Origin of the sequence: Nostoc sp. DedSLP03 (genome assembly GCF_034530815.1) — a bacterium.
Classification (GTDB): domain Bacteria; phylum Cyanobacteriota; class Cyanobacteriia; order Cyanobacteriales; family Nostocaceae; genus Nostoc.
Genome location: NZ_JAVRCK010000013.1, coordinates 1 through 57671 on the forward strand (window position 1 = coordinate 1; position 57671 = coordinate 57671).

A 57671-nucleotide genomic window follows, 5' to 3' on the forward strand; every position below is an offset into this window, starting at 1 on the left:
TTAAGTCAATGGCAACGTGAAAATTTTTATTTATACGGAGTTGTAGAACCCCTAAGTGGATACAGCTTTTTCTATGAGTTTCCCTACCTCAATGGTGATTGTTTCCAACACTTTTTAGAGTTACTCTCTGCTGATCTTGGGGATGATATCGCGGTTATCCAGTTCGATCAAGGGGCTTTTCACAGAGCAAAAGCTCTCGATTGTCCAGATAACATTATCCCAATTTTTCAACCTCCTCACTCTCCCGAACTTAACCCAATTGAGCGGTTTTGGGAATTTCTCAAATCTAAACTCCAATGGGAAAATTGTAAAAACCTCACACAACTACAGCACAAGTTAACTGATGTCCTCAAAGAAATTACACCTGAAATAATTGCCTCTCTCACTTCTTACGACTTTATCCTTGAAGCCTTATTTAGCGCAGCTTCATAAAGAATTGGTATAACTCGATATTGTTTGGCATATTGTTTTTGGACTTCTAGTAATTCTGAATTTTGCTCGGCTTTGGCTTGAATTTCACTCTGAACTTGCTCTCGCATATTGTCCAACTTAGGTAGAACAATACTTCCAGCAGAGTAAGCTTGAGCGATCGCAATAATCTCTTTCGCTAGTAATCTGTCTATATATTCCCCTAACGGGACTTAGACAAAAACTAAGCCCAAATGTATCCCAAACTGGCTTTATAAGCAGCAAACAGGTCACGATTGAGCATCAACCAATCAAAAAATCGGAAAGACATAGCCGTTCTGAAAGCATCTATTGCTTCAGTAAAAGTGTTCAAAGGCTTATTAGCCCACTTACGTCTTAAGCCTCCTGTGAGCTGATGCCAAAGAATAAAAGTGTAAGCACAAAAAACTAAAATGAAGTGTCGAAGTAAACTTCTTTTATCTCGGACTTGATATTCTTTTAGCCCTAACCAACCTTTGGCCTCCCTGTAGAAAACTTCTACCCAATTTCTCTGCCCGTAGGTGTCAACTATCCATTGAGGTGTGACAATTGATGATGAGACATTGGTAATGAAATAGTCAATATCAGTAGCAGCAGAGAAAGTCGGAGCGTTCATGACGATAGCAATATTACGCTTCCCACTGAGGCTTGATATTTCTACTTCTGCTGTTATTATCCATAGTGTTTTTGGTTGTTCTAAATCAAGATGAATTTCTGTGAAAGCCTCTTGAGGCAAGCTCTGCGCTAACTCATCTAGTCGAATCGTTTGTTGAATATTATCTGGAGGAGTAACTGTGACTTTGCGATTTTTAGCCAGTCCTCCTAAATATTTTAATTGCCGTTTCTCTAGTTCCAATAAGAAGGATGTATTATTGCCATATCCTGCATCTATAATTATTATTCCTGGTTGATACTTTCTCTCTATTGTTCTGTCTATTAGCTTGATTGCTAATTCTGTTTTTTTCTCAAATTCAGGATCTTGTTTTCCTTGTTGTAGAGAACTAGCGTGCTGATATAACTCTATATCTAGAGGTAAGCTTTTTTTCCCATCATATAAATGCGTTGTTACCACTACTATTCCATTGTCTGTCTTACCTATTTCTCCAATATATTGCCTTCCCACTCCTTGGGTAAAATTCCCGCTTTTCCTATGTCCAGAATCATCTATTATTAAGCTAAATCCTCTGCTAATTCTGGTCTGGCTACACTTATTCATCATTTCTAGGCGGCGTTCATTAACCTTGTAACTACACCAAGGTGCTTCAGTCAAAAAGCGATGCAGCGCGGTCTTGGGGGTTTCCCCCATGAGCGACTGCATCAAGACAGTGGTGTAAACGATGGTAAGTTACACCCACAGCATTCTCTGCCATTTGAAAGACGTTCTTTCTCTCACTTTCTCCTAATAATCCCCCTACATAATGCCTAAATTCCCGTTTTTGTGCTTTATGCGTGAACACATCGTCAAACTTTTGACACCATCTTTCAAAGCATGGAGGCATGGCTGCGGGGGTCGTTTCTTTCATGAGCTTCTTTCAACGTGAAAGCTATGCTAGTTAAATATTTTAGCCTTTTTTTATCTCCAGTTTTGTTTAAGTCCCGTTAAGTGTCAGTTGGTATTGCAAGAATCCCAAGGTTCAACGGAAAAGTTTGCACCCTTGCAACTTTATGGGCAAGAATACATGGGGAATACTTGGGCAATGGCAAACATGAACATGATTATCCACGATATGGAGGGGAAAATCGAAATTGGGGATACGTTTCGCCATCCCAAATTTATGCAAGCGGGGAAATTAGCACAGTTTGAGCGAGTGGTGGCTAATCCCATGTGGAATCAAAAATGGTTTACAGAGAAGGATTATGACGGCGATGAGTTAGGACGTTTCCCCAAGGGAGCAGGGTATCCAGGTTCATGTTTCTAAAGATGACATTGCCCGTAATGATTATAATATTTTGCCATTCCGTTATATTCATGTTGCTGAAACGGAGGAGTTTCGGTCAATTGCGGAGATTTTAGAGTAGTTGGAAGTTTTGGAAAAGGAAGCGGAAGCGACTAATGAGGCATTGAAAAATATTTTGGGGCGGTTTAGGTAAATATTAAATAAGATACTCAAAAAATCAGACCACAATTTTTAATGTATTGTCTTAGCTCACCTGAAATACAAAAAGAAAGTAATTCTTTGACAGTCAAAAATACACAGCCAAAATTAGCATTAGTTCGCATTAAATCTTTAACTATTCCTCTCCCACCACTAGATGAACAGCGAAAAATTGGACGCGTTTTGGCGATGGTTCAGGATGCGATCGCACAACAAGAGCAACTCATCACCCTTACAACTGTGCATTTGTAAAAAATCCAGAAAGGTTGTGGTTTTGACATTCATATTTCTAGGTGCAAGATATGAGCAAAACCTCATTACTCAACCTCTATACCATCAGCAGTCGCTGCCTTTATCTCTATTTTAGTAACTATGTACTATATTGAGATGCGTTCCCCCTGATTCCAACATTCTCTCATTTTCTGTATCTCGGCTCAATACCTTCAGTATATTCCCTAATTTTATGACAAAAAATTAGAGTTATTTTGGAAAAGTATATCTTTGATTTTTACCTATGATTTTTAATATAAAAAGATCCTCTCATCAAGCAATTATGCCTGTAGTAGCATTTATCGATGCTCAACTAGAAAATTATTCTGTACTTGCTAATGGTGTAGAACCGGAGGTCAAAGTTTTCGCTTTACATCCAGAGGAAGATGGAATAAAGCAGATTACTCAAGTTCTCTGTGAATACAATCATGTTGAGAGTATTCATATAGTCGCCCACGGTGCGCCAGGAAAAATCTACTTAGGGAATACAGAGCTAAATCTTGATACTATCAGCAACTATGCAGGAGAACTGCAAACTTGGTTTAATAATGTGTCGGAAGTCACTAAACCTAAACTAGTTCTCTATGGCTGTAATATAGCTGCGGGAGATGCCGGAACTGAGTTTCTAGAGAAATTACACCAACTAACTCAAGCTACTATTTATGCTTCTAAAAATCTTGTAGGTAGTCCGGCTAAAGGTGGCAGTTGGGATCTAGATGTAAATAAGGGTGAAGGACAAAATTCCTGTCCTCTAGTATTTAAATCCCAGATATTAAACACATACAGTAGTGTTTTCACAACTGGAACTGATGGCTTTTATACATTTTATGATTCTAAGGAAGGCGATCGAGGTACAGTTGAATTCATTGATATCAGTACTTCTAGTGCCAATCCTGGCACTAATATTAGAGCTGGTAAAAACTTTGAAAACGACTGGTTAGAAAAAGATATTCTTCTAGGGTTTAATTTCAAATTCTACGATAAAACTTTTGAAAAACTTAGTGTTTATGATAATGGATACGTTACATTCATTAGTACAAATCAGATAAACAGCCAAAATGGCAACCTTCCTAATAATCAACAAACTTACAGCATTTTTCCATACTGGGATGATTTTCAAGCAACCGAAGTTTTTTATAAACGAGAGAATGGTCGTTTCATAGTCCAGTGGAACAACGTTAAGCATTTCGATAGCGATGAAAATGCCACTTTTGAAATAATATTCTATGAAAATAGTAACAATATTGATTTTATTTACAAAGATGTATTGCTCGGTGATGATTCACTGAATTATGGTAATTCAGCTACTATTGGTATTAACAGAGATAATAATGTTGCCCTCAAGTACTTATACAATGGTGAAGTAAATAATGCAATTTCCAGAACTCTACAAGGTGTTACTTCCATTCGGTATGTCACTGAACCTAAGTTAGTTAACAACAAAATTATCTTAAAGGAATGGGACTCCACACTTTCTGAAGCAGAAAGAACCATCAAACTTACTAGCGATAACTTCCTAGCTACAGATGTTGATAACAGTAACACACCAGCTAAGGTCAAATTCAAGATAAGTAACCTTCAACATGGAAAATTTCAGTTAGATGGTAATATTGTCGCTGAATTTACCCAGGAAGACATTAATAATGGCAAAGTAACATTCATCCATGATGCTGGGGAAGATGCGCCATCATTCACAGTTGTAGTCACGGATGATTACAATGAAACTGCGCCCAAAGATATAAATACAAACTCTGGTATTACCTTCACCAATATCAACGATACTCCTAAATTATCTGGGTTAACTTCGGAGATTACTTTCTTAGAAAATGCTCTCAACCAAGCTGCCGATACCATATACAAAAATAGTATTATCAGTGTTACAGATGATGATTCTTCGCAGTTTAATGGTGGTAATCTGAAAGTTGCTTATAATGGCACTTCAGAAGGCACAGATCAACTGGCTATCGGCAGCACAAATACTATCAGTGTTAGCGATAGCACTGTTAAGTATAACGGTATAGAGATTGGTATCATTGATGGAATCAATAATGGTAGCAATGGTAAGGATTTAGTAGTTAATTTTATTAACACTAATGCCACCTTAGCAGCAGTCCAAGCCTTAATTGAAAGCCTTACTTATCAGACCACTTCTCATACACCTAAACCAAGTCGCACCATTACTGTTACAGTCAATGATAATGGTAGCCCGAAAGATTTAACACCCAAAACTAGTATTGGTGTTACCACAGAAATTAAAGTTACTTCTGAAAACGACGCACCAGTTAATAATATTCCTCAACCGATAACTATTAACGAAGACACTACCTTTACCTTTAGTAATAATCTCATCTCTCTCAGTGACTATGATGCTGGTAATAATCCTGTACAACTTAAGTTAACAGCTACTAACGGTACAATTGCATTTGGTGGAGCTACTACAGGATTAAACTTTTCCGATCTTGATGGTACAGACGGCACTCTGGAATTTACAAGCAGTATTGCAAACATCAACAGTGCCTTAAATCAGCTGACTTTTACTCCTACCCTCAATTCCAACAACATCAACAAAAATACTATTAGCCTGAAAGTTAATACTCAAGACTTAGCTAACACAGGTATTCTCGGTGGTAATCAAACAGATGAAGATACTATTAGCTTCAATGTTATTCCTGTTAATGATGCACCAGTAAATCAGTTGACCAAAACTGCGGTTAACGTCAACGAAGATACTAACTTAGTCTTCAACACCGCTAATGGCAATGTCATCAAAGTCAGTGATGTAGATGCTGCTGAAAGTGCAGATGAGGTAGAAGTTACCCTTGCCGTTACCAAAGGTTTATTGAGTCTGACAAACACCACTAATATCATCTTTACTCAAGGTAATGCTACTGGTAACGCTGCTATCACCTTTAAGGGTAAGCTAGCAAATGTGAATAATGCCCTAGAGGGTTTAATTTATCAAGGTAATCCCAATTACAATGGTGCCGACACTTTAACTATTACCACCAGTGATTTAGGACACACTGGTAAGAGTTCTGCTCTTACAGATACTGACCGAGTAGCCATTACGGTTAATCCTGTCAATGATGTCCCTGTTAACAAAGTTCCTGACGATCAAATCTACGATACTAATCGAGATTTAATTTTCAGCAGAGTTAATAATAATGCTATTAGTATCAGCGATATAGACTTGGAAAAAGGTGAAGGTACGCGTGAAGCAGAGGTAACAGTTTCTGTTACTAATGGCAAGTTGACTCTTAAGAATACTACAGGGATTAAATTTAGCCAAGGAACCACTAATGGGAACTCTACAATTACCTTCCGTGGACTATTTGCAGACATCAATCAGGCTTTAGAAGGTTTGATTTACAAAGGTAATCAGGAGTATAAGGGTAAAGACGTTCTCAGAGTTGTTACCAGTGATTTAGGTAATTGGGGTGAGGGTAGTATTCTCAAGGATGAAGATAATATTAATATTATCGTATCTGATTTAGATACTGATGGGATTAACAATACTACAGAAGCAGAAATTGCTGAAACAATTGCTAAAAATGGCTCAGATGATGCTCATTTTCAAGAGTTAAGTCAAAGAGCGGCAGATGAAGGAGGAATTGTTGCATTTTATGGTGGTGATGGCGGCACAACAAAACCAATCATACTGGCCATAAAGAATGAAGACCAAGAGCGTATTACTGGCGATTATCCTAATTTTGCATTAGTTGTAAATAACCTCACTACTAACGTTTTTACGACTACGATTCCAGACCCTATTGCTGTTTTCGATGCTAAAGACTTGAGAAAATCAGCACTGAAGGAAATTAAGAGTCCTTTAGATGTTATTAATTTCCAAGTTCAAACCAATCCAGTCATCAAAGACGAAAGTCGCCAGCAGCAAATTCAAACAGACATCAACAAGAAAATTGTCAGGGTAGAGTTTAAACTTCCAGATAGTGTAGGAGAGATACCTGTTAATGCTATTGTTCAAAAACGTACTGACGGTACTCTCTACGATTTGCGTCGCTCATTAAATTCTCAATGGAATAATACAGATTATGAGCTACTGACTGGAGCAGTATTACAAGATAGAAATCTTGATGGTAGACCAGACTGGGCTGTAGTTTATCTACAAGATGGTCAATGGGGTGATGAAGATGGTGTAGTTGATGGAGATATTACCCAATCTTTAGCTGCGGTAAACTTGGATTTGGGAGCTAGTCGGATGGAAGTTCGTTCGAGCCAGGATGGTTTAAATTTCTACGGTAATCGCAGTTATGTCCAGTTCACTCTTAACCGCTATTCTGGAAAAGATGCTTCGGAAGTTGGGGTAGCACGCGTTCGCTTTGGACAAAATGGAGAAATTACTCAAGTCAATGGTAAGAACGTAAGTTCTGTTGAGGAAGCTCGACAAGCTATTCTGTTGCGTGGAGAAACTTTATTCAACTCCTTAACTAATAAACAGAACCCTAAGTTTGGTAGTCAAAATTCCATTCTGACTTTTGAAGAAGGTGAACAGGCAGTCTTTTTCTTAATTAAAGGTGGCACAAGGGATGAATTACGGTCTAATGATTTAAATTCTAGGTCTGTAGAGTTTTCTGTTTCTAGCTTGAATGGAGGAACAAGTATATTTCAGTCCAGTGGTAATACCAGTGGACAAACAGCCACAGTTTCTTTAGCGAGATTATTTGAGATTAATGCCAAAATCCTTTCTGCGGAAGAAGCTAAAACTCAATTGCCACTTTTGGCAATCAGCCAGAGACAGACTCAACTTAATACATCTGATGAGTTAATTGACTTACAATCATCTGGTGCATTTGATGGTAAGCAGGCAATGTTGAATTTCTTAGTTCAAAGAGAAGCTTCATTTGACAACTCTGCTTATTTTTATCGGGTTGATGATGCTAAAGGTTCAATTAGAGATCCATTGACTGGAATACTGATTGACCCCAGTGCTGTCACTACTGTTGAAGAAAAACAACGTTATTTGCAACTGGCGACTAGCGATCGCTTGGTACAAGGTGCAGAGTTTACAACTAGTAATTTTTCGGCTAAAACGGTTTCTATGACTGTAGCAGGAGGTGAATTTTATGTACCATTGTTAGTTTCCAATGGCACTTTGTCTAGCATTGGTAATGATTTTAGTCGGGTTTTCACTTCTTATGTAGGGATTAACAGCGATCGCGCTGACCACATTAGGAGTTTGGGTAATGGTATGTTTGGCTTTGAAGATTTAGTTGGTAAAGAAAGCGATCGCGACTACAATGACATGATTCTTTCCATTCAGCAAGTGCAAATTACGGCTTAATTTCTATCTGACAACAATCAGTATAAACAAAGCTTGAATTTCTATTAGACGTGAACCCAAGACAATTACAACACAGTAAAAAGAAGAGGAAGTTATGGCACAAGTTCAACAAAAAGTTTACTTAATTACAGAGCAACAACGTGATGCATTATTAAACTATCTGCTAAATCGCCCATATCGTGAGGTGGCAAATGGAGTACAATTTCTCAATAATGCGCCAACTACGATCGTAAATATTGAAGTTCCTGATGAAGAAATGAACAATATATCTAATGAACATAAATCTCAAAATCAATCGTCCAACAATATGGATATTCCCATTCAAACAGCTACTTCTTCAGAGGAATTAGCTATTTTTAGTCATGCTTAATTAAACGTAATTTTCATCAGCCTTTTTCACTTCATCCTTCTGTTTTTGACACTCCTCACTGTACAAAGTCAACTCCAATTCGCAATTACTAATGGGCTTCGTCCCGCTTCTCTACGAGACGCTGCGCGAACGCTAACGCAATTCGCAAGTTCCTGAGCGTGGGGCTTGAATCCTACCACTGATTTAAGACCACTGAATCAAAGATTCAGTGGTTTTAAGACCCATTAATTAATAATTAAACAATTAATGAGATTTCTTATAATTAACTGCGAATTGCGAAAAGCAGCGAATTGACAATTGTTTTGCTCAAGTTTTTATTCTTCTGTTTATTCAGTTTTTTCATTAAGAGTGCTTTGGTTACTGTAATAGACAAGAAGAATGAATCAAACGAAGTGTCAAATTTCTTAATAAGTGTGAGTTAGGCTGATGGTAAATTCCTATTGATTATAGCTTTATCATTTTGTTAGCTAGTATAAATAAATTACATTTTTTTGTTAAATAATTGAGAATATTTTATTACTACCACGATGACAAGTTATACTTAGGAAATAATCTCAAATATTCAATCGTTTCTGCCACAAAAATAGCTATTTATCATGAAAATTATCGGTTTGATTATTTAACTTTACTTTTTCAAGTTATTTAATTTCAAAAATGTCTTAATTTTCCTATACCTATCTATGATTTATTTACTAATAAATCATGGTATGTCAGCATCCAAATATTATTAAATTTAATTAGGCAATGGCTATATGTTCATTGATAATTCTTTCAACAATCACAATTCTACATTTCCAAATACAGGATTCAATAGCGAACTCAATGGCTATGAGTTAGAAACTGGTAGACCAAAGGAGATTGCTTTTATTGATTCTGGGCTACCTGATTATCAAAGTTTGCTGAAAGGATTAGATAGAAATGTTCAAATTTTTCTATTAGACAGTAGAGGTAATGAGTTTAATCAAATTACCCAGGTTTTAAAAAATTATCAAAATTTAGATGCAATTCATCTGTTTAGTCATGGTTTGATAGGCGGAATTAAATTAGGTGACAGCCTTTTAAATCAAGAAAATTTAGGAACTTATCAAAATACGCTTTACTCTTGGGGACAGTCGCTCAACCTTGATGGAGACTTATTATTTTATGGATGTAATGTAGCCGAAGGAACAAAGGGACAGGCATTTCTGCAAAATGTTAGCCAAATTACACAAGCAGATGTTGCTGGTTCTACTAATTTAACTGGAAGTAGCCAACTTGGTGGTGATTGGGTATTAGAATATCATACTGGAACAATAGAAGCTCATATAGCTACTAATAGTTATAATCAGGTATTGGGAGATATTTCTTTAAACAACGGTGAATTAGCTTTAAAAGAAGGCTCTAGTGATATTGAAAATGTCGTTGTTTCGGTCAATGATAGTAATGAACTACTAATTAAGGATACGGTAGAAAATATTAATATTAGTGGTGATAGAATTACTCAAGTTGATGCTAAGACCGTCAAAGTAGGTATTAGTTCAATTAGTAAATTTAAAATCACTACAGATAAAGATGCACTAGATGGCGATCGCATTGATATCAACTTAAGTGGTTTGACTATTTCTCATAAATTTGATTTAGTCATTGAAGGCGATCGCTACGATGATGCAGTTACCTTCTCTGGCAATACTTCTACTTTTGGAGGAAATATTAATGTTGATGCCAGAGAAATAAATATCAATAATGGTGTTATTATTTCGAGCCGTAATACTAATGCTAACTCAGGCAATATTACCCTTAAAGGTAAAGAAATTTATATTAAAGATAATGTTCAATTATTAGCAGACGTTAATAATGTTAGTTATCAGGGCGGAGACATTAATATTGAGGCAACAAAATTTTGGATTCCTAGCAACGACCCTGCTGCTTTCTTGACTGATTTAGGTTTATTTGGTAGCTTTGATGATTCTCGGATTATTGTTGGTCAAAGCACGATTTTAAAAGGCAATAATATTAATTTAAGTACTGATACAGGTGGCACAACTGAACAGGCAAATTTACTCCAAGAATTTACCGCATCAGGAATTAGAACCTTAGCAGATTTGATTTTAGGTCTCCCGGTGATGGCAAAAGTCAAAAAAGCTGAATCCATCATCCATATTGGTAATAACTCGCAAATTATTGGTAGTGGCAATGTTAACTTAGAATCATACACCAATGCTAAAATTGACATTGCTGTAATAGGAGGAGATTCAGAAGTTGATATTTCAGATTCTAATGATTCTTTTCTGAAAAAATTTAGCTTTGGCTTAGGTGTTGCTATTACTAAAGCTGAAACTACTATTGGTGAAAATGTCATTATTAGTGCTCAGAAAAATGTTAGCATTTTATCCGATGCTTTTACGGAGTCAAACGTTGATAGTCGCACTAGCCAAAATTTAGGAATTAAACCCAGTAGCAAAGATAATAAAGCTATGGCTTTTGGTATTTCTTATACAGAAGCTAATTCCTATACTAATGTTGCTCAAGGCGCAGTAATTACGGCAGGTGGTAATGCTAATGTTTTAGCGATAGGTAACAATTATAATCAAGCAGCCGGACGTGCTTATGTTTATAAAGATGGAACTGCCGGTACGTCATTGGGGCTTGGTATTTCTCAATCTGATATTAGAACTGAAGTAAATGGCACAATTAAAGCTCAAGGTTCAACAGCAGATATTATTATTAATTTAGATGATAATAATCTTCTTGATGATAATCTAAGCACAATTAAACTACTTCAACCCCATAATTTTAAAACTGGAGATGCAGTAGTTTATAAAAATAGCGAATTTCCTGATAAAGATATTGATAATGACTCCATTGGTGGCTTAGTTAACGACGAAGTTTATTATGTAATTGTTGATAGTTCTACTCAAATTAGATTGGCAGATTCTAGGGCCAGTGCATTAGCGAAAGAGAATATTTCTTTTAATAAAGATGATAAAACCGGAACAGGTCATCATCTCCATGCTTTAAAAGGTTTGGGAACTGTAGGAGTAGGCGTAAAAGCCAACTTAGAAAGTACCGATATTGTTCAAGCAGATTCAGGCATTTTTAACAATACTTTTCTCAATAAAATTATTAACTTTGACACTTCTGCTATCACTTCGCAAGTCAAAACTACAGTAGGTGATAAATTAAAAAACTCATCAGAAGCGCAAGCTGCTCAAAACCAAAAAGATTTAGATGAGAAAGTTAAAGCTGGTGATCAAGTACAAAAACCAAGTACAGGTAAAAAACTGAGTCAAAAGGCTTTTCCTGGTACAGACACTAATAACACTGGAAGTAGCTCAAGTTGGGGGATTGCAGGTGCTTTAGCTGTCACCTATGCCAACCATGATGTTACTGCTAAAATTGGTTCTACGGCAAAGTTAGAATCAAATCAAGATTTAGAAGTTAACAGTTTCCATCAATCCATCACCCAAATTGAAGCAATTACCGCTTTAGAAAAAGTATCTGATGCTGATAAAGCTAAAGGAGTAGAAGCGCCATCTAAAGAAACTGCTATTAGTGCCTCTGTTAGTGTTGGTTTTTATGATAGTGATGTCAAAACGGAAATAGCTGATGGTGCAAAACTTGACGCTAGTAGAAATTTAGCAATTCAATCAGAAATTTCTTATCCTTTTGCTTGGAAAGATGCTGATTTAACCGATATCAGTGTTTCCGTCGATTCTTCAGAAGTAGCAAATTGGTTTACAGATTTTTTCACAGCAAATACGGATATTTTTAATGGGATTAATACAGTAGTAAGTATTCAAGCACCCCATAAAATTAAACCCTGGAGTTCTTGGACAAAAAGTGCTTCCCAGGCTGAACAAACAGGGATTTCCGGCTCAATTAATGTTTTGAGTTTTAATAATACTAATCAAACGATTATTGGCTCTAGTGTAGAAATTAACCAAAAACAGGTATATCGTAACGCCGATCAATCTGTCGCTGTCAAAGCTAAGACGGATATGACCTTGATTAATATTACGGGCGATCCGCTTGGGTTAATAGGTTCTAATTCATCAGGAGGAAAAGGTGTTGGCGGTTCAGTCTTCTTCTTAATGGCTGACAATAATACCGAAGCGATTGTCAAAGATGGTGCAAAAATTCACACAGGTGATAGTCAAAAATTCAGCCTCAAAGCTAATACCGATATTTTTAGTACAGTAGTAGCCCTTTCTGGTGGTATAGCTGAAGAATTTGGTATTGCTGGTTCAGTGGTAGTCAACTTGCAATATAACCGTACTATTGCTCAGTTAGGTAGTGGTGCAATTGTTACGGGTGGTGGATTGGATATTATCGCTCAAGATGAAACAGATCACTGGAATTTTGTCGGTGGCGTAATCCGAGGTAGTAATACCGGGATTGGTATGTCTGTGGGTGTTCATAATATTGAACGCGAAGTACAAGCTTTAATTGGTAATAGTGCTGAGTTAGCACCTGGGATTGGTACTAATATTAATGTCAAAGGAGATATTAATATTAAAGCCCTCGCAGAAGGAGATATTTACACCCTTTCTTTAGCAGCAGCAGTCATTACCCAACCGACACCAAAGACAGTCGAACCAGGCCCAAAAGTGGAAGCAACTCCTGGAATGTCATCATCAGATCCTAGTGCTGAGACAGACGATCCTGTTGATATTAATCTGATTAACAAGTCATCAGAAACAGGCAACCCCATAGATGGCATTGAAAAACGCCCAGAAGTACCGGAAGCTGCACCCAAAGATACTGCTGGTAGTAAAAATGTTACCAACGATCAGGGCAATCAAGGTAAATCAGGAATTGGTATTTCTGGGGATGTGTCAATTCATCTGATTAATGACAATGTTTTAGCTTACATTAATGATGCTGGAACAGTTACCACTCTGGGTAATGTAGCCATTGAAGCTGATAATGATACTAATTTGTTTACGATTTCTGGTTCAGCTTCCTTTGTTTCTAAACCTAATGCTTCTTCTACAGGAATTGCTGGCTCTGTTGCTGTCAATATCGTTTCTGGTGAAACTAAAGCTTATATTGTCGGCAAAAATGCGATCGCAGGCGAGCAACTTTCCTTGACAGCTAATTCTCTAACTTTAGCAGCAAATCGTACTGGAGATATCTTCTCAATTGCTGCGGGAGGTTCTGGTGCGCCCGGAACACAAGGAACTGCGATCGCTGGTTCAGTCTCCGTTAATAATCTCACGAACACTACAGAAAGCTACATTGACGGCGGTGTATTAGTTTTACTGACTGATATATTAGTTAAAGCTAAGGATGACTCGGATATTTTTGCGATCGCAGGGGCTATAGGCTATGGCGGACGAGCCGGAGTTGGTGCGGCAATTGGGGTGAACATCATTAACAATGATATCAAGGCAACCCTGAAGAACTCGACCCTAAACTATGGCGGTAAGCTAGATGTCCTGGCTGAGAATAACACTGAAATTCAAGCTTTAAGTGGAGCGATCGCTGCATCAAGCGGACAATTAGGAGGAGCGGGTACTGTTTCTGTCAATATCATCAATGGAACTACAGAAGCATCTGTTGTTAATACCCAGCAAGCAATGGGAGCAATTACTCCCACTGGTGCAATTACGGTTACAGCTAATAATAATGCCACAATCCAATCGCTATCAGGCGCAGTCGGAGCATCAAAAGAAAATGGCTTTGGGGCAGCATTGGCTTATAACGGTATTAATGATAGCACCCGCGCCTATATCACAGGTTCAACCCTGTCCACTACTAACAGCTTAACGGTTGCTGCCAACTCAGATCGGACTATTAAAACCATCGCTTTAGGACTAGCGGGAGGAAAAGATTTAGGCTTGGCTGGTTCTGCTGCTGTTAACATCATTGATGGTACTTTAGAGGCTAATATTGCTAATTCCACAATTACTTCTGGTGGCAAAGTAGAAATTAAATCTCTTGCGAATGATGATATTGAAGCTCTAGCCGGCGGTGTCGGGATTTCTTTAGGAACTGCGGGTGTTGGTGCAGCTATCAGTATCAACCAAATTAGCAATCGTAATCGCGCTTATATTTTTGGCTCTACTGTCACCTCTCAAAGCGACGTTAACTTAGAGGCCACAACCGCTTCAGAAATTTCCTCAATCACCATTGGTGGAGGAGTTGCAAAAACTTTTGCATTGGGAGGTTCAATTTCTGTCAATACCATTGATAACAGCAGTGAAGCCAGTATTGAAGGTAATTCCCAAATTCAGGCTGCAAATCTCAACATTATTGGTAAAGACAGTTCGACAATTGAATCTTTAGCTGGAAGTGTTGGTCTTTCAACAGGTACAGCAGCAGTAGCAGCGGCGATCGCTGTTAATTATATTAGTAATCAAGCCAAGGCATACATTGACAATAGTAAAGTTAATGCTACAGGTATCGTCACCTTAGCAGCTAATTCTACAAGCACTATCAAATCTCTGTCTGCGAGTGGAGCAGCTACCACTGGTACAGCCGCTGTTTCTGGATCTTTTTCGATTAACATTATTGGCGGTGGTACGCAAGCTTATATCACTCATGGCTCAAATGTTGCAGGTACAGGAATTAACCTGTCTGCCAATAATAATTCTACTATTCAATCACTAGCTGGGAACATAGCCGGTGGTGGGACAGCCGCAGTCGGAATATCTCTAGCAGTCAATGACCTAGACAACACCATATCTACTTACATTGAGAATAGCAGCGTTACAGCATCTAACAATCAGGTTAGTTTGACTGCCACATCAACTGCTAGCATCGAATCTATTGCTGTTGGCGGCGCTGGAGCGGGAACAGCCGCCGTTGGCGGTTCAGTTTCGGTGAATATCATTAACACCATTACTGATGCCCACATTAGCAACTATGCAACAGTTAACGCTGCTAACCTCATCAATGTTTTAGCTAGTGACAATTCAACTATTAAAGCGATCGCTGGTCAAGTCTCTGTTGGCGGTACAGCTGGAGTAGGTGCATCAGTTTCCACTAACTATGTCAAAAACCAAGCTCAAGCCTACATCAGCGGTTCTCAAGTCACATCTACCAATAATGGCGTGACAGTCCAAGCCACCCTTGCACCTAACATCGCTAACATCACTGCTGGAGGAGCCGGAGCGGGAACAGCAGCCGTTGGTGGCTCAGTAACAGTTAATAATATCAACACCGCTACTACCGCTTACATCAGCAATCACGCCACTGTCCAAGCACAACAAAATGTTCAAGTTCTAGCTACCAACAACGCCACCATTCAATCCCTAGCCGGTCAAATCAGTGGGGCGGGAACTGCGGCCATTGGTGCAGCTGTGGCAGTGAATAATTCCAGTAGTACAACTCAAGCCTATATTAGTGATAGTAGTGTAACTTCTACTGCTGGACAAATTAAAGCCTCAGCAACGGGAACAGGAAGTATTGAGAGTTTATCAGCAGGTGCTTCCGTTTCCGGTCAGGTAGCGTTAACCGGGTCTGTCTCAGTTAATAATATTACTGATAGCTTCGCCGCTTACACCAACAATGCCAATATATCCGCCAATAGCTTAGAAATTGCAGCTCGAGATGAAGCAACGATTAAATCCTTTGCCGGACAAATCAGTGTAGGTCTGGGGGCTGCTGGAATTGGTGCATCTGTCGCTTACAACAACATTGGCAATACTATTAAAGCTTATAGCCAAGATTCAACTATTAATACAGTTGGTAATGTTCTCATTAGTGCCGATAGCAAAGGGACAATTGAAACCGTTGCTGCTGGTGGCTCTGGGGGTCTGTATGTTGGGTTAGGCGGTTCCGTAGCTGTCAATGAAATGAGTAATAATGTCTTAGCCTATATTCAAGGTGGTAATCTCACAGCTAATGGTAGTGTGGGCGTTTTGGCTAATTCTGTTAATAGCATGACGACTAAGGGTGGTACTGTCAGTGCAGGTTTAGTAGGTGTAGGTGCAACCATTGTTGTCAATAACCTGAATAACAGTACCAAGGCTTATCTCAGCGCTGCGAATGTCAATGCTTTAGGTAACAACAGCCTTACTGTACCTCTAGCTAATGGTAATGTAAATACTGAACAGATGCGCGGTTTGGCTGTGATTGCCACTAGTAAAGAAAATCTAGAGGTGAAGATTGGTACTGGTTCTGCTGGTGCGCTAGGTTTGGCCGCAACGATCGCTGTAAATTCATTCAATGATACAACCCAAGCATACATCAATGGCGGTTTAATTAATAGTAGTAATACCGGAGCCAACGGGCAACAAAGCGTTTTTGTCAAGGCATTTAATGATAGTAAAGTCGATGTCAAAGCGGGAGCCGCAGCAGTTGGAGGTGCTGGAGTTGGGGCAACCATTGATGTCACAACTGTAAAAAATAGCACTTTTGCTTATATCAATAATGCAACAGTCAACGCTCTCCAGGATGTGGACATATCTGCAAAAACCACAAAAGAAGTTAATTCCCTTGTAGTTGCTGCATCTGGTGGTCTGGGGCTAGGAGTCTCTGGTGCAGTCTCCGTTGTCAATGTCAGTGCGGGAATGTCTGGTGATGCCCTAAAAGCTGCTAATGATACCAAGGATAAAGTCAGTAGTCAATTGTCTGACATGGATAGCATGGGTAAAGATAGTTCTGGTAAGAGCAATATCCAGACTAACAAAGGAATTATTAATAACCTATCTAGTAGTCCTAGTGGCATTCAAGGTACAACCGCCTTTATTTCTGGCACAGTGACTGCTGGGGGGCAAATTAACATCCTGTCCGATGAGACCACCAAACTAGGTATTACATCGGGTGCTGTTGCATTTGGTGGCTCTTTGGGAGTAGGTGGTTCTGTAGGTATTGGCAATATTACTCATAATACCTCGGCTTATATCGGTGCAAATACGAATTTAACAGCGGGTGGTAATATTTTCGTTCAGGCGCAGGGATTGGTTGATTCTAGCAAAGTGCAAGCGATCGCTGGTGCTGCTGGCGCGGTAGGATTAGGTGCAGCAGTTTCTTACCTGACTTCCCAAAACAATACCACTGCCTATATCGGTGCAGGGGCAATTATCAACCAAGCTAATAATGTTAATGTGCTGGCTGGTTCATCTTCCGATGTAAAAGTAGAAAGTTGGGGTGCATCTGTGGGGGCGCTTGCTGTTGGGGTGGTGATTGCCAATGCTCAAGAAACGGGAACTACTCAAGCTTATCTCGGTAATGGCATAAAAATCCAAAATACGAATAACCTCAACGTCAATGCAACAGCCAAAGAAGCGGTATCATCTGTTGCTCAAGCAGCATCTGGTGGTATTGCTGCCGGTAGTGGCTCAGTGCCTACCGCTAGCGTTAGCCCCACTGTTAAAGCCTATGTTGACAATAACGCTCATATTCAAGTTGCCAAGGATCTACAAATTATTTCCGATGTCACAATTGATGGAGATGCCGAAGCCAAAGGGGTTAGTGCTGGGTTATTGGCTGTAGGTGTTTCTATCGCTGAAGTTAACTCTAATCCCAATATTGATACTCATGTGGGAACAGATGTAGTTATCAATGCCAACAACATCACTGTCCAAAGTCGCTTAGGAAAACCCGTAAGTACGGAAGATACGTCATTTAATCCCGCTAATGCAGTGAATAACGCAAAAGACACCATCAATTTAGGCAAAGATAGCGGCTTGCAAACTGGAGAGCAAATAGTTTACCTGAATGGAGGCGGTACTGATATTGGCGGATTAGCTAACGGCACAAACTATCAAGTCATCAAAGTTGACAACCAAACAATAAAACTCGGTAGTGAGTTCGACGCATCCCAAATTAATGTACAAGCTAATACGATCAAATTTAGTTACAATCATGCTTTTCAGAATGGGCAGCAAGTTATATATGAAGCAGTGGGTGGTGCAGCAATTGGTGGTTTAACTTCAGGAACTAGTTACTATGTCAAAGTACTTGATAGTAAAACAATTCAACTAGTACCAACTTGGCCGGAACCGCAAGTTACCCAAGGAGCAAAACTCTCAGATATCACTAGTAATCAAATTACAATCAACGCTCACGGCTTTAACAATGGCGATGCAATTACCTATCAATCTCGTTCGGCTCAGTTTACCGTAGTCAATACCATTCCCCAGGATGCTAAAGGTCAAAACAATATCTTTAACTTAGAAGCAGATATTAAGGATAAAAATACGATTAATTCTGCTAAACACGGGTTCGACGACGGTGAAGAAGTAATCTACAGTACTGTTGGTGCAGCTATAGGCGGTTTAGTTAACGGACAAAAATATTTTGTCAAGAAAGTAGATGACAATAACTTTAAGCTGTCAGCAACAAAAGGCGGAGCAGATATCGATCTGACTAGCGCATCTCAAGGTACTAGCCATAAAATTACTGCTGTCAGCGTGCAGGGATTAGAAGCAGGCAAAACCTATTATGTAGTTGGAGCCAATACCAATAATTTCCAATTAGCAGCAACCAAAGGAGGAATGGCGTTAACCTTAGATAAAACAGGATTAACGGGAACAGGAACAAATTACCTCTTCAGCAAAGATAACGCTATTGATTTAACCAGTGCTTCCATAGGCGAACATAACCTTCACTTTGATTTGAATAATGCTACAGCAACAGGAAGCCAACATTCCTTATCTTCTGGGGTAGCTGCAACTGTACCCAGTCAAGGGGATAATAAATTTTCAGCCTCTTCTCAAGCTTCAGCTGGCGCTCTGGTGGGTGGTACTGGAACAAAAACCACTCTTAATATTACTCCAACGATGACAACTTATGTCGGCGATCGCACTGCCATCACTGCTACAGGCAATGTCTCGATTACTGGTGTGTCTAGCGTAGCTATCACAGGTGCTACTGATGCCGATATTGCCGGCGCGATCGCTGTTGGAGCGTCTGAAATTAATGTTAATATCAATAACACAAATAATACTTACGTCGGTAATTCTGCCCAAATTAAAGCTGATGGTAATGTAGAAATTACTGGACAATCAGACCAAACCCTAAGTGTTCGCAGTTATGGTGGCGCAGGTTCAGTGATTACTTTTGCTGATTCTGATGCCCATGCTAATATCACCCACAATACTACGACTACAATTCAAGACAATGCCAAGATAGTTTCTAATGATGCTTTGCTGGTTCGCTCATCTAGTAACACAGACGCAAATGTGAAAGCCGTTGGTGATGGTGTTGGTTTCTATGCTGATGCCGATGCAAGTAGCAGTATTAAATTTGACGGCAGTAACACTACAAATATTAATGCGAATGCTCGTTTAGAAGGGCGTAATTTAACCGTTGAAGCTACTGTTGATAGGCTCAAGGTAGAATCTCGCTCTGAATCAGAAGGTGCAGGCTTAATTGGTAACATTGATGCCCATGCCAAGGTAGATTTAACTGGTACTGATGCAATAGTAAATCTTGGCTCAGGTGCCAATCTTAAAGGCGATATTGTTACCCTTGATGCTCAGTATAAGACAGTTAGCAGTAATGCGATCGCTCTGGCAGATTGTGATGGACTCGGTGGAGATACAGATTCTGATGCCACCAATATTATGCCTATCACTGCCAAAATTTGGACAGATAGCACTTCCAGCATTCAAGTCAATACCCTGAATGTTAAAACTGATTTTGAAACTTTCAATAAAACCACAAATGCCCACAGTGATAAAGCCTGGGAACTCGATCTTGGTTTGTTTACCATCACAATGGACTTTGGTTCGGAAGATAAAGAAGAAAACTATAAACCTACACCAATCATTGATTTCAATTCAACTGTCATTTTAGATAGACGCGATGTTAACCCCGTTCTAATTGTTGACAAAAACGGCAATATTACTCAGCAAAGCGATAACATAATTGCTAAAGTCACTGCTACAGAAGTTATTATCAATGACATTGAGAATGTCAAAGTTGGTGGCGTGAATTTTATCATTACCCAGCGCAGTAATGAAATGTTTAACAATGGAGCGTTTATTGATAAAGGAAAATATACCGTTGTCGATCCAGCCTATGAGACAGTGCAAATTGAAAATAACTCTAATCTCAATCTTGTCATCAATAATATATCTGTAATTAATTTAGTCGGACTACCAGAGATTAAGTACGATCGAGTCAATGTTAATAGTAAAACCATTGCAACTAGCAACATAGCTCCCCAAGATCCACTTCCTGTAAATCCCACCGTTATTACCATTGAAAATAACGGTAATTCTAATCTAATTCTCCAAGGTGCAATAAATAGCCCTCACGATCGCACTGTTCTCTACAGTGGTGGTAGTATTCTGAGTAGTGGCGCTGACCAAAAAATTATTACCCGTGACCTCACATTAACAGCTCTCAATGGTAGCATCGGTACAGATGCACAAAGGATTGTAGCGCAGATCGAGCAAGGTTATAACCCTGTTACGGTAGACGTACCTTCTAGTAATATCGATTTACAAATACAAGCACAAAACTCCATTTTCCTTGACTTAACTGCAAAACAGCTAAATAGCAATCCTGTCACAGTGAATGTTGCAAAAATGACAGCTAATACAGGAGATGTTAACCTGCTGATTCAACAAACCACGGATGCATCAGATACAGCTGTCTCTGCACTTTATGACTTCACTAAGATTGTTGCTGGCAACGACATAATTATTGATGCTGGCACAACTACCACTAACATTAAAGGTAATACCGATTTTGTTAGCAATACTTCGTTTTTAAATGACGATAGTCTCACCAATATCGATGGTAATACTACTACAATCAAAGGCTTACTTGATGTGGTGACAGGAGGTTATATTAATCTCACTGAGGTAGCTGGTGGGCTAAACATCAAACAAGTTGTTAGTGCTAAAGATTCCATTCAAATAACAGTTACAGAAACGACTAGCCAATATGAAAGTCTCCTCTTAATAGATAGTGCTAACGTTAGTGCAGCAAAGGACATTAACTTTTCAGTTGGCGATAACTTCCAAATTAATACCACTGCCACAATCACTGCTGGTCAAAATGTTGTGATTAAAGCCGATGATAATAATCAGGATGCCAACGGTAGTTTAGTCAATATTTTTGGTGCTATTTATTCCCAATGGACGGAAATTTACAGCGATAAAGATCCAGATATCTTTAACATTCGTAGAATAGATAGTCAAACTTATGTTTGGTCAAAAGCAGGCAACGATACAATTAATGTTGGTAGTAAATACCCAAATATCGCCGGACTTCTCGACAACATTGACGCTACTTTAATCATAAGTGGTGGTATTGGTAGCGATACTCTTAATATCGATGACTCTGGAAATACCAAAGATAACATTGCCACGATTGGAGATAACCAAATTCGTGGCTTAGGAATGGGTGGATGGATTAACTATGGTAGTTTTGAGAAACTGAATGTGAAAACAGGTTTGGGTAATGATGTTTTGACTGTAGAAAGCACACATAATGGCGAAACTAACATAGATACAGCCAATGGAAATGACAACATTTATATTAATAGTATTTACGGCGTGACTACAGTCAGAAGTAGTAATGGTGATGACAATATCACTGTTAGCAGTTCTCAACAATTATTAGATGATATTGCCAATAACCTCACCATCAGTGGTGGTATTGGTAGCGATATTCTCAATATCGATGGCTCTGGAGATACCAAAGATAACATTGCCACGATTGGAGATAACCAAATTCGTGGCTTAGGAATGGGTGGATGGATTAACTATGGTAGTTTTGAGAAACTGAATGTGAAAACAGGTTTGGGTAATGATGTTTTGACTGTAGAAAGCACACATAATGGCGAAACTAACATAGATACAGCCAATGGAAATGACAACATTTATATTAATAGTATTTACGGCGTGACTACAGTCAGAAGTAGTAATGGTGATGACAATATCACTGTTAGCAGTTCTCAACAATTATTAGATGATATTGCCAATAACCTCACCATCAGTGGTGGTATTGGTAGCGATATTCTCAATATCGATGGCTCTGGAGATACCAAAGATAACATTGCCACGATTGGAGATAACCAAATTCGTGGCTTAGGAATGGGTGGATGGATTAACTATGGTAGTTTTGAGAAACTGAATGTGAAAACAGGTTTGGGTAATGATGTTTTGACTGTAGAAAGCACACATAATGGCGAAACTAACATAGATACAGCCAATGGAAATGACAACATTTATATTAATAGTATTTACGGCGTGACTACAGTCAGAAGTAGTAATGGTGATGACAATATCACTGCTAGCAGTTTCCAACAATTATTACAGGGCAATGTTAACCAAGGATATATTAAGTTAAACAAAGTAAAAGGTTGAATGATTAAGCGAAGATTGTTTAGAATGTTCTTCGGTTGAGTCGATGAGGGATATTATTCCCTGCACCTCTCAGTTAGATCCGTGCGTACCCGTTTCCGTGTACACGGCTTTCGATGTTCTTAGCTTGCGCTTTTGCTCATGTGTATGTAATCGTGGCAACTCTCGTGAATTGCTTCAAGATTATTTTTCTTCCAGTTGGTGTGATTTCCGTCGATGTGATGTAGGTGAACCCGTTCCTCATCGATGAGCTTTAAGCCGCAGGAAGCACATTTATGGTTTTGCTTCTTAAGAGCAATAGAAGTTTCGCCATCGTAGAGCTTACTTTTGCGTTCGCTCCAGTAGGCTGTATCTCCGTCGTAAGGTGATTTAGTTCCCTTGACAGAAATGTGTTTGTTTTCGGAGTGGGAAACTGCTGGGAATGCCTTGTCTAGTAATTTCTTGCTAGAGTAGCGGTTTTGCTTGGTTTCCTTGTTGAATACCGTATAAGCTCTTTTTTGGATGTGATATAACGAGTTTCTCGACCCGTCCATCTTGCAGAACTTATGGTAGTTTCTCCAACCTCTCACTATTGGGGCTAATTTCTCAGCCTTTGTGGTAGCACCATAATTCGAGTTGTTGACGATGTGTTTTACTTTCTTACGGAATGCTTTGAAATTATCCACAGAGGGAATACATCTGAACTTTCCGTTTTTCTGGACTTTAAAGTGCCAGTCGAGGAAGTTAAACCCATCTGTCGCGGCGGTAACTTTGGTTTTCTTTTGGCTTACATTCATTCCGCGTTTGCGGAGGAACTCGCTGATTCTTTCAAGTATCTCTGTCGCATCGTCTTCGGTTCGGAGTATAATAACCATGTCATCCGCGTATCGGATTGATGGCTCGACAATTCTATCTGCCGATGTTTTAGGTGTAATCCTTCTACCCTCACAATATTGAGAGTGGTATCTGTGGATACTCTCAATCCCGTTGAGTGCAATATTTGCTAGTAATGAGCTGACCACTCCCCCTTGTGGGGTTCCTTGTTCAGGAAATTCTGGATTTACCCCTGCCTTGAGGCCTACGGTGTATACACAAGTCCTAAAATCATTGCCTGGTAAGATACAAGCCTTGGTAGGCAAGGTATTGAGTTCAGCAAACTGATTATCAATAGTGTCAGCTTATTGATAGAGTCCTAACGGAAAATCAAAGATTTTAAAAAAAATTTTCCGTTGTTTTTCGTTGATTTGATTGCCAACTCGACTTGTGTATACACGGTAGGCCTTTATAAGGGGAGGGTTAGGGTGGGGTAAAAAATATTTTATACATCAATCATGACTTTTCAAACATCCTCTAAGCACTAAAGTGCTTACTACAAACCAAGGTGTTAATTACTGCCGAAAAATTTCTACTTTTTGTAACACTACTTCTTGATTCGGACGATCTCTAGTTGTAGGCACATTCGCAATTTTGCTAACTACATCTAAACCTTGGACAACTTCACCAAAAACACTGTGATTATTGTCAAGGTGAGGTGTTGGTGCTTCTGTAATGAACCATTGCGAACCATTAGTACCGCGTCCGGCATTCGCCATCGACAGGATACCTGCACGAGTGTGTCTCAAGTCAGGATGAAACTCATCTTCAAATTTATATCCCGGGCCGCCAGTACCCCATCGGTTGGCTGTATCTAGATAACGACTCAGAGGATCGCCACACTGAATCATAAAATTAGGGATGACCCGATGAAAGCGAACGCCATCGTAAGCTGGAGTTCCCTTACCAGATTGACCAGTTTTCGGGTCTTTCCAGTCGATTGTTCCGGTTGCTAGACCGACAAAATTTTTGACGGTGTTGGGAGTTCGCTCTTCTTCCAAACGAACTACAATTTCACCCAAGGAAGTAATTAAACGAGCGTGCAGTGTTCCATCACCGGGAATATTAATTTCTGGAAAATTCATTAGATATCCTATTTTAACCAGTGCCAATGTTTGAACTATATAAGTTTATCAGCATTCAAGTTACCGCCTTTAGACATAACAAAAAACCTGAAGGCAGGAAACTTGAGCCAACAAATATTTTACTCAGGCAAATTTATCGCTGGATTACGGCTAAAGAATCCTCTAGGGACTAGCTTAAAGCCAACTTCATGAACAGGCATCACCGGCCAATCTTCCGATCGCGGAACATGAGTTACGCCCATTGTGTACCACAGTACGATATCTTCACCCAGCAAAGACTCATTGTCTGCAATATATTTTGGTAAACCCTGTCCGGGTTTTGTCTGGTTGGGATAATCGCCCCCAGCATAAAGTTCAGTGGGTTTATATTTTGTTACCCAGAGGTGATGAGTTGCAAATTCTGCCCGTTGACGGATTTTTGAACCTTCCACAGGGAAAAATATCGAGTTTCCTTCAGGCATCAGCATATATCCGGGTGCAGTACCGAGAGCATTCTTTTTGTCTGCACTAACAATCATCCATTCTCGACTGCTTTTCATGTCCAAATCGCGCACAGCATCGGTTTCTTTGGCTAGCGGAGTTTCTGCAAGTGCGATCGCATTTCCTAAAATATTTTTATCATCCATCGGCAAAGCATTCACATTCATTTCCATCACAGAATTCGCCTGACCATCAACATCAAAATCTAGGCGATAGTTGAAAAAATGCTGGTGATTTACTCCAAAGATATTCTTAGCAATTAACCGACCATAAGAATCATCATCAGATTGCTTTTGGGCAGCCGTTCCCTGCGCCAATACAATACCCGTTAATTCATTTTGGACTTCCAAAGTCCCATCCTGGTGAAAGATCCAATTAATGCTGTAATCATAGTTGTCAATGGCTACCGTCATCTTCATCACTAATTCTCGACTGCGACGGACATCATTACGCTGAGTATTATATTCATAATGTTTCCACAGCATTCCGTTGTCGCGTTCGTAGATACCGATAACCCCTGGTATCTGATAAGGTTCTCCCTGCTCATTAGCAAATACAGCATTTAACAACAAGCCATTTTCGGGAATTTCTTTACCTAATTTCATCGTATTTGCTAGTAAACCTAAGTTGTATTCTCCAACATCAAAGGCATTTCTAAACGACCAAGTAGGCTCAGGATTGCCATAAGGTACTACCATTTCTGAGAGGCTAGCGCGGTATAAAACTGGTCGAATATTTTCCCCGTCTTTGTGTGTCACTTGGTAGAGCATTAATCCATTGCGAGGATGCATTGAATAGCGAAACTTCCAACCTTGCCAGCTAATTTCATTGTCTTCGATCTGGAAACTTCTACCATTAGGTTGGAGTATTTTTAATGCTTTAAGTGGTGACAGTAATTTACCCAAGGATTTGAGGTCGTAATCCCAGTTTTCTTGAGAAAAAGGTATGTTTCCTCTATCAACAAAACTGGCTATTTTACCCGTATTCAAATTGACTGTTGCTAAAACTCCTTCAATCGGACTACCGTAATAGTTCCAACCTTTACCTTTGTAGTAAGATAAACCGCGACAAAGACGATTACCTGTTACTTCTTCCTGTTCGCTGAGAATTCCTGGTGCCCACCAACTGATTTTAACTTGCTCAAAATCGGTAATTCCCCGCTTTTGCATCGCTTTTTGCCATCGGGGATCGGCTTTAACTACCTGAGTTGCTAGTTCATATTCTGAATTAGCGATCGCAGGTTGAACAGACGGTATTTCTTTCCAAGAACTTAAGGTTTTGCTTTTGAGATCGACAATTCCTTCAAAGGTTTTGTTTTCTGAACGTTCATAGATTACCAAAAAAGCTTTTCGCCCAAAGACTTTACCAGGTGTAAAATTTAGAACTTCTTCTTTATCTGGTTCTTGTAAAGCAATAAGAGGAAAAGCTGCCATTTCGCTCAAATTTTTTTCTCTTTGGATGACCGAAACAGCTGTGTTAATTTCTACCTCAGTTAGTGAAGTGAGAGGATGGGAAATCGAAGGCTGTTGAGCCGTCAATGTTTCTATTAATCCGATTGAGATAGAAATGACAACAATGATGGCAATAGCTAGCCATAAAAAACGCTTTAACCGCTTAATCATCTTTTACATTTTTACAAAAGACTTATAGTTATCTATTTCCAAACCTAAGATTGAAAACCGATAAATTAAGAGGCTAAAGCGAAATTAATTATAAAATAACCCCACCCCGCAAGCGGGGCTACAGTGTACACACAAATCGAATTACCCCCCTTAATCCCCCCTTATAAAGGGGGGAAACAAGAAACAAATCTAGTTCCCTCCCCTTTATAAGGGGAGGGTTAGGGTGGGGTAAAAACGTGATTTTTGAGCTATTTCAGACTTGTGTATACACGGTAAGCTTGCGGGTGGGGGTTCGGGTATTATGCTTATCTTACGCCGAAACCAAACGACGTAAAGATTCAGCACGACGTTTAGCAATAGAGTTATTTGGAGCAAATTTAAGTGCTTCTTCGTAAGCTTGTAACGCCTGAGTATTTAATTTTTTCTTCTCGTAGGCATGACCGAGATTATTCAATCCTGTCACGTAGTCTGGTTTAGACTTAAGAGCTTCTTTGTATTGACGAATTGCTAAGTCATATTGCTCTTGGGTAAAATAAACATAGCCCAGTCCGTTGTAGATAGGGGCAATATTTTCTTCTCCCTCATCTTCAGCAGCTTTGAGAGCTTTTTGAAATAGCGCGATCGCTGGAGAATACATTTTTTTTTCTGAATAAATACTGGCTAACTCATAATATTCTTGAGTCGTACCCTTTTCTTTCTCTAACTTCTTTCGCAACTTGGCAAAAGAGCCTTCAACCTTGCGAGTTTTGAAAATCTGGCGAAAAACACCCACGGCTGCAAGTGTGAGTATTACCACCAAAATTGAGAGATAAACAACGGCTAGACTGTTATCCATTACTGCAAATAGAAATATTATAAAGTTTGTTATTTGTCATTTGTCATTTGTCCTTTGTTATTCGTTAATGACTAATGACCAATGACAAATGACCAACTTACGGTAAACCCCAATATTGAGAGCGTTGCTGGAGCCAACCTTTTTCTAAATAACGAGCGATCGCTTGATTCACATTTCGTCTTAACTCATCGTACTGCAATCCCTTGGGCATTACTACGCACAGGGGTTCAGTTGATAACTTAGTTGGCAGTAACCGATATTGAGGATATTGCTGTACCCAGCCGCTTAGAACACTAGCATCTGCGGCAAAGGCTATTGCGACATTATTTTCTATTCTCTCTCGCGCTTCTTGATAAGAATTTACTCCTACTAACTCGGCATTTGGTAGATAGTATCGCACTTGAGGAATGGTGCTGGAGTTGTAAAGTACGGCAATTTTTTGTTTTGCTAAATCGTTCAACTGCTGCACAGATGCATCTTTTGTAATTAATACAGTGCCATCAAAATAGTAGGGAACACTGAAGCTAACTACGCGGGAGCGTGACTCGGTTGCTGTGACTCTAGCGATCGCAAAATCAACTTTTTTGTCTAAGACTACAGAAAGGCGATCGCGATTCGCTACAGGTTGAAATTTTACAGCTTCGGCTTTACCAACCAAGTCAACTGTCAAACGCTTGGCTAAGTCAATTTCTAAGCCTTGCAAATTCCCGTTGTCATCTTTAAATCCCAAGGGACGCAAGTTATCTTTCACAGCAACATTTAAATAGCCCCGCTGCTGAATTTCTGACATTTCGGCAGCAAATGCAGTTAATCCCGTCCCCACTAGAGAAAAGCAAAAAATCCAAAATATAGTGGCGGATAATACCAGATGTAACCGAGTAATTGTTTGCCGTCTGTTACATCTGTTATACATCCCTCACCACCTTTATCCTTTAGCTTGAAGTGCCAATTCAGCAATTTTGCCGAAACTAGCTGGATCGAGGACTGCTAATTGCGCCAACATCTTACGATTTAGTTGGATATCAGCTTTTTTCAAGTTACCGATCAACTGGCTGTAACTCAAGCCGTGTTGCCTGGAAGCAGCATTGATGCGAGTAATCCAGAGGCGACGAAAATCGCGCTTTTTCTTTTTGCGATCGCGGTAGGCACTCCGTAGCGCCTTCATCACTTGTTGGTTGGCAGTTCTAAACAAAGTTGAATGGGAACCGCGAAAACCTTTAGCTAGTTTGAGAATTTTATTGCGGCGTTTGCGAGCTACATTACCGCGTTTTACCCTAGTCATAATTTATTTCCTAAAATACTTACAAATATGGGAGCATCAAGCGCACGTTAAGTTCATCGCGTTCGTGTACAAGCGCACTCTTACGCATATCACGTTTTTTGTTGGAAGATTTATGTTCTAAAAGGTGGCTTTTGAACGCTTTGCGACGGACAATTTTACCGCTACCAGTGGCACGGAATCGTTTTGCCGCGGCTTTACGAGTCTTTAGTTTAGGCATGGTCTAGCTTTGATTCGACACGATCCATTATTATATACTATTAAAATTGCTATAACTGCAATTAAATAAAGGATTTAGCCAACGGCGATCGTTATTCAGGAGTCAGGAGTCAGAATTCAGGAGTCAAGAGTCAGGAGTCAGAATTCAGGAGTCAGAATTTTGTACAAATGGTGGATACCGTAGTATAAAACCTTTCTTCTCCTTTGGAGACGCTAGCACGAACCCTTAAAGTAAGTCCGCGATCGCCTGAATAATCGGGTCTAAAATCTTACCAAATCTACGATTTGGTGGTATAACAATTCCCTGACGAGTCTGAATACCCGACTGCTAGCGCCAGCATATTGATTCTGAATTCTGACTTCTGAATTCTGCAATCTTCTTCAAGAACTTTTTTCAGTGGCGTTGGCTTTGGGATCTAAAATTATTTGCGAAGTGGATTTATTCACATGGTAAATCCAAGATTGCTCTTTAACCTTGACAATCACTTCCCAACCTTCCACGGGGTCGTACTGCTGGGTGCAGACTTCGCCAAAGTTGAATTGGCAGAGATTTCCAAAGGTTTTTGGTGTAGTTTGAGTAATCTTTAAATCAGTAATTTCCACCCCAGAACGGCTTGAGGCATCGCTCAAAATTGCATCTGCGATCGCCTTGGGCAATGTTTGTGAAGTACTCACTTTCGGATCTAAAATTCTTTGCTTTCCAGATTTATCTACATGGTAAGTCCACGAATCTTGGCGGACTTTGACAACTACTTCCCAGCCTTCAATGGGGTTATATTCCCTAGTACAAACTTCTCCAAATTTGAACTCACAGGGATTACCAAAGGTTTTCGATGTGACTTGGGTAATCTCTAATTCCCGTTTACGTACACCGGAAAGGAAGGATGCATCTCCTAAAATTTTTTTAGCGATCGCTTTCGGCAACTCGTTTGCTTGCGATTGGGATAGTTTAATGGCGTCTGAGCGAGGTATAGCCCCAGCATAATTGTTTTCAACGAGTCCAAACCCACAAGATAGCAAGCTTGTCAACACCAGCGTCAAGAATATTCCTCTAGGTGACTGGAAGGTATTTTTAATTACGGCAGATGCTTGGATGATGGATTTCATATACTATGTATTGATTGTTAAAAATTGAACAGATAATATTGCAATTGCAATCATAATTTGTTTGACGTTGCACTCTCAATTCAGTTTCAGGGGAGCAAGGGAGCAGGGGAGCAGGGGAGCAGAGGAGAAGTTGCAGTAAATTTTTGCCCTCAGCCCCTCAGCTTCTTGTGCCCAATGCCCAATGCCCAATGCCCAATGCCCAATGCCCAATGCCCAATGCCCAATGCCCCATTCCTTATACTTATTTGCTCATTACCGCTAAATTCACCACAAATTCAGGAAATTGGCGTTTTAATGCTGGAAACACCGGACAAGGCGCTTGTTCTTGTAAATTCTCCGGTTTACTCCAAGTAAAAGGGGCTTTCTGCGCCGCAGACATCCACAGCAGTAGCTTTGCTCGTGTCATGGCCACATAGAGTAAACGATACTCTTCAGATGTTTTCAAATTTTTTGCCACCTCCCATGCTTGACTAACATCCGGTATGATGGATTCTTCGTGGAGAGTAGCGCGAATTTGAGCGCGAGCTACTTCTGATAAAGTAAAGTCGCCTAAAAATTGGCTTTGGGGAGGAACCCAAAATCTGCCAGGAATCAAGTTTTCGTGGAGAAAGGGAAGAAATACATAGTCCCAATCTAGCCCTTTAGCTTTATGCATAGTGATAATTGTCAGTTGACCGCGACGGGTATAACGTTCTTCCGAATCCTCGGTTTCCACTGGTTCAAACCGTTCGGAACTAACAATTTCACTTAAAGCTGACAGCATTCCCCCCATCGAACTATTGCCAGCTATCTGCTGGTTTACCCGTTCTGCAAGTTTATCAGCAGTTGCTAATTCTGCCTGGTCATAATTTAAGGTCAAGGCGAGAAAAGAAATTAGCTGGTAAAGAGGCAATTCCAAACGAGCGCGGAGCAAGCTGCGACACAAGCGAGCAGCTTTTTGTACTGTTTCTGGCTGGGGTGCTGCTAGGGGGCCAGGATATAAAAACTCTTCTGGGAGACTAGCAAGGGCGTTGAGGTCTTGGGTAGGAATTAATTGGCGCTGTACTAATGCTTCTAGGGCTGCTTTGAGGTAATCGGGGGAGTGAGGGCGATCGCAAAATTGCAATAATGCCAAAATCTCTTGGGGGACATGGGAACGGCGATCGCGTTCTCCCACATCGTAAAGTGTAATTTTATGCTCTTTGCACAGAGGTGTCAAAGCTTCTGCTAACCATCGTCCTTGACGATTTTCTCGGACTAAAATCGCGGCACTATTTTTTGTTGGATCTTCACCAAATAACTCAATTACTCTTTGAGATAACAATTCAACGGTGTGATGGATGTCACGTGGGGTATAAAGTTCTAATCCTCGTCCTACGGGTGCGGGGTTGGCGTTAGCTTGAGGATCGCCAGCTTCCACAGGGCGAATTGTCTGTAAGCGAAATGGTACTTGTCGGTTGTCAGGAATCTGTTGTTTGTTGTTAGTTTTGGTTGTTGCTAACCACTGATTATTGATCCATTTCAGGGCAAAGTTAGCGGCTTCAATGATAATTCTAGTACTGCGACCAGCTCGATCCATCGTTGCCAATCGTTCGATGCGATCGCACTCTTCGCAAAATTGCCGGAAATAAATCGGATCGGCTGGAGTAAATGTGGAGTTAATCGCTTGGTTAGGATCGCCAACTCGAACTAAATTGAGTGGGGAGTACGTAGAGACGCGATTCATCGCGTCTGTATTCATCCCCTCATATTCTCGATTACTTGCCAAAATTTCTAATAGCTGCGTCTGAAGAGGGCTAGAATCTTGGGCTTCGTCTTCAAAGACGGCGAATATTTGGTTTTGCTCGATATGACGGGCACTGTCGTTTTCTAAAACGCGCAGTGCGGCTAAAATCATATCGTCGTAATCGATAAAATCACGCGATCGCATTAAGTTTTGATATTGCTCATACAATCCCGCCGCTACACTCAAAATTGCATATTCATCTGTGGTTTGCTTACTCCACTCCCGCAACAATTCTGGCGATATTCCAGAACTTTTTGCTTCATGAATTACCGTATTAGCCAATTCTGGTAATACTTCTGTTCGCAGCACCGATTGACGACGCAACCTTTCTGTCTCTTCTCCATCAAATTGATGACCTTCCAATAACCGCAAATATACATTTGGATTATTTACAATCCATTGTTCTACAGCAGTTCTGATAAAGCGGTGACTTTGGGTTGGTGTAATTAATATGACATTTTCTAACTGCAAACCTGACAAATCAGAATGGCGGTTGGCAATGTTCAACGCTAGACCGTGTAGGGTATAGACAAAAAATCCTGTTTGAGGTAGAGATAAATCATCTCTTAAAAATTTACGAATCTTCGCTTTAATATTGGCAGCAGCGGAGCGAGTAAAAGTAACGACTACCAACTGACGACGGGAAGATGAACGCTCATATTGACGGGCGATCGCGATCGCTGCTGCCGCCGCCATTCCAGTAGATTTGCCTGCACCAGGAACGGCTGAAATCGCCAAAGGCCCAGATTGCCAATCAGCCATTTGCTGCTGTCCAGGGCGGAGACTGTTGCGGATTCTGAGAATCTTCTCCTGCAAAGAAGGAATAAGCGATCGCTCAGATAATTCTGAGTCAAGTAATTCTTGAACAACAGGGGTAGTAAATTTAGAGTCGGGCATAACATATTAAATTATATATTTTAAATAATTTTAAATAGATATTGAATTTAATTCCCAAACCACAGATATGAATAATCTTCGGTGATTCTAATCCCAAATTATTAAATAAATTACTCCACTGTTTTTGCCCTAATTATTCTAAGACACGAGCTATATCAGAAATATGATGTCAATCCCCTGACTGAAGATATTAACGCTAACGCTTAGTTAATTTGTTCAGTAAGGGGATTGTTAAGAAAATTAGACTAGTTCTTTGATATTTTGCCGTTCATCCACACTTGATTCACTAAAGACGGCTACGTACAACCATCCTGCTAAAATTGCCCCCAAGATCGGAGCTATCCAAAACAGCCAGACTTGTGAAAAGAGTTCTACACCCGCAAATAGAGCAACTCCAGTACTACGGGCAGGATTAACCGAGGTATTGGTTACAGGAATGCTAATTAGGTGAATTAAAGTGAGTCCAAAACCAATTGCCAGTGGTGCAAATCCTTTCGGAGCACGGCTATCAGTCACACCCAGAATAATCAGCAGAAACATGAAAGTCATCACAACTTCACTAATGAAGCAAGCAAACAGCGTGTAACTACCTGGAGAATGAGTACCGTAACCGTTGGTAGCCAGCGGGTTGGAGCCAGTCAGGGTAAATCCAGCTTTGCCGCTAGCAATCAGGTAGATAATGCCCGCAGCAACAACTGCACCGATTACTTGAGAAACGATATAAGGTAGTAAGTCAGATCCCGGAAAGCGTTTACCTGCCCACAGTCCAAAGGAAACAGCTGGATTGAAATGACCGCCAGAAATATGACCAAGAGCATAAGCCCCTGTGAGGACAGTAAGCCCAAATGCCAAAGATACACCTACTAATCCAATCCCCAATGGAAAAGAAGTATTTTCGCTGATTTTTGCAGCATCTGCTGTGTAGGCTGCGGCTAAAACAGCACTACCACAGCCACCTAAAACAAGCCAAAATGTGCCGATAAATTCTGCCAAACAACGTTTTGTGAGAGACATTTTTGGAAAATTCCTTGTTTCGCTACAAATGAGTAATAGTTACGTAACACAATGTTTAAGTCATTGCTGTCAACAGAAAATCTATTGCCTTTTTTTTGTGATGAAACTAAATTGAAAAAAATCGGAATTTTTTTCTCAATAGTCAATTGTGGTGATAAAATATGAAAATACAGTAAAATTTAAAATAACCAAAAAAATACTTAATTTTTTAATAATTTTCATCTCATATAGCGGTATGCAGTTGAGTGAAATACAAAAATTTTGCTGAAATGATTTTACAGTAAGGGCTTTGGTATTCTCATACAATCGATAACCGCTATAAGTTGCAATACGGTTGGTTTTAGCTTCAAAAACCGTAAACTGCCTAGCTTGCTTATCTAGTAATGGTATTAAGACAAACCCAACAAATGACCAAAAATGTTGGGTTTAGCTCTTCAACCCAACCTCCGATTTTCATTAACTCAATCGTGTTGAGATTTTTGCTTTAGTTAGTTTAATTTTCAACACTCCCACACCTTCAGGCGTAGGAGTGTTACGCAGTTAGCTCGTCTAAAATTGAATTTATTCGTCAATCTGCCATGAATCCTTAGTTAATTCTTCATCTAGAATTCTCTTAGGACGCACAATGATAATAATTTGTCCTAATAGAGGAATTTCTGGCTCAGTTTCAAACCATTGAAAATCTAATTCACCACCATTTTCAACGACAAAATAGCTAGAGGCATCCCATTCTCGTTGGGCACGATCTATCACAACTAAGACTGGCCCTGTTTGGGCTTGGGTTTGGATGGGGAAGCGATGGCTATTCGCTAAAATCACCACTGGATCTTCTGCCGCTAATAGGACTTGCCAACCTGGTAAAGGTACCCAAGCTTGCTCTCCAGAAAACTTGACCATCCGAAATGGTTCAATTTCTGTCATTATGGGCACAGCTTGCAAGTCTTGGCGTGATAATGGCAACTCGCCAACCACGGGTAAGATTCGGGGTAACTGTTCTTCAAATTCCAGGCGGTAAAACGGTAAAATTGGCGCTGGACGCTGAGGAACGGTAGTAAAATCAGTTAGTAGTTGTTCGATTTTTTGCCTTGCACCTGGCGTATGAGCAAAACGCAAACCTTTGGCGATTAGGCGGGATCGCTGTTGTAAATCTGCATTTTGGCGTGCCAGTTTCCAAACTTGGTGAGCAACCGCATCTCCAGGATGAGCAGAAAACCCTTCTGGCAAAGTGCGGAAATAGGAGAACTCTTTAATTGCTTTTGCTATATCCCGTGCCTCATCAGCATCAACATTATGGACAAAGATCAGTTCGGCAGCAGCGGCGCGTTCTTCTTGAGTAAGTAAACGTAACTCGTATAAAACATCGCTGCCACGTGTAGTATAGTGCGATCGCGTTTCTTGCGATACTCCAAACTTTTCCAAAGAATTGTAAACTTGAGAACCAACAACCACCTGGTTTTGTTGAATCGGCTCAAATCCAGTCGCCTCAAAAATTTCTTGGGGGTTGTAACCGATTTTTAGCAACGAGGCGATCGCGGCTCCCCATTCCACCCAGTTGCCTTGTTTTTGCCTCAGTCTTCGCAGTAACTCTTGTGCTACATCATTGTTAGCATTATCTTCGGGATTCTGAGTATTGGGTGGTAGATCAGTCATAATCGGAGTGCAAGCTTCAACTTGAGAGGTTAATTAACACCTCATGAGCAAGTATTATTCTAATCTATACCCAGACCTACACCTCATCCACGATCAAAACTGCCATAGTTTTGCTGATTTAGTTAGTTTTTCTAGTGGAACATTTTTTCAGATATTTGGGCAGATAAATTTCCTCTGTAGCGCTCACTATTAGCGTTCTCAAATATGCAAAATAACTCCGTATAAACCCTTGGCGATCTTCGGCTATTCTCAACTAAACTTGGTATGGAATATAACAAGAGAGTGAATATTTAAAGGAAAATCTTATGGATAAACCCAATCTCGAAATTGATAAAGTCCAATCTCAAGTTATGACTCTCGAACGACCAAAAAAGCTGAAAATACTGGTAGTTGACGATGAGCCAGATAATCTCGATTTACTTTATCGCACATTTCGACGTGACTTTAATGTTCTGAAAGCTGATAGTGGGGTGAACGCTCTACAAGTTTTGGCAGCAGAAGGGGAGGTAGCAGTGATTATCTCCGATCAACGGATGCCAGAAATGAAAGGGACTGAATTTCTCAGCAAAACTGTACCTCAGTTTCCCGATACAGTAAGAATAATTCTCACTGGATTTACTGATATAGAAGACTTGGTAGAAGCAATTAATGCCGGACAAGTTTACAAATATATCACCAAGCCTTGGGACCCAGGGGAACTAAAGGCAGTGGTGCAAAGAGCAGCCGAAACCTACGACTTGCTCAAGCAACGTACAGAAGAATTACGCCGCGCTCATGCTCAAATGGCGTTGCTGAGTGTTTTGGTACAGGTAACTCAAGCCGCTTCTAGCTTAGAAGAAACTCTCGCTCCCATTGCTAGGGCTGTGAGTGAAACTTTTGGGGCAGACGGCTGTATTTTACAACTTACAGATGGAAATACTCTAGTTGCAACTCAAGGAACTTACAGCTATACAGGTACAATAGAAAATTGGCTATCTCTTGACCCACTAACCAGGGAAGCGATCGCTACAGGACAAATGCAAGTTTCCTTAAATGTACTTAAAGACTCTAAATTAGTTGATGCGATTCACTACCAAAATACGGGCGTGCAAGCACATTTAGTTATCCCAATTAGCTACCGCAATCAACTTTTAGGTGTATTGTCACTACAGTGGAAACAACCTTGCACTTTGCGAGAAGATGAATTGGTGCTAATTAATTTATCAGCGCAACTGGTAGCGATCGCTCTGACTAGTAGTCGCCATCAAACCACTGTGTAGTTGTCATCTGTGCTTTGTCATTTGTCCTTTATGCTTGGCAAATGACAAATGACTAATGACCAATGACTAATGACTTATTGACCAATGACTAACGAAATTCAGTCCATTTTTAACCGTATTGCTCCAGTTTATGACCAGTTGAACGATTGGTTGAGTCTGGGACAGCATCGAATCTGGAAGGAAATGGCAGTAAAATGGAGTGCAGCTAAACCAGGAGATACTGCATTAGATTTGTGTTGCGGTAGTGGTGATTTAGCTTTACGTTTGGCCCGGCGCATCGGAGCAACAGGACAGGTGTATGGAGTGGATTTTTCCCAAAACCTGCTAGAAAACGCTAAAGAACGCTCCCAAAAGCAGTACCCCAAACCTGCTATTAACTGGGTAGAAGCTGATGTCCTCAATTTACCCTTTGACGATAACCAATTTGATGCCGCAACAATGGGCTATGGTTTAAGAAATGTTAAAGATATTCCCCGCAGTCTCCAAGAGTTATACCGGGTTTTAAAGCCGGGAGCTAAAGCCGCAATTTTAGACTTTCATCGACCGAGTAATCCTCAGCTACGCGCCTTTCAACAGTGGTATCTGGACGGTTTTGTGGTACCAGTTGCCAATTATTTAGGCTTAAAAGAAGAATATGCTTACATCAGTCCCAGCTTAGATCGCTTTCCCATCGGTAAAGAGCAAATAGAGTTAGCTCATCAAGTTGGTTTTGCAGTTGCCACACACTACCCCATTGCGAACGGTATGATGGGAGTGCTAGTGCTGAGTAAGTTAGGAGTTATTAGTTAAAAGTTATGAATTATGAGTAGTGATAAATTCTCATTTAAAATTTATCATTTTTAACTCTTAACTCCTAACTCTTTACTCCTAACTCTAAGCTCTAACCTCCTAACTTTTTTAATTCTTCCCTTGGACTGGTCTCATCTTTGGCTTTATGTGTCTCCCCCGGTACTGGGTGGAATTATTGGCTATTTCACAAATGATATAGCCATCAAAATGTTGTTCCGTCCTTATCAAGCAATTTATATTGCTGGACGAAGAGTACCCTTCACCCCTGGATTGATTCCCCGCAACCAGGAACGTTTGGCTTTGAACATTTCTAAGACAATCATGGGGTCACTTTTGACACCGCAAGAATTGCAAAATTTGGCGCGGCGTTTGTTGCAAACAGAACGCGTGCAATCAGCAATTCTTTGGTTGTTGCGGTTAGCAATTGAACAAATCAAAACAGATAAAAACGAGAAAAGTGCCAAAATTGTAGCGGGAATTTTGCGGGATTTACTAGGAGAATCTTTGCCACGGTTGCTTAAGGTTTTAGCGCGGCGTGAAGATTTTTTAGAAGTGCAGATAAATCAAATTTTTGACCAGATATTGCTGGAATTTCAACTGAGTGAAGAACAAGCTACACGGCTTGCTGATTGGTTGTTGCAAGTAGTTTTACCGCCGGATCTTTTACGCCAAACGATAGTTGATTTTTTGACCGATCGCACAATTCAAATTATCGATGAAGGCTTCCGCGAAAAAACCAGTGGAACTTATTGGGTAGTAGCAAATTTGTTTGGCTTACGTAATACTCTTACACGGCTACGAACTTTTTGTTTAGATGAAAAAGAGGTTGCTAATACTCGCTTGCAGGAATTGACTCAAGATTTGCAAATTCGCGATCGCATTCGGAAATTACTGCAAAGTTTATCATTACAAAACTTGCCAATGGGTACGGTTCGTCAACTCCGAAAAACCACCCGCGAAAGTGTCCGCCATTATCTGCAAAATAGTGGCAGCGATTTTTTACAAGGATTAACTGATTCTGTTGATTGGGAAAATATTGCTGTAGTTCTGCTGAATCGTGTTAGTACTTCACCAGTTGTCAGTACTTCTTTAGAAGTCATGAGTCAAGAATTGGCTCTAATTTTAGAGAAGTATTTGGAAAAAGATTTAGAAGCAATTGTGGCGCAAGTAATTCCGATTTTGTCAATAGATCAAGTGATAGTCGATCGTGTCAAATCAACTTCACCTGCTGATTTAGAAGCTGCAATTGAGGGAATTGTCAAAAATGAATTGCAGGCGATTGTAACTTTAGGTGGTGTTTTAGGTTTTGTTGTAGGGTTATTCCAAACAATGTTTTTAGTATTAAGTCAATATTAATTTGTCTGTAAATTTGTATTACATTAGAGTTGCAAGTTCTGCCGATTTTGAAATGAGTGAAATTGAGCGATGTCTACGATGGTCACTGAGCTTGTCGAAGTGCGGGCTACGCCTACGCCTTTTGAGAAGAGATGTGAGTAAAAAGCGATCGCTTAACTCAAAATCTGTGTCAAATCCAGCACAAATCCAAGTAATACATTCTCTCCTGATAAGCTAGTAGGCGATTGTAAAACCTCCACATCCTGTTCTGGACGGTAAATTTCTACCTGTTGGTTTTGCGGATCGATCAACCATCCTAAACGCACACCGTTGTCAATGTACTCCTGCATTTTTTGTTGCACAGTCTTTAAGCTGTCTGAAGCAGAGCGTAATTCTACCGCAAAATCTGGAGCGAGTGGTAGGAATTTGTCGGGGTCTGGATTCAGGGCTTCTAATCGCTTGCGACTCACCCAGGATGCATCAGGAGAGCGATTTGCACCATTGGGAAGTTTGAAACCCGTTGAAGAGTCAAAAGTTAAACCTGTACCATCAGCGTCAGCCCAAAACTCTAACCGGGCTGTTAGTTTTGAATTACGATTTCCACTTTCCCATCCAGTTGGTGGCATGATAATTAATTCTCCCTCTGCTGTGCGCTCAAGTCGCAAATCTCGATTATTCTGACACAGTTGGAAGAACTGCTCATCAGTTAGTTCAATGGTGGGGCTGAGGTTCAGAATCAGGGCAGTCACGTCGCTTCGCTCCGAATTCAAAATTCAAAATTCAAAATTCAAAATTAATGATTCCCATAAATAAATTTAGGGGGTTGTATGATGAGTCGTTTTCGGTCATAATTCCCTCTCAATCTTGCTAACTGTAGCGTAGCACTTCTTAATATATTAAATTGACCATTGAGCCTCTAGCTTAGTTATAGATTTGGTTTTTGTCTTTATATCATGTCAGGAATTTAGCTTGCTATTCAAAGGCTCAATATATGCTTCTAGAGTATCTTTAACTTTAGAAGGTTGACGAATTGGAGCGATCGCAGAATAATCCGGTTTTACTGTCCAGTCGTAATGGCGAAGCAGTGTGGAAAGCACGATTTTCATTTCCATCTGGGCAAATTCCATGCCTAAACATCGGTGCGAACCATAACCAAAACCCATTAGTGCTAAAGGATGTTTCTTATCTTCTTCACGAGGTGGTGCAAAGCGATCGGGGTCGAAGCGATCGGGATCGGTGTACAGTTCTGGTAAACGGTGAGTCAGCATCGGCGAGATAGTCACAAACCAACCTGCTGGGATGCGATAACCTGCATACTCAATATCCTTGAGAACTCCACGATTATAGGCATACACTGGCGGATACAGCCTTTCTACTTCTTTGAGGACGTTGGTTAAATCTGGAAGTTGTTTAAGATGGGACAGGTTAAGAGGATTATTTCCCACAACTGCTAATTGTTCTTTACGCAGTCGCTCTCGCCATTCTGGATGATTACCTAATTCAAAGATTACCCAACTCAGCAAAGAGGCTGTCGTCTCGTGTCCAGCAAATAGCAGTAATAGTGCCTCGTTGATTATCTGTGCTTCGCTCAACTTATTGCCGTCTTCATCAACAGCGGCTAGCAATAATCCCAAAACATCTTTTGATTCTTCTAAGTTACCTTGCTCGATACGCTGTGCGATTTCTTGACGCAAGAAAGCTACTAACTTACCCCTAGCATTTTGACCGCGACCATATAAAGTAAAAGGGAAATTCAATTTGAATATCGCCATACTGCTCTCTAGCAGTTGTGTAAACCACTGACTAGTTTGCTCAACTTCGCTCTTGTTCTGACTTCCCAAAAACAGGCGAGTCGCAACCATTAGGGTAAGCTGACGAAAACTAGAATTTAAGGAAATCGTTTCCCGCTCTCCCCAATCTTTGAGGAAGTCTTGCACAATATTTTGGATGGTATCGAAATATGTAGCGATCGCTTTGCCGTGAAATGCTGGATACATTAAGCGACGAGTTAGGCGATGTTCTTCCCCATCTTGTAATAAGATATTATTGCCAAATGTTGATTCTAAGAAATACCACCCGATCCGCGACGACATATTTTCCGCCTGTTCCACCAGCACCAGCCGATTAGCATCAGGGCCAATTAAATAAGCACGTTTACGCCCCATAACGCTCGTTTTAAAAACTGAACCATGCTGCTGAAATCTTCGCCATAGATACAGTTCTAAATCCCGAAATATTTCTAAAGTCTCCCCCAAGATAGGCAAGCCATAACTACCAGGCATTTCCTCAACGGATTTTAGCTGCCGCATATTTGAGTACCTCCAGCAGTGATTAGCTACAATTTAATTGTAAAGGGCAGTTAGGCTTTGCAAATCCAAATTACCAATTTTGGTAGAGTTTTTCTGCGTAGAACATAATCTCTTCATTTGGCAATCTGATTTTTGGTTTTTGTCGAGGATACAAACTTTCAACTGCACCTGTATCCTGTTCAATAACTGTAGCTGCTGCTTGTAAAACTGAGTTTTTAAACAGAAATTTCATCACAGGATTGACGACTTTGGCATACATCAAAATAAATGTCTTGGTGATTTTTTCTGTTTCCGGGTAGAGAATATGAATTTGAGCAATATCACCAATAGGGGTTTTAGCCAACAAAGCTGTAGTTGAAGGAAAAGCGTATTCGAGTGTGTTAGCAAGCGTTTTCGGGAAGATTCCCAAAATAGGATTTTTGATAATTTCTCCTAATGTGTTGTTGGCTCTTGTTAGTTCTTGTTTGACTGTAGCAGAGTATCCTTTTTCTTCAAAATGATTTACATTACAAGATGTAATTTTAAATAATTCTTTATGAGTACCATTTTGGTGATTATAGTCATAGTTAACCATTAAGTTACTCAAAAATTCACCTTGAATACTTTTTTCCCCAGTTACTCCAATGAACTCGTATTCATCGACAATTTTTTGATGCAAATCTGGGATGGGCAATCTTGGCTCAAATCCGGCATAAGTCCAGATGCAGTCATTGCTAATAATTAACTCTAATGGTTTGGTAATTGGCTGAGTGTCTTTTTTATCTCCTTGCTGTAGTCTGCCTTTCCCATCAAATTCTAGTGCATGAAAAGGGCAAGTAATAGTATCTTTTTCCTGACAAACCCAGCCGCCTGATAATGGTGCTTGCATGTGCGGACAGATGTTATCAAGGGCAAACACTTCGCCTTTTTGGTTTTGCCAAATAACATAATCCTGTCCATTTAATGTGATTTTATTTGGTTTATTCACTCCCAATATAGATTTGTGCGCGATTAACCAAGGCGCACCAGGTAAAATTGGTTCCATTTTTTCTCCATAATCTTGATAATTTTTTGAAAAGTTGCTAGATGCCTTAGCAAAAGATAACGCAATCTTGAAACTTCAAAGTTGTAGACAAGCTGGTGTAGCCTGTTCTACATCACTCTTTTGAATGTCAATTGGGATAACTAAAGTCTTGTCTGCAATGGACGAACTAATACTACCGGGCAAATGCTTGGCTAACTTCACCTACTGCATGGACAATTTTGCAATTAACTAATTTTTTAGTTAGTGAGTATTAATTTAATAAATTTCATCTTCTATGTCAACTACTAACCAAGTTTTTAGTTAATATATTTTCGTTATGCTGATGGAGCAATGTGAGTCGTTCAACGCAGTCAAAATTCTCATCTAAAAAGCCGCGTCAGGTGCGCGATGCAGAAGCGACGAAAAGGCAGATTCTCAATGCGGCGGAAGCGGAGTTTGCCAGAAATGGACTTCAAGGGGCGCGGACAGGGGCGATCGCTAGAGGTGCAGGTGTCACCACAGCGATGATTTACTACTATTTCCAGAGCAAGGAAGGGCTATATCAAGCTGTTCTGCAACGTCCGGCGGTGGAGATGCACGAAGGGTTTGAGCAGCTAAATCTGGATCAATTCCCACCAGAGGAGGCGTTGAAGGTGCTTGTTAAAGAAGCGATCGCTTATGAAGCTGCTCACCCGCATAGAGGAATGCTTTGGTTTCAAGAAGCCAACCAAAACCAGGGAAAGTATTTCAAACAGGGAAATTGGCAAGAAAATTTTAGCTATCTGATCGAGATTTTAGAGCGCGGGATGGCAGAAGGTTGTTTCCGTCAGATCGATCCATTTCTCACCACTCTGCATATTATTGGGGTTTGTAATATGTACTTCAACGCTTACGAAAATATCAAACATACTAGACCCGATTTGCAACTACTGAGTTCAGAAATGATTGAGCAGCATACTCAAGCAGCAGTTAATTTTATTTTGGCTGGTGTGCAAGCAATCAAAATTAAAAGTGAAAAGTGAGGAGTTAGGAGTTATATCAAAGGAGAGCAACGCGAATATTCCGAGTTCCGAACACCAAATTCCGAGTTCGGAACACCAAACTCCGAGTTCAGAACACCAAACTTCGAGTTCGGAACACCAAATTCCGAGTTCGGAACACCAAACTTCGAGTTCAGCACACCAAACTTCGAGTTTGGAACACCAAACTCCGAGTTCCAAACACCAAACTTTGAGAAGAAAACATCAAACTTCGAGTTCGGATTTGTACTACTGTGTCAACCCCCCGTTCATTAGCTGTTCCACATAAAAGTTGTATATTTCATTGTGTTCGCTCTCAACAGTCATTCTGACTTCTTCAATTGTTTAAATTTTTAGTAGTAGAAACAAAAGGACGAACTCATGGCAAATTCAGTTTTCAACTTATCTAACCTCAACGGCAGTAACGGCTTTACCATCAATACTAACGGTTTAAGCACAGGTATCAGCAGTGCGGGAGACATCAACGATGACGGTATTGACGACCTAAATATCGGGGCAACAGCTGCCGGCTACAGCATAGGAGAGAGCTACGTGGTGTTTGGCAGCAAAGGCGGTTTTGATGCTCAATTCAACCTCTTGCCCCTCAACGGTACTAATGGCTTCACCATCAAAGGCATTGATGATTTCTCAGGCAATTCTGTTAGCAGTGAAGGAGACATCAACGGCGACGGTATTAACGACCTGATTATCGGGGCAGTTAGTGTCAAAGCCAACGGCTTGGAGGACTACAACTCAGGGCAGACCTACGTGGTATTTGGCAGCAAGAGCGGTTTTGGTGCCCAATTCAACCTCTCCACCCTCAACGGCACTAACGGCTTCACCATCAACGGCATCAATAAATTTGACCAATCGGGCAGTTCTATCAGCAGTGGGGGGGATATCAACGGCGATGGCATCGACGACCTGATTATCGGGGCAAATGGTGCCTCCCCCAACGGCATCGATAATGCTGGGCAGAGCTACGTAGTGTTTGGCAGCAAGGGCGATTTTGGTGCTCAATTCAACCTCTCCACCCTCAACGGTACTAATGGTTTTGCCATCAACGGCATTAATCCAGGTGACTACTCAGGCAATGTTAGCATTGCGGGAGACATCAATGGCGACGGTCTTGACGACCTGATTATCGGGGCACCCTTTGCCTCCCCCAACGGCGAAAGGTCAGGGCAGAGCTACGTGGTGTTTGGCAGCAAGTCCGGTTTTGATGCCCAATTCAACCTCTCCACCCTCAACGGCACTAACGGCTTCGCCATTAACGGCATCAATCCAGGTGACTTTTTAGGCAGTGTTAGCAGTGCGGGAGACTTCAACGGCGACGGTCTTGACGACCTGATTATCGGGGCACCACTTGCCGACCCCAACGGCAATTATTCAGGGCAGAGCTACGTGGTGTTTGGCAGCAAGAACGGTTTTGGTGCCCAATTCAACCTCTCCACCCTCAACGGCACTAACGGCTTCACCATCAACGGCATTAATGCAGATGACCGTTCAGGCAGTGTTAGCAGTGCGGGAGACTTCAACGGCGACGGTCTTGATGACCTGATTATCGGGGCACCACTTGCCTCACCCAACGGCATCTATTCAGGGCAGAGCTACGTGGTGTTTGGCAGCAAGAACGGTTTTGGTGCCCAATTCAACCTCTCCACCCTCAACGGCACTAACGGCTTTCTTATCAACGGTATCAATAAATTTGACTTCTTAAGCACATCCAGTAAGGGAGACATCAACAGCGACGGTCTTGACGACCTGGTTTTCCGGACAAATGGTACATCTCTGGGCGAGGACAACGGTTCAGGGAAAATCTACGCGGTGTTTGGCAACCGCGCCCCCGTTCTCGACCTCAACGGTAACTTAGAAGGAATTGATTTTAGCACTACCTTTAGCGGTACTCCCGTCTCTATCCTTGATAGCGACTTTACCCTGAGCGACAACAACACTACCCTAGCAGGTGCCACTATCACCATTACCAATCTCTTGAATGGCGCAACCGAAAGTCTCAATGCCACTGCCATCGGGAACATCACTGCTACCTACAACCCCACCACAGGCACTCTCACCCTTAGCGGCACGGATACCATTGCCAATTATCGACAAGTCCTCAGCAGCGTTACCTACAACAGTACAGCTCCTACTGCTAACACTACAATTGAGTTTGTCGTCAATGACGGACAGCCTCCCCTTAACACCAGTGCAGTGGCAACTACTACCCTGGGTTTTATCCAGAAATTCATCACAGGCACAAGTAGTGCAGATATCCTTATCGGCACACGCAACAACAATATCATCGAAGGAAAAGCTAATAACGACAAGCTCACTGGTAACGGTGGTCAAGATAAATTCATTTTTCGTCTTGGCGATGGTATCGACACCATCACCGACTTTGGCGGCGTAGGTATTGGTCCAAAATCTTCAGCGGCGGTAATTACTGAGGTGGATACCTTAGATTTTATAGGTAGTGGTTTGACTGCGAAAAATCTGCAATTAACTCAAAATGGCAACAATCTAGAAATAACTTTTGAAGATGTCGCTAATACCAAAGTCATTCTGCAAAACTTCAAATTAGAAAACCTGGATAATCTCCCAGCATCTGATACTAAACAAGCTATCGGCAATATCCTGTTTGATGGACAGACGAGCATCACTGACAGTTTTGATGTCTTTGATGCCAACTCCACTCAAACTAACTTGTTTAACAAGAACACGGTGACTTTCCTCAACGATCTGAACAATAACATTACGGGTTTTGACTACTCCAATGATGTGATTAATGGTCGGGGAGGTGATGACATCATCGACGGTAAGAGTGGCAATGATTTGCTGCGGGGTGGTACTGGTAATGATACCCTCATTGGTGATTTTGGCGATGATACTCTCGTTGGCGGTGCGGGTGCTGACAGATTCCTCTACGACCAAAATTCTCTTTTATACAACTTTGCTACTCTAGATCCCATTAGTGATTTCAACAGTTCCGAAGGTGACAAGATTGTACTGGATAAGACTAACCTTACTGCGATCGCTTCTACTCCCGGAACAGGTTTCAGTAACAAGAGTGATTTTCAAGTCACTAATTTAGGTCAAGCCAGTACAGCGAGAATTGTCTACAACCCTGTGACTGGGCAATTGTTCTACAACCAAAATGGCAGTGCGGAGGGTTTCGGCGATGGCGGTCAATTTGCGACTCTAACTGGTGCGCCAAATCTCACAGCATCTGACTTTATTATCCTTGCGTAATTCGCTTGGAACAGTAAATTTCGAGTTGAGAACACCAAACTACTAGCTCAGAATACAAAACTTCGAGAAGAGAACATCAAAAATACAAGCTAAATCAACGAAACTTTTGCTATATCAAAATTATGAATTCCGCCCAGTGCTACTAGCCTTCAATTTAGGATAAGCAATCCGTTTGTGATGAAATTGCTCCCAAACATCCACAAATATCTGGGCAATTTGTGACATCTCTTCCCGTTTTAGTCCTGAATCTACAAGTTGATTGTCTTGCCACTTGGCACGCAGGATATTATTTAGCATTGCTAAAGCTTGTTCTGTGGAGACATCTTTAACCGATCGCTTTTCTCCCACAGATTTAGCCGATGCTTGCAGGGATCGCAGCGCCGCTTCGCAAGAATCTGCTAACATGACAATTCCGGTTTCCCGTGACTGGGGAATTGGCCCATCGTAACGAAAGTCTGCGTCGTCTACAGTTAAACTTGGATCTGACTGAGCCATTTGCTGGGCTTGGTGATGGAAATAAGCAATTAGCATCGTTCCTTGATGCTCTGGAATAAAAGCTTGAATCGCAGTAGGTAAAAGGTGTTTACGTGCCATTACCAACCCTTCCGTTACGTGCTTTTTGATAATTTCTGCACTCTTCCAAGGATCTTTAATCTCTGTATCGTGTTTATTCGGCCCACCCATTTGATTTTCAATAAAACCAAGAGGGTCATGCATTTTGCCAATATCGTGATATAATGTTCCAGCCCTGACTAGTTCGACATTGCATCCTAATTCTTTGGCAGCAGCTTCAGCAAGGGTAGCCACAAGCAACGTATGTTGAAAAGTTCCGGGAGTTTCAGTAGCGAGTCGTTTTAATAAAGGGCGGTTAGGGTTCGCCAGTTCTGCGAGGCGAATTGGGGTAACTAAATCAAAAACTTTTTCTAGATAAGGACTCAAACCCAAGGCGATAACACTCCAGCCTAAGCCGGATAAAGCAAATAATCCCGCTTCTTGGAAAACAATATACCAGGTTGAACCAAATACTTGACCAATTAAGATTTTAACAAACAGGTAAATGCCACCTTGAGTTAAGGCGATCGCAACGCCTAATAATGCCAACTCTTCACGCGATCGCAATCGGTGCGCAATATAATTACCTAATATTCCTCCTCCGACACCAGCTAAAAGCGCAGCCTTGCTCATATCCAAACTAATGCCTAATATCGGCCACAGCAGGCCGACAACTGTCAACCCCAAAGTGGGGCCGTAAAAGCTTCCCAACAATAAACCAAGGGCGCTCCAGGTGGTATAGGGCAATCCGATGACGATTACTCCTGGCACACTTAGAGTTAGCAATAATACTAATAGGCGATCGCGTTGTCGCAATTCGTAATCGATATGGCGTTCTACCCAGACAAAAATGCCAATAGCGATCGCAATCACGCCTCCCAACTTCACCAACTCCTGCCACTTTACCTCCCGACGAATCAAATGATAATGCTCCAGTACTTCAAAGTCCCATGCAGTAATCTGCGCACCTTTTTTGACAATCACCTCACCCTGCCGTACCTTCACCATCACGGGTGGCACTCCAGCCGCAGCCTTTTGAGCATTTTGTCTGGTTTGTTCTTCATCTTTTTGCAGATTCGGCTTGAGTACAGCTAACAACAGATTCTTTGCCAAAGTTTCAGCGGATTCTGGTACAAAGGTCTGTAATTGTAAACTCACCGCATCTTGCAAGATATTTTTTGGCAGTCCCTGTGGAATGCCTTGGGTGAGAATCCGCTCTATACTTTGATGGATTCCTATTTGGGTTTTTTCCCATTCCACATCTGATAAATCCAAAAGTAGAGATTCTTCATATACTGCTTCGGGGGTAACAGTCTCTAACTTTAAAAGTTTGGCAGTGGCTTGGATGTATCTTTGACGTGTTTGGGAAATCTCGGCAATTACTAAGGACAAGCTTTTCTCAGAAGTTGTGAGGCGGTAAGATTCTAGTTCTGCTACAGCTTGAGTAAAATCAGTGTTTTGAGAAAAATCTACTGGTTGTGTCTTTTCTAGACTCTGGGAATTAGATTTGGATGTGGTGCGTGGTTGCCGTTTTTGATTGGGTGCAGCTGGGGTGGTTTGTCCGATTCTCTTCTGCTGCTGATTTTTACTATTTTCTACAGCCGATAGCAGTGCTTGCCATTCCGACTCAGAACAAGAGCGGAGATAACGTTGGGTAGAGATAGATAAAACTACAGGATCGAAAAAAGGAAAAGCTCCAGCAACAGCGCGAATTTCGTTGCCATCATCTAGAAGTTGTTGCAAATTTTCGTTGATTTTTTCGTTGATTCGCGCATTAAGCATTAACACCTGTAAGGAGCTTGTGCTGACGGCTTTGCGCTCGGCTTCGGTTTTTTTCTGATCTTCGATGCTAGCTGTATAAGGTGCTGTAATCGTTTGGGGTGCGGGATGTCCGATTTTGATTTGAGTCTGATTGTATAATTTATGCCCAATAATACCAGTGAGGGAGACTACAGCGATCGCTAAAATCACCGAGTAACGCTGTTTATATGCCCAATTTAAACCGACTGTACAAATACTACTCTTAATGTTGACAGATTTTGCCTTTGACCTGAGCACTCTTTCTTGTTTTCGGCGTTCGCTTTTCTCATTGGTTTTTGATAAAAACAGGAATACATTCTTGAGCATAGTCCTTAGAAGTTCCCTTCTATGGGTTTTACTTTTGGAACTTCTCATTAACTTTCCTTTACGGCGTAGTGTTTTGTACTGTCGCCGCCAGTGAGTCAATTGCTGGTTCAAGAACTGCAAAAATTTATGCATTTTCATTATCTCTACCTGCAATTGCCGACTTTGATAGTTCAAAAAAAGACAATCATCAGGAAAGTTCGATCTGCAACGGTTGTAACTAGATAGTGCGGCTTTTTTATTGCTGATTTACCACAATAATTAGCTACAGAATCAGTCCAAGGGTTTACTGAAAAATTCTAATATATGAGACTAATACAACTGTGGCGGAAGTTTGCCTAGCTTTAACCCCTTATCTAGTTAATTTAAGATTAACGCGACCGAATAACGCGAGGAGCTGCGTAAACTGAAAGCAAAGCCACCTCACATCCCTCCTCTGTTAACTCTTTTGGGTTTAAGGTAAGATTATACACTCCTGACCACACCCCCACAAATGCGTCGGTCAATTCTAACACTTGAGAAAAGCTAGTTAGTCCCCATACTGGAGAATTCTTCTGCAAGAGCAAGACTTGCCAATTTACGGGAATTCCGCCGATTCCGTTATATGCTCCCGACAAAGCACCAGTAATTGCAGCTGTAGCCTGTGATTTTAGAAGCGTAGCATCCTGCTGAGAATTGTGATTGTAAGTAGCCTGTAAAACTGTCAGGCGAAAGTCTTCTAAGGTACTCAAAAAGCAGTAAAATGCCATAGCAATACTGTTACTGAGTTTTTCTTCCTTAGCAAACTCAGCTTGCGTCGTTGATAATCCGGCTCCTTGTTTTAATAAATTCTGGACTCTTAATAATTTTTTTGGTATTGATGTCGGTGTTTCGCCGATAAAAGAAATTGTTTGTGGGATAAGAGTTAGAGGGTCAAGTTTTTCAGTTAAGGCAAGAGCGATCGCATATCCTACTGCTAGTGTTCCATCCCTGATTACTGGGTCATCCTCCCAGATTTTCAGCACACGCAGCAAGTTTTGTCGCAGTTTAATCGGATTTTCGTGAAAAAAGAGGGCTACTGGTAATGTAGCAATAATTATTTTTATCGAGATGTCATCAGTTGCTACTAAATGAGGAAATTCTTCTTGCTGACGCTCTATCCAATCATCTAAATCTAATCTACCCAAGGCAATTAAACTCTGGATACCCAGAACCGCCATTCTGCCTAAATCTAGGGAACTCTCAAACTGTACTTTACCACCAGAAGCTAAACTTTCCCCCAAGACTGCTCCGAGTAAAGTTCCTTTAAACCGACTTATAGGACAGTAACGCATAAATTATGTAGTTAAAAGTGAGGAGTGAGAAGTGAGGAGTTAATGAGAGATTGCTAATTCCTAACTTTACTGTCAATTCCCAACTCCTAATTTCTAACTTCTAACTCCTAACTCCTAACTCTTAAATGATCTATCAAAGCTTGTAAGCCCAATAAGTAACTTTGAACGCCAAAACCACTTATTTGCCCGATCGCAACTGGGGCGATATAAGAATGATGGCGAAATTCTTCCCGACGGTAAATGTTACTCAGATGTACTTCCACTGTGGGCAAGTTAACAGCAGCGATCGCATCTCGCAAGGCCACACTTGTATGGGTGTATGCTCCTGCATTAATCAGAATTCCCTGATGTTGCCCTAACGCGCCATGAATACTATCTACCAAAATTCCTTCATGATTTGACTGCAACGGAAAAACTTTCGCCTGTAATTTGAATGCCTCTTCTTCTAACAGGCGATTAATTTCAGCTAGTGTCAGCGAACCATAAATTCCTGGTTCTCGCTGTCCTAGCAAATTTAAGTTTGGCCCGTGCAGTGCCAGAATACTTAAGGATTGCAACGCCGAGTTTACCACTGTGGGATTAGTGGCGACGCCGAGAGCGATCGTTCACAGGAATCGGAATCAGTTCCGGTTCCGGTTCAGCCTCTGGCCCTAATAGGTTTTCAATTAACCTACGAGCTAATTCCTTAAGCTTTTCCAGCACCTTTTCTATATAGTCCATGAACTGACCGCTCCTGAGATACTACCTCAATTTTTGATTAACAGGTACGCAGAAAAAACATACTTTCGCACCTCTGGCTTCAAATCGGGCTGATACACAATCCCGCATTTAGGCCCGCATTTGGGACATAAGCCACTTCTAAAATTTAGCGTTGTGTTTTCCCTTACTTTTTAGAGTATCACACCTGAACCTAATGAACTGTATCCTATCAAGGATGGATATCAAGGGTCAAGAGTTAAAAATCGGACTTTAGATAGACTATTGAGTAAGAATTTTAGATTTTAGATTTTGGATTAAGAGAATTTTGAGATTCATGCCTTGCCCGTTATGGGCGAAATAAATTTCAAAGATACGCCTTTGTCGCTAACGCTACGCTATCGTAAATCTAAAATCCAAAATTGTTTGACTTACCACTAGCCTTCTGTACCCTTTTTCTTTGCAGCGGTTGTTGATGATTTCGCAGTTGACTTAGATTTGGAAGTCGTTGATTTACTTGTTTTGCGAGTCGATTTTCCGGTCGATGTCTTAGCTGCCAACAAGTTCAGCGCCGCCGCCAGGGTTACATTTTCTACCGTTTCACCTTCTGGGATACTGACATTAGTTTTACCATGCTTGATATAAGGCCCATAGGGGCCATCGTAGATGTTAATTGTTTCTCCATCTTCTGGATGCGTACCCAATTCGCGTAAGGCTGCCTTTGACTTACTGTTGGTGGAACTGCGCCCCTTTTTGGGTTCGGATAACAGTTCTAATGCACGTTCTAGGTTAATTGTCAATACATTATCAGCAGCTTTCAGGGAGCGGTAGTCTTTCCCCTCCTTACCCTGGTCATGAACCACATAAGGGCCAAAGCGCCCCAAACTTGCTTGAATTTTGCCGCCAGTAACTGGATGAACTCCTAATGTCCGGGGTAGTGCCAATAGACCAACAGCCATTTCCAGGGTAACGGTTTCTGGGGTAACACCTTTAGGTAGGGAGGCTTGTTTCGGTTTGGGGTTTTCGTCGGTTTTGTCGCCCAATTGCACATAAGGCCCGTAAGCACCAATTTTCACATAAATCGGTTCGCCAGTTTCGGGATGGCGGCCTACTTGGTCAGGGCCTGTGATTTTTTGCCGCAGTAATACTTCTACCTGTTTGGGGTCGAGGTCGGCTGGTGTCAAGTCTTTAGGAATTGAGGCAGTGATCACCCCCTCACCGTTTTCGACTTCAATGTAGGGGCCATATTTCCCAATGCGGACTTTGGCATCTAAATTTTCTAGTTCTACAGTCCTAGCTTTGGTGGCATCAATCTGACTTTCCTGCTCTTTTACCAGTGTTTCCAGTCCTTTATCTCCCAGATAGAATTGCTGCAAGTAGGGTAGCCATTTCGCTTCACCTGTGGCAATGTCATCTAGGGTTTGCTCCATCTTTGAGGTAAAACTGGGATCGACAACATCCGGGAAATGTTTTTCCAGCAAGTCGGTGACGGCAAAAGCGGTGAAGGTAGGAACAAGAGCGTTACTCACTAAATGGGCATAACCTTTGTCGACGATCGTGCCAATGATGCTGGCGTAGGTACTGGGACGACCGATACCTTCGCTTTCTAAAGTTTTCACTAAAGTTGCTTCGGTGTATCTTGCTGGCGGTTGGGTTTCGTGCCCAACTGCTTCTAGCTCTGTACAATCGGGACGATCGCCCACTTTCAGATTTGGTAAAATTACTTCCTGGTCTTCCAGTGCTGCTTCTGGGTCGTCTGAACCTTCAACGTAGGCACGTAAGTATCCGGGAAATTCAATCCGTTTGCCAGAAGAACGGAATCCAGCATCCTCGACTTGCAATTGCACGGTAATTTGAGTTTGCCGGGAATCAGCCATTTGACAAGCAACAGTCCGCTTCCAAATCAAATCGTAAACGGCAAGTTCCCGACCGCCCAAACCAGTTTCTTGGGGGGTGCGGAAGGTGCTACCTGCTGGACGAATTGCTTCATGCGCCTCTTGTGCGCCTTTGGATTTGGTGGTGTATTGCCGGGGTTGGGGACTGAGGTATTGTTGACCGTAGAGCTTTTCTACACAACTGCGAGCAGCTGCGATCGCCTGGTCTGACAAATGCACCGAATCTGTCCGCATATAGGTAATATACCCTTGCTCGTACAAATTCTGGGCAACCCGCATCGTGTCGCGGGCTGAGAGACGCAGTTTCCGGTTAGATTCTTGTTGCAGTGTCGAAGTGGTGAACGGTGGCGACGGTTTGCGCGTCACTGGGCGTTCTTCGATGTCGTTAACATTCCAGGTTTTTCCAGTTAGGCGTTCCTTGAGGGCTACCGCTTGTTCTTCGTTTAGCAACAAGACATTACGACCTGCGATAATTTGTCCGGTTGCGGCATCAAAATCGCTGCCGTTAGCAATTTTGGTTCCTCCCAGTGTTACCAACTGGGCAGCAAAGGGGGTTTTTTCCTTTGACAAACTAGCTTTCAAATCCCAGTACGTACCCTCACGGAAAGCGCGGCGTTGGCGTTCCTTAGTGACTAAAAGTCGCACGGCTACAGATTGTACTCGCCCAGCAGATAATCCCCAGGCGATTTTTTTCCATAGCAGAGGAGAAAGGGTATAGCCCACCAAGCGATCTAAAATCCGCCGGGTTTCTTGAGCGCGAACTAACTGCTCATCAATATTGCGGCAGTCTTTCAGAGCTTTTTTGATCGCCTCTTGGGTAATTTCGTGAAACACCATCCGCTTAGTCGGAACTTTCGGCTTCAGCAATTGGTATAAATGCCAACTAATGCTTTCACCTTCCCGGTCTTCGTCCGTTGCCAGAATCAGTTCATCTACATCCTTGAGGGCATCTTTGAGCTGGGTAACAATTTTCTTTTTGTCTTTCGGGACAACATATACCGGTTCAAAGTCGGCGTCCACATTTACCCCTAGCTGTGCCCATGATTCCCCTTTGACGGCAGCGGGAATTTCACTAGCCGACTGGGGTAGGTCACGCACATGACCCATAGACGCCTCCACCCGATAGCCTGATGGCAAGTAGTTGCGAATGGTACGAGCTTTGGTTGGAGATTCGACGATGACGAGAGTTGACATGGAAATTTCAATAAAAAGAAGAGCTACTAAGCTAAACAGTCAAATTGAGGTAACTTTTACAAATTGTCAAGATAAGTCGCGCTTAGGGCGGTGATTTAATCCTCACATAAACTGCCTGCTTGGGAAAAAATCCACTGAACTTAATGCCCAGTCTGTCCCAGAGGATAAATGAGGGTACGCTGGGTCTGAATTTCCAGCTAGCTATTTCAATCTTTAACTTATCTAACGCATAATTGGCGACTACAGTTTTCAAAATATCTTTTAATTGGGCATGGGGCATGGGGCAATACGCTTGGGTTAAGCAAATTTATCTGTTAAGGCAGGCTGTTCTTGAGCAGGGGAGGCTTCGGGAGCAGGGGGAGAAATCAATTCAAAATTCAAAATTCAAAATTCAAACATTTTAGAACTTCTGCCTCCTGCCTTCTGCCTTCTGCCTTCTGCCTCCTCTTTCCCAATGCCCAATGCCCGACTTTAATAGAGCTTGTGCCAAAATTAAATCAAACTTGAGAGCAAAAGCGAAATAGCATTTATACTTATGTCAGGAAAGCAAAACCATGGAACCAATTCGTCAGGGTGATGTTATCTTACTACCTGTGCAGCAGGTTGAAGGACAAAAAATACCTCACTTAACTTTGGCAGAAGGCGAAGTTACGGGTCATAAGCATCAGATTACTGAGGGCAAGGCGGAATTATCTGAAAAATATGGCACACTCTACTTACGTGTTATTTCAGAGTCGGCATTGCTAGCTCATGAGGAGCATAAAGCTATTTCTATTCCCCAAGGTGACTGGATGGTGAAAATTCAGCGAGAATACGAGCCTGAAGGTTGGCGTTATGTCGCTGATTGAAAAGTTAACGCCTGAGCAAGAGGCTTTGATTCCAGTTTATCGGGAAAAGTGGAGAGCGATCGCGCTTTCAACTGAGCGAGTCATTCGTGAAAAAGCCTCTGAAGCTGTAAAAGTTGCTTATACTGCCTTTGGCTTTGAACAACCTGAGATTATTTTTTGTGATAGTCCCTATGCTGCTTTCAATAAGATATTTTTGGAGCAAATTGACTATCAAATTGACCGATTAAAACAGAAAGCTGAATTCTCAACTATTAGAAGATTAAATCAATCCTTTTTAAGTAGAAAAAGATCGTTTGGAAGCCGAATACCAAACGGGCAGGAAGTATTTCAACCTCTGCCAGAGCCTTTTATTAAGCAAATAGACTTTTTTCATGAATTAATAGAGTCGCCAATATTTCAGGAAATATCAGATATTAATTTATATAGTAGCCTTTGGTTGGAATTGGATAGTAACCGTTGGGATAATGGACATAGACTCTTCTATAGACATCTCAAGCCCGAACTTTTTATCAAAATAAACGAAAAGTTAAAAAATCCATATTGGATAAAATTACCTAATCGGATTGGAAAGCGATTAAAGGATTCTCTAAAAACACGTTTAAAATTTAATATAGAGAACATTTATTCTAAATGCTGGCAAACAAATAGACATGTTACAGGAACTAGTGTATATGATTTTTATTTTAAGGTTTTAAATTTTGATTATGATGTGGAAAAATTCCAGCACTACCAATCATTAATAACAGAATGTGGCTGGATTTTCGCTTTTGAAAAAGTAGTAATTATCTGCGATCGCCTCCTTCACCTGCGCTTCGACAATCAAAATCGCCTTCACGCTGAAGGTGAACCCGCAATAGAGTATGCTTTACAATTCCAAAGGATGGCAGTTATTGCGAGGACTGGTTGAGAATTGTGGTTGGGTTTATCCTTTTAAGGAAATTTGTATAGTATGCGATCGCCCCCTTCACCTGCGCTTCGACAATGAAAACCGCCTCCACGCTGAAGGCGAACCTGCCATTGAATTTACCGATGGATATAGCCTCTACTCTTACCACGGTGTAACCTTACCTGAAAAATACGGTAAAATCCACCCGCAGCAATGGCAATCTCGATGGCTTTTAAGAGAAGAAAATGCCGAACTACGCCGAGTGTTAATTCAGGGTATTGGTTACGCCAGAATTTGCCAAGAATTACAAGCTATTGAATTAGACAACTGGCAAGAATATACACTATTAAGAATTGATAAAAGTGTGGATATCGAGGCGATTTGTTTATTAAAAATGACTTGCCCTAGCACAGGGTTTATTCACGCTTTGCGAGTTCCACCAAATATAAACTCAGCGCGGGAAGCGATTTGCTGGGTAAATTGGGGCGTAGATCCAGAAAAATTTGGTGTGCAAACATAATTGTTTAAGGGACTTTTCCCATTTAGAAATTGTTCAAGTATATGAAAGTTTTTGATGAGTAAAAATGATTTACACGCTAACACCTGAGCAAGAGGCTTTAATTCCAGTTTATCGAGAGAAGTGGCGAGCGATCGCGCTTTCAACTGAGCGGATTGATCGTGAAAAAGCGGCGGAAGCGGTCAAAGCTACTTATGTTTTAATTGGTATGGAAGAACCTGAGATAGTTTTTTATGATAGCCCGAATGCTGCTTTGATAACTACTTTAAGCAAATTATCACAAGAACGTGGTAGCGATTGGGATGGTTGGGATCTGTGGGGGGAATTATGTATTTATGATCTACCACCTTTAAACGTATGTTACGACCTAGAGGATGAATTATATAAACAAATTGCTCGCGAACTTTATTCTCTACTGAGGTTTGAATTAAAAACGAAACTAGAGAATAGTATAAATAATTGTAACCATTGCTGGGAATTATGGAGCGAATTAGATAAAGAACTGGAAAGTCAACTACAACTTGAAGTAGAAAATGCCAAGGATGACTGCATTGAATATGAAATATCAGCTTGCCGTGCAAGTTTCAATGATTTTTGTATTTCGGTTTTGAATTGTGTGTACGATCGAGTTAAATGGAATTCTTTTGAGTCAGTAGTCAAAGAGTGCGGCTGGATTTTCGCAGGGAAATATATTTGTATAGTATGCGATCGCCCCCTTCACCTGCGCTTCGACAATCAAAATCGCCTCCACGCTGAAGGTGAACCCGCCATTGAATTTACTGATGGATATAGCCTCTACTCCTATCACGGCGTAACCTTACCTGAAAAGTACGGTAAAATCCACCCGCAACAATGGCAATCTCAATGGCTTTTATCAGAGGAAAATGCCGAACTACGGCGAGTATTAATTCAGGGTATCGGTTACGCCAGAATCTGCCAAGAACTACAAGCTATTGAATTAGACAACTGGCAAGAATATACACTATTAGGAATTGATAACAATGTGGATATCGAGCCGATTTATTTATTAAAAATGGCTTGTCCTAGTACAGGGTTTATTCATGCCTTGCGAGTTCCACCAAATATAAACTCAGCGCGGGAAGCGATTAGCTGGGTAAATTGGGGTGTAGATCCAGAAGAATTT

32 protein-coding genes and 4 pseudogenes (1 of these 36 running past the window's edge) are annotated in these 57671 nt (G+C 41.1%); 15 read left to right on the forward strand and 21 right to left on the reverse strand.

The window, feature by feature from the left end:
* On the forward strand, positions 1–432 hold a 432-nt coding region (locus RM368_RS08575; protein ID WP_322693692.1), incomplete at its 5' end, for a transposase.
* Positions 433–443: 11 nt separating this feature from the next.
* Here the strand turns inward: RM368_RS08575 and RM368_RS08580 are convergent.
* Positions 444–635: pseudogene (locus RM368_RS08580) on the reverse strand (hypothetical protein); the annotation flags it as partial.
* A gap of 17 nt (positions 636–652) precedes the next feature.
* Positions 653–1970 (reverse strand): annotated as a pseudogene (locus tag RM368_RS08585) (IS701 family transposase).
* Between the two features lie 93 nt (positions 1971–2063).
* On the opposite strand from RM368_RS08585, the gene RM368_RS08590 reads away from it, so the two are divergent.
* The 5 genes from RM368_RS08590 (at position 2064) to RM368_RS08610 (ending at position 22737) form a co-directional block, all read left to right on the forward strand.
* On the forward strand, positions 2064–2366 hold the full coding sequence (locus RM368_RS08590; protein WP_322693693.1) for an N-6 DNA methylase: 303 nt from the start codon (positions 2064–2066) through the stop codon (positions 2364–2366).
* Between the two features lie 213 nt (positions 2367–2579).
* On the forward strand, positions 2580–2795 hold the full coding sequence (locus RM368_RS08595; protein ID WP_322693694.1) for a restriction endonuclease subunit S: 216 nt from the start codon (positions 2580–2582) through the stop codon (positions 2793–2795).
* Between the two features lie 262 nt (positions 2796–3057).
* Complete coding sequence (locus tag RM368_RS08600; RefSeq protein ID WP_322693695.1) at positions 3058–8115, forward strand: DUF4347 domain-containing protein; 5058 nt, start codon at positions 3058–3060, stop codon at positions 8113–8115.
* A gap of 94 nt (positions 8116–8209) precedes the next feature.
* Positions 8210–8485: a hypothetical protein gene (locus RM368_RS08605; protein WP_322693696.1), complete on the forward strand. Its 276-nt coding sequence runs from the start codon at positions 8210–8212 to the stop codon at positions 8483–8485.
* 752 nt (positions 8486–9237) lie between these two features.
* Positions 9238–22737 (forward strand): DUF4347 domain-containing protein, encoded by a 13500-nt coding sequence (locus tag RM368_RS08610; RefSeq protein WP_322693697.1) that lies wholly within the window; start codon positions 9238–9240, stop codon positions 22735–22737.
* Between the two features lie 119 nt (positions 22738–22856).
* Here RM368_RS08610 and RM368_RS08615 read toward each other — a convergent pair.
* From RM368_RS08615 to RM368_RS08665, 11 genes and pseudogenes are all read right to left on the reverse strand, one after another.
* Positions 22857–23789 (reverse strand): annotated as a pseudogene (locus tag RM368_RS08615) (group II intron reverse transcriptase); the annotation flags it as partial.
* 312 nt (positions 23790–24101) lie between these two features.
* Positions 24102–24671 (reverse strand): peptidylprolyl isomerase, encoded by a 570-nt coding sequence (locus RM368_RS08620; RefSeq protein ID WP_322693698.1) that lies wholly within the window; start codon positions 24669–24671, stop codon positions 24102–24104.
* A 119-nt stretch (positions 24672–24790) separates the two neighbouring features.
* Positions 24791–26773, reverse strand: coding sequence for a primary-amine oxidase (locus tag RM368_RS08625; RefSeq protein ID WP_322693699.1), 1983 nt, complete (start codon positions 26771–26773; stop codon positions 24791–24793).
* 310 nt (positions 26774–27083) lie between these two features.
* Positions 27084–27608, reverse strand: coding sequence for a tetratricopeptide repeat protein (locus RM368_RS08630; RefSeq protein ID WP_322693700.1), 525 nt, complete (start codon positions 27606–27608; stop codon positions 27084–27086).
* A 97-nt stretch (positions 27609–27705) separates the two neighbouring features.
* Positions 27706–28521, reverse strand: a complete 816-nt coding sequence (locus RM368_RS08635; RefSeq protein ID WP_322693701.1) for a transporter substrate-binding domain-containing protein — start codon at positions 28519–28521, stop codon at positions 27706–27708.
* Positions 28522–28533: 12 nt separating this feature from the next.
* Positions 28534–28890, reverse strand: coding sequence for a 50S ribosomal protein L20 (gene rplT / locus RM368_RS08640; RefSeq protein ID WP_322693702.1), 357 nt, complete (start codon positions 28888–28890; stop codon positions 28534–28536).
* Between the two features lie 19 nt (positions 28891–28909).
* A complete protein-coding gene (gene rpmI / locus RM368_RS08645; RefSeq protein ID WP_322693703.1) occupies positions 28910–29107 on the reverse strand; it encodes a 50S ribosomal protein L35 in 198 nt (65 codons plus the stop codon).
* A 380-nt stretch (positions 29108–29487) separates the two neighbouring features.
* A complete protein-coding gene (locus tag RM368_RS08650; RefSeq protein WP_322693704.1) occupies positions 29488–30213 on the reverse strand; it encodes a hypothetical protein in 726 nt (241 codons plus the stop codon).
* 241 nt (positions 30214–30454) lie between these two features.
* Positions 30455–32875: an ATP-dependent helicase gene (locus RM368_RS08655; RefSeq protein ID WP_322693705.1), complete on the reverse strand. Its 2421-nt coding sequence runs from the start codon at positions 32873–32875 to the stop codon at positions 30455–30457.
* 240 nt (positions 32876–33115) lie between these two features.
* Positions 33116–33889 carry an aquaporin Z gene (aqpZ, locus tag RM368_RS08660; protein ID WP_322693706.1) on the reverse strand — a complete coding sequence of 258 codons (774 nt, stop codon included), beginning with the start codon at positions 33887–33889 and terminating at the stop codon, positions 33116–33118.
* A gap of 561 nt (positions 33890–34450) precedes the next feature.
* Complete coding sequence (locus tag RM368_RS08665) at positions 34451–35539, reverse strand: RuBisCO accumulation factor 1 (protein WP_322693707.1); 1089 nt, start codon at positions 35537–35539, stop codon at positions 34451–34453.
* Between the two features lie 305 nt (positions 35540–35844).
* Between RM368_RS08665 and RM368_RS08670 the strand changes: the two genes are divergently transcribed.
* From RM368_RS08670 to RM368_RS08680, 3 genes are all read left to right on the forward strand, one after another.
* Entirely contained in the window at positions 35845–36798 is a 954-nt protein-coding gene (locus RM368_RS08670; protein ID WP_322693708.1) for a response regulator, read from the forward strand.
* A gap of 84 nt (positions 36799–36882) precedes the next feature.
* The gene (ubiE, locus tag RM368_RS08675; RefSeq protein WP_322693709.1) at positions 36883–37587 is read left to right on the forward strand and encodes a bifunctional demethylmenaquinone methyltransferase/2-methoxy-6-polyprenyl-1,4-benzoquinol methylase UbiE; all 705 of its coding nucleotides are present in this window, start codon (positions 36883–36885) and stop codon (positions 37585–37587) included.
* 120 nt (positions 37588–37707) lie between these two features.
* Complete coding sequence (locus RM368_RS08680; protein ID WP_322693710.1) at positions 37708–38943, forward strand: DUF445 domain-containing protein; 1236 nt, start codon at positions 37708–37710, stop codon at positions 38941–38943.
* Positions 38944–39095: 152 nt separating this feature from the next.
* Here RM368_RS08680 and RM368_RS08685 read toward each other — a convergent pair whose 3' ends face one another.
* The 3 genes from RM368_RS08685 to RM368_RS08695 form a co-directional block, all read right to left on the reverse strand.
* The gene (locus RM368_RS08685) at positions 39096–39671 is read right to left on the reverse strand and encodes a Uma2 family endonuclease (protein ID WP_322693711.1); all 576 of its coding nucleotides are present in this window, start codon (positions 39669–39671) and stop codon (positions 39096–39098) included.
* A 207-nt stretch (positions 39672–39878) separates the two neighbouring features.
* Positions 39879–41231 carry a cytochrome P450 gene (locus RM368_RS08690; protein WP_322693712.1) on the reverse strand — a complete coding sequence of 451 codons (1353 nt, stop codon included), beginning with the start codon at positions 41229–41231 and terminating at the stop codon, positions 39879–39881.
* Positions 41232–41301: 70 nt separating this feature from the next.
* Positions 41302–42255: a Rieske 2Fe-2S domain-containing protein gene (locus tag RM368_RS08695; protein WP_322693713.1), complete on the reverse strand. Its 954-nt coding sequence runs from the start codon at positions 42253–42255 to the stop codon at positions 41302–41304.
* 332 nt (positions 42256–42587) lie between these two features.
* Between RM368_RS08695 and RM368_RS08700 the strand changes: the two genes are divergently transcribed.
* Positions 42588–43256: a TetR/AcrR family transcriptional regulator gene (locus RM368_RS08700; RefSeq protein WP_322693714.1), complete on the forward strand. Its 669-nt coding sequence runs from the start codon at positions 42588–42590 to the stop codon at positions 43254–43256.
* Positions 43257–43634: 378 nt separating this feature from the next.
* A complete protein-coding gene (locus RM368_RS08705) occupies positions 43635–46502 on the forward strand; it encodes an FG-GAP-like repeat-containing protein (protein WP_322693715.1) in 2868 nt (955 codons plus the stop codon).
* Between the two features lie 120 nt (positions 46503–46622).
* Here RM368_RS08705 and RM368_RS08710 read toward each other — a convergent pair whose 3' ends face one another.
* The 5 genes from RM368_RS08710 to topA all read right to left on the reverse strand — a co-directional run bounded on the left by RM368_RS08710 (position 46623) and on the right by topA (position 54276).
* On the reverse strand, positions 46623–49319 hold the full coding sequence (locus RM368_RS08710) for an HD family phosphohydrolase (RefSeq protein ID WP_322693716.1): 2697 nt from the start codon (positions 49317–49319) through the stop codon (positions 46623–46625).
* A gap of 230 nt (positions 49320–49549) precedes the next feature.
* Positions 49550–50491, reverse strand: a complete 942-nt coding sequence (locus RM368_RS08715; protein WP_322693717.1) for an ADP-ribosylglycohydrolase family protein — start codon at positions 50489–50491, stop codon at positions 49550–49552.
* A gap of 107 nt (positions 50492–50598) precedes the next feature.
* Positions 50599–51048, reverse strand: coding sequence for a type II 3-dehydroquinate dehydratase (aroQ, locus tag RM368_RS08720; protein ID WP_322693773.1), 450 nt, complete (start codon positions 51046–51048; stop codon positions 50599–50601).
* Between the two features lie 22 nt (positions 51049–51070).
* Positions 51071–51211, reverse strand: a complete 141-nt coding sequence (locus RM368_RS08725; protein ID WP_322693718.1) for a hypothetical protein — start codon at positions 51209–51211, stop codon at positions 51071–51073.
* 413 nt (positions 51212–51624) lie between these two features.
* A complete protein-coding gene (gene topA, locus RM368_RS08730; protein WP_322693719.1) occupies positions 51625–54276 on the reverse strand; it encodes a type I DNA topoisomerase in 2652 nt (883 codons plus the stop codon).
* A gap of 554 nt (positions 54277–54830) precedes the next feature.
* On the opposite strand from topA, the gene RM368_RS08735 reads away from it, so the two are divergent.
* The 4 genes and pseudogenes from RM368_RS08735 to RM368_RS08750 form a co-directional block, all read left to right on the forward strand.
* A complete protein-coding gene (locus RM368_RS08735; RefSeq protein WP_322693720.1) occupies positions 54831–55124 on the forward strand; it encodes a hypothetical protein in 294 nt (97 codons plus the stop codon).
* Entirely contained in the window at positions 55111–56031 is a 921-nt protein-coding gene (locus RM368_RS08740) for a hypothetical protein (protein ID WP_322693721.1), read from the forward strand. Before RM368_RS08735 ends, RM368_RS08740 begins: the two co-directional genes overlap by 14 nt.
* Positions 56015–56530 (forward strand): annotated as a pseudogene (locus RM368_RS08745) (DUF6745 domain-containing protein); the annotation flags it as partial. The gene RM368_RS08740 and the pseudogene RM368_RS08745, both read left to right, overlap by 17 nt.
* Positions 56531–56594: 64 nt before the next feature.
* On the forward strand, positions 56595–57671 hold the 5' portion of the coding sequence (locus RM368_RS08750; RefSeq protein ID WP_322693722.1) for a DUF6745 domain-containing protein. It continues 15 nt past the right edge of the window; only the first 1077 of its 1092 coding nucleotides appear in the window; it begins with the start codon at positions 56595–56597; its stop codon lies beyond the right edge, outside the window.

Excerpts from the sequence above, each read along its gene's own strand:
- RM368_RS08665 (WP_322693707.1), bottom strand. The coding sequence starts at position 35,539 with ATGACTGATCTACCACCCAATACTCAGAATCCCGAAGATAATGCTAAC.
- RM368_RS08620 (WP_322693698.1), bottom strand. The coding sequence starts at position 24,671 with ATGAATTTTCCAGAAATTAATATTCCCGGTGATGGAACACTGCACGCT.
- ubiE (WP_322693709.1), top strand. The coding sequence starts at position 36,883 with ATGACTAACGAAATTCAGTCCATTTTTAACCGTATTGCTCCAGTTTAT.
- RM368_RS08600 (WP_322693695.1), top strand. The coding sequence starts at position 3,058 with ATGATTTTTAATATAAAAAGATCCTCTCATCAAGCAATTATGCCTGTA.
- RM368_RS08715 (WP_322693717.1), bottom strand. The coding sequence starts at position 50,491 with ATGCGTTACTGTCCTATAAGTCGGTTTAAAGGAACTTTACTCGGAGCA.
- RM368_RS08710 (WP_322693716.1), bottom strand. The coding sequence starts at position 49,319 with ATGAAAATGCATAAATTTTTGCAGTTCTTGAACCAGCAATTGACTCAC.
- RM368_RS08610 (WP_322693697.1), top strand. The coding sequence starts at position 9,238 with ATGTTCATTGATAATTCTTTCAACAATCACAATTCTACATTTCCAAAT.
- RM368_RS08690 (WP_322693712.1), bottom strand. The coding sequence starts at position 41,231 with ATGCGGCAGCTAAAATCCGTTGAGGAAATGCCTGGTAGTTATGGCTTG.
- topA (WP_322693719.1), bottom strand. The coding sequence starts at position 54,276 with ATGTCAACTCTCGTCATCGTCGAATCTCCAACCAAAGCTCGTACCATT.
- RM368_RS08740 (WP_322693721.1), top strand. The coding sequence starts at position 55,111 with ATGTCGCTGATTGAAAAGTTAACGCCTGAGCAAGAGGCTTTGATTCCA.
- aqpZ (WP_322693706.1), bottom strand. The coding sequence starts at position 33,889 with ATGTCTCTCACAAAACGTTGTTTGGCAGAATTTATCGGCACATTTTGG.
- RM368_RS08705 (WP_322693715.1), top strand. The coding sequence starts at position 43,635 with ATGGCAAATTCAGTTTTCAACTTATCTAACCTCAACGGCAGTAACGGC.
- RM368_RS08655 (WP_322693705.1), bottom strand. The coding sequence starts at position 32,875 with ATGCCCGACTCTAAATTTACTACCCCTGTTGTTCAAGAATTACTTGAC.
- RM368_RS08625 (WP_322693699.1), bottom strand. The coding sequence starts at position 26,773 with ATGATTAAGCGGTTAAAGCGTTTTTTATGGCTAGCTATTGCCATCATT.
- RM368_RS08630 (WP_322693700.1), bottom strand. The coding sequence starts at position 27,608 with ATGGATAACAGTCTAGCCGTTGTTTATCTCTCAATTTTGGTGGTAATA.
- rplT (WP_322693702.1), bottom strand. The coding sequence starts at position 28,890 with ATGACTAGGGTAAAACGCGGTAATGTAGCTCGCAAACGCCGCAATAAA.
- RM368_RS08595 (WP_322693694.1), top strand. The coding sequence starts at position 2,580 with ATGTATTGTCTTAGCTCACCTGAAATACAAAAAGAAAGTAATTCTTTG.
- RM368_RS08605 (WP_322693696.1), top strand. The coding sequence starts at position 8,210 with ATGGCACAAGTTCAACAAAAAGTTTACTTAATTACAGAGCAACAACGT.
- RM368_RS08725 (WP_322693718.1), bottom strand. The coding sequence starts at position 51,211 with ATGGACTATATAGAAAAGGTGCTGGAAAAGCTTAAGGAATTAGCTCGT.
- RM368_RS08650 (WP_322693704.1), bottom strand. The coding sequence starts at position 30,213 with ATGAAATCCATCATCCAAGCATCTGCCGTAATTAAAAATACCTTCCAG.
- rpmI (WP_322693703.1), bottom strand. The coding sequence starts at position 29,107 with ATGCCTAAACTAAAGACTCGTAAAGCCGCGGCAAAACGATTCCGTGCC.
- RM368_RS08635 (WP_322693701.1), bottom strand. The coding sequence starts at position 28,521 with ATGTATAACAGATGTAACAGACGGCAAACAATTACTCGGTTACATCTG.
- RM368_RS08695 (WP_322693713.1), bottom strand. The coding sequence starts at position 42,255 with ATGGAACCAATTTTACCTGGTGCGCCTTGGTTAATCGCGCACAAATCT.
- RM368_RS08670 (WP_322693708.1), top strand. The coding sequence starts at position 35,845 with ATGGATAAACCCAATCTCGAAATTGATAAAGTCCAATCTCAAGTTATG.
- RM368_RS08735 (WP_322693720.1), top strand. The coding sequence starts at position 54,831 with ATGGAACCAATTCGTCAGGGTGATGTTATCTTACTACCTGTGCAGCAG.